This is a genomic window from Citrobacter sp. Cu233 (genome assembly GCF_030332225.1).
Lineage (GTDB): Bacteria > Pseudomonadota > Gammaproteobacteria > Enterobacterales > Enterobacteriaceae > Citrobacter.
Genome location: NZ_JAOWIF010000043.1, coordinates 173,014 through 230,684, shown reverse-complemented (window position 1 = coordinate 230,684; position 57,671 = coordinate 173,014). Strand labels below are relative to the sequence as shown.

Annotated in this window: 55 protein-coding genes, 1 pseudogene and 1 other annotated feature (1 of these 57 running past the window's edge); of the genes and pseudogenes, 26 read left to right on the top strand and 30 right to left on the bottom strand. The window is 50.2% G+C overall.

Features of this window, described 5'->3' with window-relative positions; translation table 11 throughout:
• Positions 1-300: 300 nt before the first annotated feature.
• The 7 genes from fabI (at position 301) to osmB (ending at position 8,442) form a co-directional block, all read left to right on the top strand.
• Positions 301-1,089, top strand: coding sequence for an enoyl-ACP reductase FabI (gene fabI, locus OGX95_RS21895; RefSeq protein WP_005126472.1), 789 nt, complete (start codon positions 301-303; stop codon positions 1,087-1,089).
• 216 nt (positions 1,090-1,305) lie between these two features.
• A complete protein-coding gene (locus OGX95_RS21890; RefSeq protein WP_286630975.1) occupies positions 1,306-2,454 on the top strand; it encodes a carboxymuconolactone decarboxylase family protein in 1,149 nt (382 codons plus the stop codon).
• An 89-nt stretch (positions 2,455-2,543) separates the two neighbouring features.
• On the top strand, positions 2,544-4,478 hold the full coding sequence (locus OGX95_RS21885; RefSeq protein ID WP_286630974.1) for an exoribonuclease II: 1,935 nt from the start codon (positions 2,544-2,546) through the stop codon (positions 4,476-4,478).
• Positions 4,479-4,739: 261 nt separating this feature from the next.
• Positions 4,740-6,731, top strand: coding sequence for a cyclic di-GMP phosphodiesterase (gene pdeR / locus OGX95_RS21880; RefSeq protein WP_286630973.1), 1,992 nt, complete (start codon positions 4,740-4,742; stop codon positions 6,729-6,731).
• Positions 6,732-6,925: 194 nt separating this feature from the next.
• Positions 6,926-7,108, top strand: coding sequence for a YciZ family protein (locus tag OGX95_RS21875; RefSeq protein WP_202038524.1), 183 nt, complete (start codon positions 6,926-6,928; stop codon positions 7,106-7,108).
• A gap of 96 nt (positions 7,109-7,204) precedes the next feature.
• Positions 7,205-7,957 carry a DNA-binding transcriptional regulator YciT gene (gene yciT, locus OGX95_RS21870; protein WP_286630972.1) on the top strand — a complete coding sequence of 251 codons (753 nt, stop codon included), beginning with the start codon at positions 7,205-7,207 and terminating at the stop codon, positions 7,955-7,957.
• 266 nt (positions 7,958-8,223) lie between these two features.
• Entirely contained in the window at positions 8,224-8,442 is a 219-nt protein-coding gene (gene osmB, locus OGX95_RS21865) for an osmotically-inducible lipoprotein OsmB (RefSeq protein ID WP_003020583.1), read from the top strand.
• 92 nt (positions 8,443-8,534) lie between these two features.
• On the opposite strand, the gene yciH is transcribed toward osmB, so the two are convergent.
• From yciH to pgpB, 5 genes are all read right to left on the bottom strand, one after another.
• On the bottom strand, positions 8,535-8,861 hold the full coding sequence (yciH, locus tag OGX95_RS21860) for a stress response translation initiation inhibitor YciH (protein WP_048211503.1): 327 nt from the start codon (positions 8,859-8,861) through the stop codon (positions 8,535-8,537).
• Positions 8,862-9,599 carry an orotidine-5'-phosphate decarboxylase gene (gene pyrF / locus OGX95_RS21855; RefSeq protein ID WP_286630971.1) on the bottom strand — a complete coding sequence of 246 codons (738 nt, stop codon included), beginning with the start codon at positions 9,597-9,599 and terminating at the stop codon, positions 8,862-8,864.
• A 190-nt stretch (positions 9,600-9,789) separates the two neighbouring features.
• Positions 9,790-10,959 (bottom strand): lipopolysaccharide assembly protein LapB, encoded by a 1,170-nt coding sequence (lapB, locus tag OGX95_RS21850; protein ID WP_137381724.1) that lies wholly within the window; start codon positions 10,957-10,959, stop codon positions 9,790-9,792.
• A gap of 6 nt (positions 10,960-10,965) precedes the next feature.
• Positions 10,966-11,274: a LapA family protein gene (locus OGX95_RS21845; RefSeq protein WP_005126452.1), complete on the bottom strand. Its 309-nt coding sequence runs from the start codon at positions 11,272-11,274 to the stop codon at positions 10,966-10,968.
• A gap of 155 nt (positions 11,275-11,429) precedes the next feature.
• Positions 11,430-12,188, bottom strand: a complete 759-nt coding sequence (gene pgpB / locus OGX95_RS21840; protein ID WP_286630970.1) for a phosphatidylglycerophosphatase B — start codon at positions 12,186-12,188, stop codon at positions 11,430-11,432.
• Between the two features lie 196 nt (positions 12,189-12,384).
• Between pgpB and ribA the strand changes: the two genes are divergently transcribed.
• Positions 12,385-12,975, top strand: a complete 591-nt coding sequence (gene ribA, locus OGX95_RS21835; protein WP_005126450.1) for a GTP cyclohydrolase II — start codon at positions 12,385-12,387, stop codon at positions 12,973-12,975.
• A gap of 54 nt (positions 12,976-13,029) precedes the next feature.
• Here the strand turns inward: ribA and acnA are convergent, their stop codons facing one another.
• The 5 genes from acnA to topA form a co-directional block, all read right to left on the bottom strand.
• Positions 13,030-15,705, bottom strand: coding sequence for an aconitate hydratase AcnA (gene acnA, locus OGX95_RS21830; RefSeq protein WP_286630969.1), 2,676 nt, complete (start codon positions 15,703-15,705; stop codon positions 13,030-13,032).
• 301 nt (positions 15,706-16,006) lie between these two features.
• Complete coding sequence (locus OGX95_RS21825) at positions 16,007-16,177, bottom strand: YciX family protein (RefSeq protein ID WP_286630968.1); 171 nt, start codon at positions 16,175-16,177, stop codon at positions 16,007-16,009.
• Between the two features lie 3 nt (positions 16,178-16,180).
• The gene (locus tag OGX95_RS21820) at positions 16,181-16,342 is read right to left on the bottom strand and encodes a YmiA family putative membrane protein (protein WP_137381720.1); all 162 of its coding nucleotides are present in this window, start codon (positions 16,340-16,342) and stop codon (positions 16,181-16,183) included.
• A 290-nt stretch (positions 16,343-16,632) separates the two neighbouring features.
• Positions 16,633-17,607 (bottom strand): HTH-type transcriptional regulator CysB, encoded by a 975-nt coding sequence (cysB, locus tag OGX95_RS21815; RefSeq protein WP_005126442.1) that lies wholly within the window; start codon positions 17,605-17,607, stop codon positions 16,633-16,635.
• Positions 17,608-17,815: 208 nt separating this feature from the next.
• Positions 17,816-20,413, bottom strand: coding sequence for a type I DNA topoisomerase (topA, locus tag OGX95_RS21810; RefSeq protein WP_286630967.1), 2,598 nt, complete (start codon positions 20,411-20,413; stop codon positions 17,816-17,818).
• Between the two features lie 398 nt (positions 20,414-20,811).
• Here topA and OGX95_RS21805 point away from each other — a divergent pair, with 398 nt between their 5' ends.
• A complete protein-coding gene (locus OGX95_RS21805) occupies positions 20,812-21,063 on the top strand; it encodes a YciN family protein (RefSeq protein WP_003020616.1) in 252 nt (83 codons plus the stop codon).
• 51 nt (positions 21,064-21,114) lie between these two features.
• Here OGX95_RS21805 and sohB read toward each other — a convergent pair whose 3' ends face one another.
• On the bottom strand, positions 21,115-22,161 hold the full coding sequence (gene sohB / locus OGX95_RS21800) for a protease SohB (protein ID WP_286630966.1): 1,047 nt from the start codon (positions 22,159-22,161) through the stop codon (positions 21,115-21,117).
• Between the two features lie 221 nt (positions 22,162-22,382).
• Between sohB and OGX95_RS21795 the strand changes: the two genes are divergently transcribed.
• Together OGX95_RS21795 and cobO are read left to right on the top strand one after the other, a co-directional pair.
• Positions 22,383-23,144, top strand: a complete 762-nt coding sequence (locus OGX95_RS21795) for a YciK family oxidoreductase (protein WP_286630965.1) — start codon at positions 22,383-22,385, stop codon at positions 23,142-23,144.
• Positions 23,141-23,731, top strand: coding sequence for a cob(I)yrinic acid a,c-diamide adenosyltransferase (cobO, locus tag OGX95_RS21790; RefSeq protein ID WP_286630964.1), 591 nt, complete (start codon positions 23,141-23,143; stop codon positions 23,729-23,731). The genes OGX95_RS21795 and cobO overlap by 4 nt, the downstream gene beginning before the upstream one ends.
• Positions 23,732-23,814: 83 nt before the next feature.
• Here cobO and rluB read toward each other — a convergent pair whose 3' ends face one another.
• The 3 genes from rluB to rnm form a co-directional block, all read right to left on the bottom strand.
• Complete coding sequence (gene rluB / locus OGX95_RS21785) at positions 23,815-24,690, bottom strand: 23S rRNA pseudouridine(2605) synthase RluB (RefSeq protein ID WP_003020625.1); 876 nt, start codon at positions 24,688-24,690, stop codon at positions 23,815-23,817.
• Between the two features lie 100 nt (positions 24,691-24,790).
• The gene (locus OGX95_RS21780) at positions 24,791-25,411 is read right to left on the bottom strand and encodes an L-threonylcarbamoyladenylate synthase (protein ID WP_003833336.1); all 621 of its coding nucleotides are present in this window, start codon (positions 25,409-25,411) and stop codon (positions 24,791-24,793) included.
• Positions 25,408-26,286, bottom strand: a complete 879-nt coding sequence (gene rnm / locus OGX95_RS21775) for an RNase RNM (RefSeq protein WP_286630963.1) — start codon at positions 26,284-26,286, stop codon at positions 25,408-25,410. Before rnm ends, OGX95_RS21780 begins: the two co-directional genes overlap by 4 nt.
• A gap of 135 nt (positions 26,287-26,421) precedes the next feature.
• Here rnm and trpL point away from each other — a divergent pair, with 135 nt between their 5' ends.
• The 6 genes from trpL (at position 26,422) to trpA (ending at position 33,090) form a co-directional block, all read left to right on the top strand.
• Positions 26,422-26,466: a trp operon leader peptide gene (trpL, locus tag OGX95_RS21770; RefSeq protein WP_212734703.1), complete on the top strand. Its 45-nt coding sequence runs from the start codon at positions 26,422-26,424 to the stop codon at positions 26,464-26,466.
• Positions 26,443-26,537: a sequence feature (Trp leader region), on the top strand. (Overlaps the previous gene by 24 nt.)
• Positions 26,538-26,560: 23 nt before the next feature.
• Positions 26,561-28,123, top strand: coding sequence for an anthranilate synthase component 1 (locus tag OGX95_RS21765; RefSeq protein ID WP_286630962.1), 1,563 nt, complete (start codon positions 26,561-26,563; stop codon positions 28,121-28,123).
• Entirely contained in the window at positions 28,123-29,718 is a 1,596-nt protein-coding gene (gene trpD, locus OGX95_RS21760; protein WP_286630961.1) for a bifunctional anthranilate synthase glutamate amidotransferase component TrpG/anthranilate phosphoribosyltransferase TrpD, read from the top strand. Before OGX95_RS21765 ends, trpD begins: the two co-directional genes overlap by 1 nt.
• Before the next feature lie 3 nt (positions 29,719-29,721).
• Positions 29,722-31,080, top strand: coding sequence for a bifunctional indole-3-glycerol-phosphate synthase TrpC/phosphoribosylanthranilate isomerase TrpF (trpCF, locus tag OGX95_RS21755; RefSeq protein WP_286630998.1), 1,359 nt, complete (start codon positions 29,722-29,724; stop codon positions 31,078-31,080).
• A 10-nt stretch (positions 31,081-31,090) separates the two neighbouring features.
• Positions 31,091-32,284 carry a tryptophan synthase subunit beta gene (gene trpB / locus OGX95_RS21750; protein ID WP_202038508.1) on the top strand — a complete coding sequence of 398 codons (1,194 nt, stop codon included), beginning with the start codon at positions 31,091-31,093 and terminating at the stop codon, positions 32,282-32,284.
• Positions 32,284-33,090: a tryptophan synthase subunit alpha gene (gene trpA / locus OGX95_RS21745; protein ID WP_286630960.1), complete on the top strand. Its 807-nt coding sequence runs from the start codon at positions 32,284-32,286 to the stop codon at positions 33,088-33,090. Before trpB ends, trpA begins: the two co-directional genes overlap by 1 nt.
• Before the next feature lie 32 nt (positions 33,091-33,122).
• On the opposite strand, the gene OGX95_RS21740 is transcribed toward trpA, so the two are convergent.
• The 3 genes from OGX95_RS21740 to ompW form a co-directional block, all read right to left on the bottom strand.
• Positions 33,123-34,595 carry a GGDEF domain-containing protein gene (locus OGX95_RS21740; protein WP_286630959.1) on the bottom strand — a complete coding sequence of 491 codons (1,473 nt, stop codon included), beginning with the start codon at positions 34,593-34,595 and terminating at the stop codon, positions 33,123-33,125.
• A 191-nt stretch (positions 34,596-34,786) separates the two neighbouring features.
• Positions 34,787-35,062 (bottom strand): hypothetical protein, encoded by a 276-nt coding sequence (locus OGX95_RS21735; RefSeq protein WP_286630997.1) that lies wholly within the window; start codon positions 35,060-35,062, stop codon positions 34,787-34,789.
• Between the two features lie 130 nt (positions 35,063-35,192).
• Positions 35,193-35,831, bottom strand: a complete 639-nt coding sequence (gene ompW, locus OGX95_RS21730) for an outer membrane protein OmpW (RefSeq protein ID WP_286630958.1) — start codon at positions 35,829-35,831, stop codon at positions 35,193-35,195.
• Between the two features lie 281 nt (positions 35,832-36,112).
• Between ompW and OGX95_RS21725 the strand changes: the two are divergent.
• The 4 genes and pseudogenes from OGX95_RS21725 to yciA all read left to right on the top strand — a co-directional run.
• Positions 36,113-36,199 (top strand): annotated as a pseudogene (locus tag OGX95_RS21725) (YkgJ family cysteine cluster protein); the annotation flags it as partial.
• Between the two features lie 28 nt (positions 36,200-36,227).
• A complete protein-coding gene (locus OGX95_RS21720; RefSeq protein ID WP_040233207.1) occupies positions 36,228-36,971 on the top strand; it encodes a YciC family protein in 744 nt (247 codons plus the stop codon).
• 56 nt (positions 36,972-37,027) lie between these two features.
• Positions 37,028-37,567: a septation protein A gene (locus OGX95_RS21715; RefSeq protein WP_003020667.1), complete on the top strand. Its 540-nt coding sequence runs from the start codon at positions 37,028-37,030 to the stop codon at positions 37,565-37,567.
• A 165-nt stretch (positions 37,568-37,732) separates the two neighbouring features.
• On the top strand, positions 37,733-38,134 hold the full coding sequence (gene yciA / locus OGX95_RS21710) for an acyl-CoA thioester hydrolase YciA (protein WP_286630957.1): 402 nt from the start codon (positions 37,733-37,735) through the stop codon (positions 38,132-38,134).
• A 68-nt stretch (positions 38,135-38,202) separates the two neighbouring features.
• Here yciA and tonB read toward each other — a convergent pair whose 3' ends face one another.
• Positions 38,203-38,922, bottom strand: a complete 720-nt coding sequence (gene tonB, locus OGX95_RS21705; protein ID WP_286630996.1) for a TonB system transport protein TonB — start codon at positions 38,920-38,922, stop codon at positions 38,203-38,205.
• A gap of 223 nt (positions 38,923-39,145) precedes the next feature.
• Between tonB and OGX95_RS21700 the strand changes: the two genes are divergently transcribed.
• Positions 39,146-39,442 (top strand): YciI family protein, encoded by a 297-nt coding sequence (locus tag OGX95_RS21700; protein WP_048211485.1) that lies wholly within the window; start codon positions 39,146-39,148, stop codon positions 39,440-39,442.
• 53 nt (positions 39,443-39,495) lie between these two features.
• Here the strand turns inward: OGX95_RS21700 and OGX95_RS21695 are convergent, their stop codons facing one another.
• Positions 39,496-39,669 (bottom strand): YciY family protein, encoded by a 174-nt coding sequence (locus tag OGX95_RS21695; protein WP_005126414.1) that lies wholly within the window; start codon positions 39,667-39,669, stop codon positions 39,496-39,498.
• A gap of 142 nt (positions 39,670-39,811) precedes the next feature.
• On the opposite strand from OGX95_RS21695, the gene cls reads away from it, so the two are divergent.
• On the top strand, positions 39,812-41,272 hold the full coding sequence (cls, locus tag OGX95_RS21690) for a cardiolipin synthase (RefSeq protein WP_048211484.1): 1,461 nt from the start codon (positions 39,812-39,814) through the stop codon (positions 41,270-41,272).
• A gap of 34 nt (positions 41,273-41,306) precedes the next feature.
• The gene (locus OGX95_RS21685) at positions 41,307-41,636 is read left to right on the top strand and encodes an HI1450 family dsDNA-mimic protein (RefSeq protein ID WP_213132587.1); all 330 of its coding nucleotides are present in this window, start codon (positions 41,307-41,309) and stop codon (positions 41,634-41,636) included.
• A 37-nt stretch (positions 41,637-41,673) separates the two neighbouring features.
• Here the strand turns inward: OGX95_RS21685 and OGX95_RS21680 are convergent, their stop codons facing one another.
• From OGX95_RS21680 to ychE, 7 genes are all read right to left on the bottom strand, one after another.
• Positions 41,674-42,510 (bottom strand): ion transporter, encoded by an 837-nt coding sequence (locus OGX95_RS21680; protein ID WP_286630956.1) that lies wholly within the window; start codon positions 42,508-42,510, stop codon positions 41,674-41,676.
• Between the two features lie 47 nt (positions 42,511-42,557).
• A complete protein-coding gene (oppF, locus tag OGX95_RS21675; protein WP_048211482.1) occupies positions 42,558-43,562 on the bottom strand; it encodes a murein tripeptide/oligopeptide ABC transporter ATP-binding protein OppF in 1,005 nt (334 codons plus the stop codon).
• Complete coding sequence (gene oppD, locus OGX95_RS21670; protein WP_005126407.1) at positions 43,559-44,572, bottom strand: murein tripeptide/oligopeptide ABC transporter ATP-binding protein OppD; 1,014 nt, start codon at positions 44,570-44,572, stop codon at positions 43,559-43,561. Before oppD ends, oppF begins: the two co-directional genes overlap by 4 nt.
• 11 nt (positions 44,573-44,583) lie before the next feature.
• Positions 44,584-45,492, bottom strand: coding sequence for an oligopeptide ABC transporter permease OppC (oppC, locus tag OGX95_RS21665; protein ID WP_286630955.1), 909 nt, complete (start codon positions 45,490-45,492; stop codon positions 44,584-44,586).
• A gap of 14 nt (positions 45,493-45,506) precedes the next feature.
• Entirely contained in the window at positions 45,507-46,427 is a 921-nt protein-coding gene (oppB, locus tag OGX95_RS21660) for an oligopeptide ABC transporter permease OppB (protein WP_286630954.1), read from the bottom strand.
• Between the two features lie 121 nt (positions 46,428-46,548).
• A complete protein-coding gene (gene oppA, locus OGX95_RS21655; protein WP_286630953.1) occupies positions 46,549-48,180 on the bottom strand; it encodes an oligopeptide ABC transporter substrate-binding protein OppA in 1,632 nt (543 codons plus the stop codon).
• A gap of 773 nt (positions 48,181-48,953) precedes the next feature.
• A complete protein-coding gene (ychE, locus tag OGX95_RS21650; protein WP_003020714.1) occupies positions 48,954-49,601 on the bottom strand; it encodes an NAAT family transporter YchE in 648 nt (215 codons plus the stop codon).
• 487 nt (positions 49,602-50,088) lie between these two features.
• On the opposite strand from ychE, the gene adhE reads away from it, so the two are divergent.
• Positions 50,089-52,767 (top strand): bifunctional acetaldehyde-CoA/alcohol dehydrogenase, encoded by a 2,679-nt coding sequence (gene adhE, locus OGX95_RS21645; RefSeq protein ID WP_286630952.1) that lies wholly within the window; start codon positions 50,089-50,091, stop codon positions 52,765-52,767.
• A 234-nt stretch (positions 52,768-53,001) separates the two neighbouring features.
• Here the strand turns inward: adhE and tdk are convergent, their stop codons facing one another.
• Positions 53,002-53,619 carry a thymidine kinase gene (gene tdk / locus OGX95_RS21640; protein WP_286630951.1) on the bottom strand — a complete coding sequence of 206 codons (618 nt, stop codon included), beginning with the start codon at positions 53,617-53,619 and terminating at the stop codon, positions 53,002-53,004.
• 644 nt (positions 53,620-54,263) lie between these two features.
• On the opposite strand from tdk, the gene hns reads away from it, so the two are divergent.
• The gene (gene hns / locus OGX95_RS21635) at positions 54,264-54,677 is read left to right on the top strand and encodes a histone-like nucleoid-structuring protein H-NS (protein WP_003020723.1); all 414 of its coding nucleotides are present in this window, start codon (positions 54,264-54,266) and stop codon (positions 54,675-54,677) included.
• A gap of 138 nt (positions 54,678-54,815) precedes the next feature.
• Here the strand turns inward: hns and galU are convergent, their stop codons facing one another.
• The 3 genes from galU to rssA all read right to left on the bottom strand — a co-directional run.
• Positions 54,816-55,724 carry a UTP--glucose-1-phosphate uridylyltransferase GalU gene (gene galU, locus OGX95_RS21630; protein ID WP_271440929.1) on the bottom strand — a complete coding sequence of 303 codons (909 nt, stop codon included), beginning with the start codon at positions 55,722-55,724 and terminating at the stop codon, positions 54,816-54,818.
• A 203-nt stretch (positions 55,725-55,927) separates the two neighbouring features.
• Entirely contained in the window at positions 55,928-56,941 is a 1,014-nt protein-coding gene (gene rssB / locus OGX95_RS21625) for a two-component system response regulator RssB (protein ID WP_286630950.1), read from the bottom strand.
• 90 nt (positions 56,942-57,031) lie between these two features.
• Positions 57,032-57,671, bottom strand: partial view of a patatin-like phospholipase RssA gene (gene rssA, locus OGX95_RS21620; protein WP_286630949.1) — the 3' portion only. The gene runs 269 nt beyond the window's last position; only the last 640 of its 909 coding nucleotides appear in the window; its start codon lies beyond the right edge, outside the window — the gene reads right to left on this strand; its stop codon occupies positions 57,032-57,034.

Here is a 57,671-nt window from a genome sequence, read left to right as displayed (position 1 = left end):
CGCCTTGTATTTTCACCTTATACCCCTGCTCTTCTCTGGTTGGATGAGGCAGAACCAGGGGGGAGTGATATACTCCTCACGTGCAATGAATAATGACAGGCCACCAGGTGCTGACAACCCTTCCCTGCCCACTGAAACGCCGTTTACTGCTGCTCCCGACGGGTGAATAGCAGAGAAAGATCGTGACACAAGGGGCAAAGAGTGGGATATAATTTCACACCAATTTCGAGTGACCTTGAAATTGCAATCATAACTCATTGATTGCTAAAAAAATAAGTAATGACTATAAGGATTAAAGCTATGGGTTTTCTTTCCGGTAAGCGCATTCTGGTGACCGGTCTTGCCAGTAAACTGTCCATCGCCTATGGTATCGCTCAGGCGATGCACCGCGAAGGCGCTGAACTGGCGTTCACCTACCAGAACGACAAACTGAAAGGCCGCGTGGAAGAATTTGCCGCTCAACTGGGTTCCAACATCGTACTGCAGTGTGATGTGGCTGAAGACGCCAGCATCGACACCATGTTCGCTGAACTGGGCAAAGTCTGGCCGAAATTCGACGGTTTCGTACACTCCATCGGTTTCGCTCCTGCTGACCAGCTGGATGGCGACTACGTGAATGCGGTCACCCGCGAAGGCTTTAAAATTGCTCATGACATCAGCGCGTACAGCTTTGTTGCAATGGCAAAAGCATGCCGTTCCATGCTGAACCCGGGTTCTGCTCTGTTGACGCTGTCCTACCTGGGTGCAGAGCGCGCAATCCCGAACTACAACGTAATGGGTCTGGCGAAAGCCTCTCTGGAAGCCAACGTTCGTTATATGGCTAACGCGATGGGTCCTGAAGGCGTACGTGTGAACGCAATCTCCGCCGGTCCAATCCGTACTCTGGCGGCTTCCGGTATCAAAGATTTCCGTAAAATGCTGGCACATTGCGAAGCGGTTACGCCGATTCGTCGTACCGTTACCATTGAAGATGTGGGCAACTCTGCGGCATTCCTGTGCTCAGACCTGTCCGCCGGTATCTCCGGTGAAGTCGTTCACGTTGACGGCGGCTTCAGCATCGCCGCAATGAACGAACTGGAACTGAAATAATCCTTCAGACTTCCTCTATGGGCGACGCTCCGTCGCCCATTATTTTCCTCTCCCTTTTCCCTCGCCCGTCGCGATATATGCTTTTCTGATATTTATTATCACTTAACAATCTTTCATCACCTCATTCGCTTACGTCAGGATATCGCAGCGCAAACGATCCGGCGTACAGGTATGACGACGTATCCGGGTCGCCACTTTTTAGACCAAGGAACGCCCATGGAACAACGCCGAATTGAAGGCAAAAGCCACTGGTATCATGAGACACAGTCCAGTACATATCCGCAAGATGTTCTACCGTTGGTGCCAGAAGCCGCACACGTCGAGGACCGATTTTTGCTGGATCTGACGATACCTGCCGTTGCGCTTTTACCCTTTCAGTCCTGGTTAGAACCTGCCCGTAAACTTGCTCACCTTCTTTTCCCTGTGCATGTTGCTCTGGACTCCATGCACACGTTCAGCGCCTATGAGCGTATGAGTACCGCCTTAACCGTCGCTCAGGTTTGTGGCGTGCAGCGTTTATGTAATCATTATGCTGCACGTCTGACCCCCCTCCCTGGCCCTAATTCATCCAGGGAAAGCAACCACCGACTGGCGCAAATCACCCAATATGCTCGCCAGCTCGCCAGCTCTCCGGCCGTCATAGGCTCACGCGATCGCCAGCATCTGGAGGCGGTTGGCCTCACGACCAGCGATAGTGTTCTGATGAATCAAATCATTGGCTTTGTCGGCTTTCAGGCCCGCGTCGTTGCGATGTTTCAGGCCTGGTTTGGCCATCCTGTACGCCGCATTCCTGGCCTCGATATTCAGCAATTTGCCGAGGCATCCCCCTTTAGTGCAGAAGAAGCAAAGTGGCACATCGCCGACATGCCGATTGAAAAACATCTTGCCAGCGCAGAAATACATGTCAGCCATACTCCCACTGTATTGCAAACGCTGAGGCCATTACTGCAACACTCACCTGAAGAACTGGCGCTATTTGAAGCGCTTTTTACCAGCACATTACATAGCGATGTGCAATCACGGACATTTTCTCTGGCCACGCTGCTCACATCGCGGATTAACGGTAGCGTGTCCTGCTTCAATGAGTACGCCCTCTCAGCCACCACTGAGCTCACTGAGATTATTACCGTACTTCGCCAGGATGAGCGCCAAATACAGCGCTGGGAGCAACGACATCCGGTTGAGCGCGTCACCCTGCAGGCGGTACAATGGTTAACCCGGGCGCCCGATCGCTTTAGCGCCGCACTGCTTACCCCGTTGCTCGATCAGGGGATATCTTCAGAACAGGCAATCAACGTACTGGCCTGGAGCGGATTGTGCGGATGGTTAAATCGTTTGAAGATCGCGTTGGGCGAGACTTATTAACCGATCCACTTGCTGAAAGAGCGCTTGCTGCGACTGGCAGATTCGCGTAAAACTGTCAGCCGCTCTTTCAGCCACGAAAATAGACAATTATGCTTCAGGACAACCCGCTGCTAGCGCAGCTTAAACAGCAACTGCATTCCCAGACGCCACGTGCTGAAGGGGTGGTAAAAGCCACGGAAAAAGGCTTTGGCTTCCTGGAAGTCGATGCACAAAAAAGCTATTTCATTCCACCGCCGCAGATGAAAAAAGTGATGCATGGCGACCGCATTGTGGCGGTTATCCATACGGAAAAAGATCGCGAATCTGCCGAACCGGAAGAACTGATCGAGCCGTTCCTGACGCGCTTCGTGGGCAAAGTTCAGGGTAAGAATGACCGCCTGTCCATTGTGCCGGATCATCCGCTCCTGAAAGATGCCATTCCCTGCCGCGCCGCTCGTGGCGTTGAACATGAATTTAAAGAAGGTGACTGGGCTGTAGCAGAAATGCGCCGCCACCCGCTAAAAGGCGACCGCACCTTCTACGCCGAGTTAACCCAATTTATTACCTTCGCTGACGATCACTTCGTTCCGTGGTGGGTCACACTGGCTCGCCATAATCTGGAAAAAGAAGCACCAGATGGCGTCGCCACTGAGATGCTGGATGAGGGCCTGGTGCGTGAGGACTTAACCGCACTGAACTTCGTCACCATCGACAGCGCCAGTACGCAGGACATGGATGACGCGCTTTACGCTGAAGAACAAACGGATGGTAAATTGCAGTTAACCGTCGCGATTGCCGATCCTACCACCTGGATTGCTGAAGGCAGTAAGCTGGATAACATTGCAAAAATTCGTGCATTTACCAACTACCTGCCGGGGTTCAACATCCCAATGTTGCCGCGTGAGCTTTCTGACGATCTGTGTTCTCTGCGCGCTAACGAAATTCGCCCGGTTCTGGCCTGCCGCATGAGCATCACTGCTGACGGCACGATCGAAGACAATATCACCTTCTTCGCGGCAACAATCGAATCTAAAGCGAAGCTGGTCTATGACAACGTTTCTGACTGGCTTGAAGGCTCAGGTGACTGGCAGCCGGAGAATGACGCAATTGCAGAGCAGATCCGCCTGCTGCATCGTATCTGTCTAAGTCGTGGCGAATGGCGCCATAATCATGCTCTGGTATTCAAAGACCGCCCGGATTACCGTTTCGTTCTCGGTGAAAAAGGTGAAGTACTGGATATCGTGGCGGAACCACGCCGCATCGCGAACCGCATTGTGGAAGAGTCCATGATTGCAGCAAACATTTGCGCGGCACGCGTCCTGCGCGACAAACTGGGCTTTGGTATTTATAACGTGCATATGGGATTCGATCCGGCTAACGCAGAAGCGCTGGCTGCCCTACTGAAAACCCATGGTATGCACGTTGATGCTGAAGAGGTCCTGACACTGGAAGGCTTCTGTAAACTGCGTCGTGAACTGGATGCACAACCATCCGGTTTCCTCGACAGCCGCATTCGTCGATTCCAGTCTTACGCTGAGATCAGCACCGAGCCAGGTCCGCATTTTGGTCTGGGCCTGGAAGCTTATGCCACCTGGACCTCTCCTATCCGTAAGTATGGCGACATGATTAACCATCGCCTGCTTAAGGCCGTCATCAAAGGTGAGACAATTTCCCGCCCGCAGGATGATACGACTTTGCAGATGGCTGAACGTCGCCGCCTGAACCGCATGGCTGAACGTGATGTGGGTGACTGGCTGTATGCACGTTTTCTGAATGACAAAGCCGGTACCGACACCCGGTTTGCAGCCGAGATTATTGATGTCAGCCGTGGTGGCATGCGTGTACGTTTAATTGATAACGGCGCGGTAGCCTTTATTCCAGCCCCCTTCCTGCACGCAGTTCGTGATGAACTGGTGTGTAGCCAGGAAAGTGGGACGGTACAAATCAAAGGTGAAGTGGTTTACAAAGTTACCGATGTCATTGATGTCACCATCGCCGAAGTGCGGATGGAAACCCGCAGCGTCATCGCACGCCCTGCCGTATAATACGCATTAGTTCAACGACCTTTCTCTTTTGTGAAAGGTCGTTTTCTTTTTTCCCGCCCAATTGCCTGCCACGCACTACACTTCTTTCATCCAGTCAGATTTATTTTTGACTATTTTCAGTTCGCCAGCTTTGCTTTTTCCTGAATCTGGATTACACATAAATATATAAAAAAAACAATACGTTCAGCCATCATTACCCTTTGAATCATGGCTACCCTTACTTTTGAGGCTCTATGCGCTTTAAACGGGATAGTACACATCATGAAAGACGTCCGGGAGCTGGTTACGTTGTATAGCTATGTGGGCAGCCATAACCCCTACTGGCGTTTGTCAGAGGATTGCAACATCCTGCATTTCTCTATTGACGAAGCGGCAGAAACGAACCAGAACATCGAATTATCATCTGAGCAAGCCGACCGCATTCGGGAGATGACGGTCATCACGTCAAGCCTGTTAATGACACTGTCGATTGAAGACGACGATATCCCTGTTCACCTGGTTGGGCGGAAAATCAATAAACGCGAATGGGCCGGAAGTGCATCCGCCTGGGATGATACCCCTTCGGTGGCCCGTGATTTGGCACAAGGCCTTTCTTTTGCCGAACAGGTGGTATCTGAAGCCAACTCCGTTATTGTCATCCTTGATCGCATGGGCAACATTCAGCGTTTCAATCGCCTGTGTGAGGAATATACCGGACTCAAAGAACGCGAAGTGATTGGTCAAAGTGTCTTCACGCTGTTTATGAGTCGACGTGAAGCCGCAGCCTCCAGACGCAACATCGATGTTTTCTTTCGCGAAGGCAACTCATATGAAGTCGAACGTTGGGTGAAGACCTGTAAAGGTCAGCGACTGTTTCTGTTTCGCAATAAATTTGTGCACAACGGCAGCGGTAAGAACGAAATATTTCTGATCTGCTCAGGTACCGATATCACCGAAGAACGGCGTGCTCAGGAACGCCTGAGGGTTCTGGCAAATACCGACTCCATTACCGGATTACCTAATCGGAATGCGATTCATGAACTGATTACTGAAGCAATTGAGAATGCAGGAGATACCCAGGTTGGTATTGTGTACCTCGATCTGGATAATTTCAAAAAAGTAAATGATGCCTACGGGCATATGTTCGGCGATCAACTGTTGCAAAGCGTATCGCTGGCGATTCTCAGCTGTCTTGATGATAACCAGTTACTGGCCCGTTTTGGTGGCGATGAGTTTATTGTCCTCGCAACTCAAACATCTCAAGTGGCGCTGGAAGCCACGGCGTCACGTATTTTGACCCGTTTGCGCCAGCCCTTCCGAATTGGCCTGATTGAGGTTTATACCGGTTGTTCGATTGGAATTTCCCTTGCACCACAGCATGGACACGACTGCGAGAGCGTTATTCGCAATGCCGATACCGCTATGTATACCGCAAAGGAAGGCGGACGTGGGCAATTCTGCGTTTTCTCTCCGGAAATGAACCAGCGAGTATTTGAGTATCTTTGGCTGGATACCAACTTGCGTAAGGCGCTGGAAAACGATCAACTGTTGATTCATTACCAGCCGAAAATAACATGGCGTGGTGAAGTACGTAGTCTGGAGGCGCTGGTGCGCTGGCAGTCCCCTGAACGTGGTCTCATTCCTCCGCTGGAGTTTATCTCCTACGCTGAAGAATCAGGTTTGATTGTGCCGCTGGGGCGCTGGGTTATTCTCGACGTTGTTCGTCAGGTCGCAAAGTGGCGCGATAAAGGGATTAATCTGCGAGTGGCAGTGAACGTTTCTGCTCGCCAGCTTGCCGATCAGACGCTGTTTACCGACCTGAAACAGGTGCTTCACGACCTCAATTTTGAATATTGCCCTATCGATGTCGAATTGACCGAGAGCAGTTTGATTGAAAACGAACAACTGGCACTGTCCGTTATTCAGCAATTTAGCCAGCTTGGGGCACAGATCCATTTAGATGATTTTGGGACGGGTTATTCATCGTTGTCTCAACTGGCCCGCTTCCCACTTGATGCCATTAAACTGGACCAGGCGTTCGTCAGGGATATTCATAAACAACCCATTTCACAGTCGCTGGTGCGCGCCATTGTAGCGGTAGCGCAGGCGCTTAACCTACAGGTGATAGCTGAAGGCGTTGAAAGTACGAAAGAGGATGCCTTTTTGACCAAAAATGGCGTCAATGAACGTCAGGGTTTTTTGTTCGCCAAGCCAATGCCAGCCGCTGCTTTTGAACGTTGGTATAAACGTCATCTGAATAAAAAATTGCGATAACACAACAAGAAAAGTGGAAGGGATAAACGTGAAAAATAGCCAAAAATGGACGCTGCGTGATGATCATATCTGTATGTAATCACAGAATATATAATATTCTCCAATCATTCATGTTAATACTATTTTTCCCTTCTCTTTTGGCATGAATTTATGCATCATGAAATTCAAACCTTTTTGACATTAGGATGATGACCATGTCTGATATCGACGCACAACGTCTGGCCGAGCGCATTGATACCGTGCTGGATATTCTCGTTGCAGGCGATTACCACTCAGCTATCCATAACCTCGAAATTCTCAAGGCTGAACTGTTAGATACGGTCAAAGAGGATGCCGCGTCTGTGTCAAAAAAACCGAAGGCCCCGTGGGAGATCTGATGACCTTACTCACGTTATGTCGCTGTAGCCATCAGATTTCAGATAACACAGCTACCGTTTAATTTCCGATACGATATCGCTATAAAAATTAATACTATGAATTCCCGACAACAATCTATTTTGCAGATGGTGACTGATAAAGGTCAGATGAGCGTGGCCGATCTGGCTAAAATCACCGGTGTATCCGAAGTGACGATTCGACAGGATCTGAACACACTGGAAAAACAGAGTTACTTGCGCCGTGCGCACGGTTTTGCGGTTTCACTGAACAGTGATGATGTCGAAACGCGTATGATGACCAATTTCACCCTTAAACGTGAACTGGCCGAATTTGCGGCGTCGCTGGTCAATCCAGGAGAATCCGTCTTTATTGAAAATGGCAGCAGCAATGCACTGCTGGCCAGAACGCTGGCGGAACAAAAAGATGTCACCATCATCACGGTCAGTAGCTACATCGCGCACCTGCTCAAAGAAACGCCGTGTGAAGTCATTCTCCTCGGTGGGATCTATCAGAAAAAAAGCGAAAGCATGGTCGGACCATTGACTCGCCAGTTTATTCAGCAGGTACATTTCAGTAAAGCCTTTATTGGTATTGATGGCTGGCAGGCCGATACCGGCTTCACCGGGCGTGATATGATGCGCTCTGATGTGGTTAATGCGGTTCTGGAAAAAGGCGCTGAGGTGATTGTACTCACCGATAGTTCTAAATTTGAGGCCATTCATCCCTACACGCTGGGCCCGTTGGACAGATTCAGTCGCGTAGTCACAGACTCCAGACTCAGCGCCAGTGTGCAAATGCAACTTGAACACTCGGGTTTAACCGTCAATATCATCGATGCCCACGCATAATACTTCATCAGATGATTTGTCTGCGGGCAGATCATCTTCTCTCTGAGACTTATCCGACAGTCCAATTAAGACTTTTTACCTGTCGTTAACAGGGTAAAGTCGTAGAATTAATGTTAGCGATATAACAGGAGCGAACAGTCACCTCAGGATTTGATTGTAATGCCCTGCGCTAAACGGTTTCGCGGAAATATCTTTAGCCGTCCTATTTTGGCGCTATCATTAAAGTGAACTGGATTCCGTGATTCAATAATTCAGGAGAAAGTATTATGTTAGTAACGAGCAAAAAAATGACCGCTGCCATTCTGGCGATTACACTAGCAATGTCTTTGAGTGCCTGCTCTAACTGGTCCAAACGTGACCGTAACACTGCAATCGGTGCAGGTGCAGGTGCGATAGGCGGTGCAGTCCTGACTGACGGCAGCACGCTGGGTACGCTGGGTGGTGCTGCAGTGGGTGGTATTATCGGCCACCAGGTGGGTAAATAATTTACGGTTGAACGGCTCGATATAATAATACGTTTACTTTTTCAGGTTTGTATTATTAGAAAAGCCACGGAGAATATCCGTGGCTTTTTTTATTAGCCGCCTGCCAGCTTAACTTTCATTCCTTTAGCTTCCAGCAACGATTTTATCAGGTCGCGTTTATCACCCTGAATTTCAATTACGCCGTCCTTCACTGCACCGCCACAACCACATTTTTTCTTCAGCTCTGCGGCTAATTTAACCAGCGCTGCGTCATCTTGATCAATACCGGTAATCAGGCAAACGCCCTTACCTTTACGACCGCTGGTCTGACGCTGGATGCGAACAATGCCATCGCCCTTCGGACGCTCTGCTACCACTCTGGGTTCATCAATTCGCCCGGACTCAGTTGAATAAACCAGTCGAGAGTTTGAGTCGCTCATTTATGCACCTCGATTCAGAGAGGCGTTGATCATCTTCAGCGTTTGCGCCGGATCTACCGACTGCGTGACTGGACGACCAATCACCATGTAATCCACACCAGCGGCCAGCGCCTGCTGTGGCGTCATAATACGGCGCTGGTCACCCGCTTCACTACCTTCAGGGCGAATGCCTGGCGTCACCAGCTTAAATGCCTGACCGAACACCTGCTTGAACCTCACCGCTTCATGCGCCGAGCATACTACCCCGTCCAACCCACAATTTTGCGTCAAACAAGCCAACTTTTCAGCATGCTCCGCAGGTGACAACGTCACACCAAGATCGGCAAGGTCGCTGGCTTCCATACTGGTCAGGACCGTCACTGCAATTAACAGTGGCGCATCTTTACCAAAAGGCAGTAATGCTTCGCGGGCGGCGGTCATCATTCGTGCCCCACCGGAAGCATGCACGTTTACCATCCAGACGCCAAGGTCGGCTGCTGCCGCGACGGCATGTGCTGTGGTGTTGGGAATATCATGAAATTTCAAATCCAGAAAGACGTCGAAGCCACGCTGTTGCAGATCCCGAACCAACTGAGGTCCAAAAAGTGTGAACATCTCTTTGCCCACTTTCAAACGGCAATCACGGGGATCAATTCTGTCGACAAAAGCTAACGCCTTATCAAGATTTGAGTAATCCAACGCGACAACGACGGGAGAATCAGTAGCAGCACGGGAAGAAGATGAAGCAGTAAACGTCATGACCAGACCTTCTTGATGATGGGCGCACGAACGGCGCAAAATGGGTAAACGGCGTGCATTCTACCTGTGGTAATAGAAAATTAACAGGCGCGTTTACATTTCTGCGAAGCAGATGTGGTGCAGGAGCCTGAGCGCTGGATGAAGAAAAACAAATAAGTATGTTGTAACTAAAATGAGTTTTTTTTAAAAATTAGAGCCCGTCCAGTCCACGAATGGGCTTAATGGTTGACCAGGAGCGGCACGATGGGCAGTGCCAGTACAGCGAATAAGCAGTAAACCCGCACTTCTGGCAACGATAGCGCGGCTTGCTACGCACTTGCTCACCAACCATATCGCGCAGAACCATCAGACTCTCTTTTGCACGCCCTTCTTCCGCTTCATTAAGGTGGTAATCCATCAGTTTATGGAACACGCGCATCGTCGGGTGACGTTGCAACTGACGGGTAATATAAACCTGCGCAGTATCAGTGCCCTCACGCGCCTCAAGAATATCAGCCAGCATCAACTCAGCGGCAGCACCGGTGTTTTCTTCGACCGCACGGCGTAAAAACTCCGCCCACTCATCGTTTTTACCCAGCTGTTGATAGCAGCTCTGGAGCATTTCCAGCGTTTCACTGACCAGCTCTTTATCCTGTGAGATCACGCGTTGCAGGCATTCAACGGCCTTCGCGTAATCGCCCTTCAGCATGTAAACGCGCCCCATCATAATCGAGACACGAGCACTGTTTTTGTCTGCGGCGGCGCCTTTTTTCAGCAATGCCATGGCGCGATCCATATCGTCGCTGCCCATTTGCTGCAAGGCCAGTTCACAGTAAAAATGCGCGATCTCAAGACGCTGATTATCTTTGCCGAGTTTCACCAGACGTTCTGCAACATCAATGGCTTTTTGCCATTCGCTGGTTGCCTGATAGATTTGCAACAGTTGTTGCAATGCCCCTACACGGAAATCCGTTTCATCAGTCAGCTGATTGAACATGTCTTCCGCACGGTCGTACAACCCGGCAGCCATGTAGTCACGTCCCAACTGCTGTACAGCCAACAAACGTTGCTCGTAAGTCAGCGAAGCACTTTCCATGAGGGTTTGGTGGATACGGATAGCGCGGTCGACTTCACCGCGCGAGCGGAACAGGTTTCCGAGGGTGAGATGAGCCTCAACGGTGCCGGTATCCTCTTTCAACATATCGAGGAACAGATCCACCGCTTTATCTTGTTGGTTGCTCAGGAGGAAGTTAACCCCGGCGACATAATCGCGCGAAAGACGGTTAGCTTCATCCTGCTTTGTTTGTTGCGCACTTCTGCGACCCATATACCACCCATAGGCAGCGGCTACAGGTAAAAGCAGAAACAACAACTCCAACATAAATAATTATTCCTTCACAACCGACGAGTCGGCAGTTACCGCAACGTCGGTCGCAGGCGCAAGCTGGTTTTCCAGGCGTTTAATTTTACGTTCGGCACGCGCAAGAGACACACGAACCTTCAGCCAGAAGAGGCCGCAAATTAACCAACCAATCGCAAAACCTGCAGCAAACAATACAGCAAGCAGCGTGGAGATACGATACTCACCCTGAGCTAGCAGGTAATTAAACGTAACCTGTTGATCGTTTTGCGCACCCAATGTCACCGAAATAACAAAAATCGCCAACACCAGTAAGAAAATGAGTAAATATTTCACATTACTTCCCGTTATGTGGTTTGAGCGAATAAATCGTGTACAACTTACCGCGTTAAGCCCTTTAAATTACCATTTTCACGACGAGTGCGAAACGGAAAAGCGCCCTACGCGGTATGATTTGAGGGCTAAATTTGAAAAATCAATCACGGTCTGCGTTATTGCTCACGCTGCGCTATTTCCTTTGTCTCCAGGACGGGAGGTGTTAGAGGCCCACATACTCGCTGTGCAAGCCATGTTGCCAGCGTAACCAGCAGCCACGAAATCAGCGTCGCAACAACCAAATCGCGCGGCCAGTGCATGCCCAGAAGCAAACGGCTCCCCATTACGCCAGTAGCCCAGACGAGTAAGAACACAATCGTCAGCGTGCGCCTGCGTGGCCATAACAACCCGACCCCCAGTAACGCCCAACTGGCAGCAAACACGGTATGCCCTGAAGGAAAAGCAAAACCGGTCTCTTTTTGCCAGTGCTTACGTAAAAAAGGTGGAATATCCTGCTGCCCGGACAACTGATCTTTTACTAAGTGTCCGCGGTCTTTACGTTTTAAAGTGTAGAACTCATCTACCGGAACATGGTGCGTTTTTTCCAGCCACAGAACAAATGGTCGGGGCTCCTGCACCCTCTCTTTAACCCAGGATTTCACCCCCTGGCCAATTAAGATAGCCGCCGCCAGGATCGCAAATAGCATAACCGCGGCCTTCAGACGAAATCGCAGGCACCACAAAAACCACGCACAGAGAACAACATGGGTGATAATTCCCCAGGGTTGCGTCACCGTTTCAGTTACCCAGTATAAGGATTTTAACCACCAGACATTCTGCCCAGGCTGCCAGCTCCAGCCGGATATCCATACAGAAACCGGCATAATCAGTAACAGTGCTGCACCTACAGTAGTTCGCTTGGCAATAGACAGCATTGCTTCTCCTTTCGTCGATAAGTCTCACAATCATAACTGAAAAATCCACATACCGGGAAAATTGACAATTTTGTGCCATTCGAAAATGAATGCGTTGCTGCAATTAGGTGAACACCCTTGCCTTATGGCAAAATAGAGCAATACAGAAGCCAACAGGCGACGGCACGCACAGTGCCAGCATAATCTGGAGAATTACATGCAGCTTAAACGTGTGGCAGAAGCCAAACTGCCAACCCCCTGGGGTGATTTCCTGATGGTGGGATTTGAAGAACTGGCAACCGGACACGATCATGTCGCACTGGTTTTTGGCGATATTTCAGGCCAGACGCCTGTCCTGGCACGTGTTCATTCCGAATGTCTGACCGGCGATGCGCTGTTCAGCCTGCGTTGCGATTGTGGCTTCCAGCTGGAAGCGGCGCTCACGCATATTGCTGAAGAAGGACGCGGTATTCTGCTCTACCATCGTCAGGAAGGGCGTAACATCGGCCTGCTGAATAAGATCCGCGCCTATGCGTTGCAGGATCAGGGCTATGACACCGTCGAAGCCAACCATCAGTTAGGCTTTGCGGCGGACGAGCGTGATTTCACCTTGTGTGCTGATATGTTCAAATTATTGGGCGTGGATGAAGTCCGTCTGCTGACCAATAACCCGAAGAAAGTGGAAATTCTGACAGAAGCTGGGATCAATATTGTGGAGCGTGTGCCACTAATTGTTGGCCGTAACCCGAAGAATGAACACTATCTGGATACCAAAGCCGCTAAAATGGGGCATCTGCTAAGCGAGTGACACTCTCGCTTGCTGACGATGCAAAAAGCCTGCTTACGCAGGCTTTTTTATAATTTAATTCAACATATTACGAATAACATAGTGCAAAATACCATCGTTTTGATAATAGGTCAGTTCTGTCGCGGTATCAATACGGCAGCGACACGAAATCACCTCTTTGCGACCATCCGCACGGACCATATTCACCGGAATGGTCGCTCCGGGTTTAATATTTTGTAAGTCCGTAATATCAATGAGTTCCTCTCCGGTTAAGCCCAAGGTTTTACGTGTAACCCCCTGCGGAAACTCCAGAGGCAGGATCCCCATGCCAATGAGGTTAGAACGGTGAATTCGCTCAAAGGACTCGGCGATCACTACGCGAATACCCAACAAACGCGGGCCTTTCGCAGCCCAGTCCCGACTGGAACCCGACCCATACTCCTTACCGGCAACAATCGCCAGCGGGGTCTTCTCTTGCTGATATTGCATGGCGGCGTCATAGATAGCCATCACTTCTGTACCTGGCAAATGACGCGTCATCCCCCCTTCCACACCCGGTACCATTTCGTTACGGATACGGATATTGGCAAACGTACCACGCATCATTACTTCGTGGTTTCCGCGGCGAGAACCGTAGGAGTTAAAATCTTTACGCTCGACACCGTGGTTTTGCAAATAACGCCCGGCCGGGCTATCTGGCTTGATGCTCCCCGCAGGAGAAATATGATCGGTGGTGACGGAATCGCCCAGCATCGCCAGGATACGTGCACCATGGATATCCTGCACCGGGTCCGGCTTCGCCTGCATACCATCAAAGAACGGTGATAACCGGATGTAGGTTGAGTCCGATTGCCAGCCATAGGTATCTGCACGATCAACATTAATCAACTTCCATTCCGGCGTGCCTTCGAACACCTCGGCATACTCTTTATGGAACATCTCAGTAGAGACCTGTTCTACAGCACGGGCGATTTCCTGCGCACTCGGCCAGATATCTTTCAGATAGACAGGATCGCCTTTTCTGTCATGACCCAGCGGCTCTCTCGTCAGATCAATGTTCATATTCCCGGCCAGCGCATAAGCCACCACCAGCGGCGGAGAAGCCAGCCAGTTTGTTTTCACCAGCGGGTGGATACGCCCTTCAAAGTTACGGTTGCCGGAAAGCACCGCCCCTACCGTCAGATCACCTTTTTTAATCGCCGTTTCAATCGGGTCAGGTAACGGGCCAGAGTTGCCGATACAGGTCGTACAGCCATAACCAACAAGGTTAAAACCCAGCTCATCAAGGTACGGGGTCAGTTTTGCCTGCGCCAGGTAATCAGAAACGACTTTTGACCCCGGTGCCAGCGACGCTTTCACCCACGGCTGGCGCTTCAGACCAAGCGTGACCGCTTTTTTCGCCAGCAATCCAGCCGCCATCAGAACGCTGGGATTCGACGTGTTGGTACATGACGTGATCGCTGCAATCACTACGGCACCATCCGGTAGCTGATATTGATGACCGCTCATTACATAGCCGACCGGCTGACGATCTTTTTGCGAGCTATTCACTTCAAGTTCATTACTCGCCGCGAATGCTTTCGGTACATCACCCAATGCAACACGATCCTGTGGGCGCTTCGGCCCGGCCAGGCTGGCTTCCACAGTGCCCATGTCCAGCTCCAGTGAACTGGTAAACACAGGCTCATCACCTGGGTTACGCCACATCCCCTGTGCCTTAGCATAAGCACCGACTAATTCAACCTGCTCTTCACTACGCCCGCTCAGACGCATGTACTCAAGCGTTACCCCGTCAATCGGGAAAAAACCGCAGGTTGCGCCGTATTCCGGCGACATGTTAGCAATGGTCGCCCGGTCAGCGAGCGGCAGGCTGTCCAGTCCATCGCCATAAAACTCAACAAACTTACCGACCACACCGTGTTTACGCAGCATCTGAGTGACGGTCAGTACCAGATCGGTAGCGGTGATCCCTTCACGAAGTTTACCAACGAGTTTGAAGCCCACGACATCCGGAATCAGCATTGAAACCGGTTGCCCCAGCATGGCGGCCTCTGCTTCAATCCCTCCCACACCCCAGCCCAGCACGCCGAGCCCATTAATCATCGTGGTATGGGAATCGGTACCGACCAGCGTGTCGGGGTAAGCAATCCACTCGCCGTTTTGCAACTCACTCCACACCGCTTTGCCCAGGTATTCGAGGTTTACCTGGTGGCAAATTCCTGTTCCCGGTGGAACGACACTGAATCGGCTAAACGCCTGCTGCCCCCATTTAAGGAACACATAGCGCTCATGGTTGCGCTCCATTTCCAGTCGAACGTTCTCTTCAAAAGCATCATCGTCACCAAAACGATCGACCGTAACGGAGTGATCAATAACCAGATCAACAGGTGAAAGCGGGTTCACTTTTGCTGTATCCCCACCAAGGCGTTTAACCGCTTCGCGCATGGCAGCCAGATCGACCACCGCCGGAACACCGGTAAAGTCCTGCATGAGAACGCGAGCGGGTCGGTAGGCAATTTCGCGATCGGCATGAGCTGTATTCAGCCATTGCGCCAGAGCATGAATATCTTCTTCGGTAACAGAATCACCGTCCTGCCAGCGAAGCAGGTTTTCCAGCAATACTTTTAGTGATTTAGGCAAGCGGGTGATATCACCCAGTGATTTGGCAGCCAGGGGCAAACTGTAGTAGCGGTAGGTTTTATCTTTAACCTGCAATGTGTCCTTACTGGCTTCTCGTAGGGTAGACGACATAGCTCCTCCTTAAATGACAGGGTTGGATCCCCTGACTCTCCTCAGGGTTAGTATTAAAGATAACACAAACAAAATGTAACGCTTTGATAACAACTCAAATTGATAAAAGAGGAGTACGACAAAAAGGTAACGAACGATGCATGTGGCGGGGAATAAGATTGAAGTACGGTAAATGAACAGACCCAATACATCGATGCAACCGACAATACGCTGTTTAGATGGCTTACCACGATTGCGATGTGATTATTCATACTGAATTACATAAGCATGCTAATACTTATTATTATAAAAAACGTATTGCTTATTGTTCTTGCTTATCATCTTCAATAAACAGATCAATAAATGCCCGTTGTTCAGGTGAAAGAGCCCACGAAGCGGGAATATCCTGCTTATTTTCTACAACGTTTTCATTCGCTTGCTCATTATCATGATGAGCAGGTGTAACAGTGGACTGTTGTTCCTGTGTGGACATCAATTACCCCCACACTTTCCAGACTACCAGAGCAACCACGATCCAGAACACGGCGGAGCCCAGAAACACGGTGAACCATGCTTTACGTTTCATCGCGGGATCTCTGCGCGCAGGCTGGTTTCCAGAAGGCATTGCTAACCTCATACTATCGAAATCACTTATCATTTAGGCACCAAACAATCGGTACAATTAATCATCAGATAAGAGGAATCCTAATAAAAACATCCTGAAAAAGCCAGATAATTTTCGAACCCAGCTTTATAAATAACTTAATTGTTTGATCGGTTATAAATATTTGAAAGGAATTTTGGCAGACTTACTCATTTGCAACGACTTTGGAGAATATTTTCCATAAATAATATAAGGATAATAGACAAATAATAAATCATGAATACATTCAATCGCCCCGCTGGTATGGCTGGAGAACCAGGATACCAACGAGGCAACTTGCGTTATTATTTCTCTGGCAATTTAATATCTTTGAACATAGCTTCAATGTCATCGTTGGAACGCAACGCCACCGCCGTATCCACTACATCGCGTGTCAGATGCGGTGCGAAACGCTGAATAAAATCATACATGTAGCTGCGTAAAAACGTGCTGCGACGAAAACCAATTTTAGTGGTGCTGTGACTGAAAATATCATGAGCATCAACACGCACCAGATCCGGATCAGAAATAGGATCCACTGCCATGCTGGCAATCACGCCGACACCCAGCCCCAGTCGGACATAGGTTTTTATCACATCAGCATCGGTTGCCGTAAAAACAATACGCGGCTCAAGACCCGCACGATTAAACGCGGTATCCAGTTCTGAGCGGCCCGTAAAACCAAAGGTGTAAGTCACCAACGGATATTGCGCCAGCTCTTCAATGGATACGGATGCTTTACCCGCCAACGGATGGTCTGGTGTAACAACAATCGAACGGTTCCAGTGATAGCATGGCAGCATCACCAGATCATCGTACAGATGCAGTGCTTCCGTCGCGATGGCAAAATCAGCATTCCCTTTCGAAACAGCCTCGGCAATTTGCGTCGGCGATCCCTGATGCATATGCAACGAAACGCGAGGATAACGCTCAATAAAACCTTTAATCACGTTGGGCAGCGCGTAACGCGCCTGTGTGTGCGTGGTAGCAATATACAACGAACCTTTGTCGGGCCAGGTATGTTCGCCAGCAACCGACTTAATGGCATCCACTTTAGACAAGACTTCGCGGGCAATACGAATCACTTCCTGCCCTGCCGGCGTCACCTGCGTCAGGTGCTTGCCGCTACGGGCAAAAATCTGGATGCCAAGCTCATCTTCCAGCATACGAACTTGCTTACTGATCCCTGGCTGGGAGGTATAGAGTCCTTCGGCCGTTGAGGAGACATTAAGGTTGTGGTTTACCACCTCAACGATATAGCGAAGCTGCTGTAATTTCATGTTAAGCCATCCAGAATTGTGCCATCAGAACATCGTTTAAAAGCAGGCTCACACGTGCTGCTAATACGATTTAATAATAAAAAGCCTGTCAACTATAACCACTATATCATTTATATGTACGCTGTATAGGTATGACAAAAAATAATACGTCGCAAACAAAAAGGGCCGCTTACGCGACCCTTTGAGGAGAAATTCAGCCAGAACGCTGTTATTTCTTACCTTCTACCCATTTACCGTCAACAAAAAATGCAGACCACCCGGTTGCTTTACCGTCTTTTTCCGCAGCGACATATTGCTGCTTAGTTTTACGGCTAAAACGAACCATCGACTTATTACCCTCGGGGTCCGTCTGCGGCGCATCGGCCAGGTAACGCAGTTTTTCCGGCAGACGATCGCGGAAGCGATACAACTCTTCCACTAATGGCGCACGGGTCTCACGTGATTTCGGGAAGGTGTTAGCGGCAAGGAAAATACCTGCTGCACCGTCACGCAACACGAAATACGCGTCCGATTTTTCACACGGCAGTTCCGGCAACGGAACAGGATCTTCTTTCGGCGGAGCCACTTCGCCGTTACGCAGGATCTTACGGGTATTTTTACACTCGTCGTTAGTACATGCCATGTATTTACCGAAACGCCCCATTTTCAGGTGCATTTCAGAACCACATTTCTCGCACTCAACGATAGGACCGTCATAACCCTTAATGCGGAACTCGCCCTCTTCGATCTCGTATCCATCGCAGGTCGGGTTGTTACCACAGACATGCAGCTTACGTTTTGGATCGATGAGATAGCTGTCCATCGCCGTACCACACTTCTGGCAGCGACGCTTCGCGCGCAAGGCGTTAGTTTCAGCGTCATCCCCTTCCAGTACGTTCAGGACTTCATTCTCCGGCACCAGGTTAATCGTGGTTTTGCAACGCTCTTTCGGTGAAAGCGCATAGCCGGAACACCCAAGGAATACACCGGTGCTGGCGGTACGGATACCCATCTTACGCCCACATGTCGGACAATCAATGCTGGTCAGTACCATCTGGTTCGGGCGCATGCCGCCTTCTTCGGGATCTTTCTCGGCTTTATCCAACTGCTGAGTAAAATCACTGAAGAAGTTGTCGAGCACACCTTTCCACTCGGCTTCGTGGTTCGCCACCTGGTCAAGGCTGTCTTCCATCTGCGCGGTGAAATCGTAGTTCATCAATTCGCGGAAGTTTTCTTCCAGACGATCGGTGACAATTTCACCCATTTTTTCAGCGTAGAAGCGACGGTTCTCAACGCGAACGTAGCCGCGATCCTGAATTGTAGAGATGATCGAGGCATACGTTGATGGACGACCAATACCCCGTTTCTCAAGTTCTTTAACCAACGAGGCTTCACTGAAGCGCGCAGGTGGCTTGGTAAAGTGTTGAGCGGGTGTCAACTCGACAAGCGTCAGTAAATCACCTTTATCCACGGCCGGTAAGATGCGATCTTCATCACCTTTACGCAGTGCAGGCATCACTTTTGTCCAGCCATCGAAACGCAGAATACGACCACGTGCTTTCAGGCGAAAATCACCCGCGCCCACGGTTAACGTAGTGGAGTCGTATTTCGCTGGCGTCATCTGACAGGCAACAAACTGGCGCCAAATCAGTTGATACAGTTTTTGGGCATCGGCTTCCATATCTTTCAGCGATTCCGCCTGAACAGCGACATCAGAAGGACGGATAGCTTCGTGCGCTTCCTGCGAATTCTCTTTGCTGGCATACTGGTTTGCGCTTTCTGGCAGATACTTCTTGCCAAAATTATCGCTAATATAATCACGGACCATCGCCACAGCATCCTGACTCAGGTTGGTGGAGTCAGTACGCATATAAGTGATATAACCCGCTTCATACAAGCGCTGTGCCATCATCATGGTTTTCTTCACGCCAAAGCCCAGACGCGTGCTGGCAGCCTGCTGTAACGTGGAAGTGATAAAGGGGGCACCCGGCTTGCTGCTGGTTGGCTTATCTTCGCGTTCCAGAACGCTATAACGTGCTTTTTCCAGCAGGCTTACTGCCGCGAGTGTTTGCTCGCGATTAACCGGACGGAACGGTTTATCGTTCTGGTGAGTGACCTCCAGCGGCAATGCTTCACCGGCAGGTGTCGTGGTATTGGCATCGATCTCCCAGAACTCTTCGGGTACGAATGCTTTAATTTCACGCTCACGCTCAACAACCAGACGCACAGCTACTGACTGTACTCGACCGGCAGACAGGCCACGGGCAATTTTTTTCCACAGCAGCGGCGACACCATATAGCCGACAACGCGGTCCATAAAGCGACGAGCCTGTTGTGCATTAACGCGGTCGATGTTCAGCTCGCCCGGTTTTTCAAACGCCTGACGAATAGCGTTTTTAGTAATTTCGTTAAACACCACGCGGCTGTAGCGGGTGTCGTCGCCACCGATAACTTCCCGCAGGTGCCAGGCAATGGCTTCCCCTTCGCGGTCAAGGTCGGTTGCGAGATAGATGTGGTCGGCTTTTTCAGCCAGTTGTTTCAGTTCAGAGACAACTTTCTCTTTACCAGGCAGCACTTCATAGCGCGCATCCCAGTTGTGCCACGGGTCAACGCCCATGCGGTTGACGAGAGCGCCACGTTCATCCTTTTTGGGCTTTTTAGCCGTTTTGGTGGAGGTTGAGTCGGCGCTCTTTTTAGTTGCTGAGCCGCTGGTCGGCAAATCACGGATATGACCGACGCTGGATTTCACCACGTAGTCATTACCCAGATACTTGTTGATCGTTTTGGCTTTTGCCGGGGACTCAACGATGACAAGAGCTTTACCCATATTCACCTTTACCTAATTTGATTCTTCCAGAATGCGTCGCACGTTGATTCACCTTCCACTGGCGACGAGACATCGATATGGTCTCTGTGTCGGCGGATATCAACCCCTTAAACTGATTCGCGCTTGTAATGTAACTCTCATGTAACTGAGTTAACAGGCTTTTTCGCACGCAAACGCTATAGCGCGACGGAGTATTGGTCGAATGTCAAGCAAATCTGTTGCCAGATTGACGAAAGCGTCACACTGTACCTGATAAAATGCGTTACGCAACTTTATTAGCATGCAAAAACAAATCTCGCCAGTCAGCCCCCTGTCGTATAACCTTCGTTTGTGTCAGGGAATATTTGCCCATAAGCCGGGCTCGGCGTAGACTAATGTCCTTGTTTAAGGAGTAAATAATGCATAAAGACACTCAACCCATCGATCGCGAAACACTGCTGATTGAAGCCAACAAAATCATTCGTGAGCATGAGGACACGCTGGCGGGGATTGTCGCCACCGGCGTAACGCAGCGAAATGGCGTGCTGGTTTTCAGCGGAGATTACTTTTTAGACGAGCAAGGGCTACCAACGCCCAAAAGCACTGCGGTGTTTAATATGTTTAAACACCTGGCACATGTGCTTTCTGAAAAGTACCACTTGATCGATTAACGCGAGAAATGATTTGTCGGATGGCGGCGCCGCCATCCGGCAATTGCAATTTTACATCAGGGGCTTCTGTCCCCGCTGCCACCAGCGCATAAGTAAGCGGTCTGCACTTTCTGCCGCGCTGCCAGTGAAACGGTCCATCAGTTTTTTGCGCTGCATATAGCGGACGTTCAGCACCTCACGGTCATCCATCAACCCCAGAATCACTTCGTCACTGGTATTGATCTCATCGACCAACCCATTTGCCAGCGCCTGTTGACCGAACCAGTGTTCACCTGTAGCAACCTGTTCGATGTCCAGAGCTGGACGCATACGCTGCACAAAATCTTTAAACAGATGATGGGTTTCATTCAAATCTTCACGGAATTTCTGTCGCCCTTCTTCCGTATTTTCACCAAGCAGTGTCAGCGTACGTTTGTACTGCCCAGCCGTGTGCAGCTCGATATCAATATCCTTGCCTTTCAGAAAACGGTTGAAGTTCGGGATCTGCGCCACCACGCCAATCGAGCCCACAATGGCAAACGGCGCTGAGACAATTTTATCCGCGACACAGGCCATCATATATCCGCCGCTCGCAGCGACTTTATCCACCGTTACCGTCAAGGGAATCGCCTTATCACGCAGGCGTTGCAACTGCGAGGCCGCCAGTCCATAACCATGTACCACACCACCGGGGCTTTCCAGACGCACAACCACCTGATCCTGCGGTTTTACCACCGCCAGTACCGCCGTGATCTCTTCCCGTAATGCGCTGACCTCGTGGGCATCCATACTACCCTTAAAATCGAGCACCCAGACGCGAGGTTTGTCTGATGACGAACTGTCCCCCTGTTTTGCTTTGGCTTTGGCGGTTTTGGCCTCTAGCTTGTGCTTCTTTTTCTGCGCTTTATGCCATAACTTCTGCTGATGACTATCCAACAATGCCATCGACAGATCTTCCTTCATCTCTTTATATTGATCGCTAAGATTAATAACGCGTAGTTCACCACGCTGACGCTTACGTTGTGTCGCGTTTACAATCAGCATGACAATCACCGCAATAGCCACCACAACAGTGACAATTTTTGCCAAAAACAGCCCATATTCAGACAACAATTCCACGAGACCCACCTTGGTTAAACAACGCTACTTTCGCTCAGTGTACAACAGGCGTGTAAACCCGTCTTGCTTCATCCATCCGATGCTGAATCGGCAAAAAGCATGACAAAGTGTTCATTTTGCGGTGTTATTACCTTTGGCTGATTGAAATACACCAGTGTTTAAGGCATAAAGCCGAAAAGTTATCGCGAACGAGATGGCCAAAGCGTCGCCGAGGAGTAGCCGTGCATTACCAACCTAAACAAGACCTGTTACAGGATCGCATTATTCTGGTCACCGGTGCCAGTGATGGCATCGGGCGTGAAGCCGCGCTTACCTATGCACGCTACGGTGCGACCGTTATCCTGCTTGGACGTAATGAAGAAAAATTGCGTCAGGTTGCCCGCACCGTCGCCGATGAAAACGGAACACAGCCACAATGGTTTACACTGGATCTGCTGACCTGTACCTCTGAAGAGTGTCACCAGTTGGCGCAACGCCTCGCCGCACATTATCCACGTCTGGATGGGGTGCTGCATAACGCCGGACTGCTGGGCGATATCTGCCCGATGAGCGAACAAAATCCGCAGGTATGGCAGGATGTCATGCAGGTCAATGTCAACGCGACGTTTATGTTGACTCAGGCATTGCTGCCGCTGTTACTCAAATCAGATTCAGGATCGCTGGTCTTTACCTCCTCAAGCGTCGGTCGTCAGGGACGGGCTAACTGGGGAGCTTATGCCACCTCCAAGTTTGCCACCGAAGGGATGATGCAGGTACTGGCAGACGAATACCAGAATCGCCATCTGCGCGTAAATTGCATTAATCCAGGCGGCACGCGTACCGGCATGCGTGCCAGCGCATTCCCGACGGAAGATCCGCAAAAACTCAAAACCCCCGCCGACATTATGCCGCTTTACCTGTGGCTGATGGGCGATGACAGCCGCCGTAAAACCGGTATGACTTTTGATGCCCAGCCGGGCCGTAAACCAGGAATTGCCCAATGAGTGAAGAACGCTATCAGCAGCGCCAACAGCGCGTAAAAGACCGGGTTGACGCGCGTGTTGCGGCCGCCAGGGACGAGCGCGGAATTATCATCGTGTTTACCGGTAATGGTAAAGGTAAAACTACCGCTGCGTTTGGTACAGCAACTCGCGCAGTGGGCCACGGTAAAAAAGTCGGTGTAGTGCAGTTCATTAAAGGTACATGGCCAAACGGCGAAAGAAATCTGCTCGAACCTCATGGTGTAGAGTTTCAGGTGATGGCGACCGGGTTTACCTGGGAAACACAAAATCGTGAAGCTGACACTGCCGCCTGTCTGGCCGTATGGGAACACGGTAAGCGAATGCTGGCCGATCCTGAGCTGGATATGGTTGTGCTGGATGAACTGACGTATATGGTGGCCTACGACTACCTACCGCTTGAAGAGGTGATCAACGCTTTAAACGCGCGCCCGGCCCAGCAGACAGTCATTATTACGGGTCGTGGATGCCATCGCGATATTCTGGAGTTAGCCGACACGGTCAGCGAGTTGCGTCCGGTCAAGCATGCTTTTGAAGCGGGCATTAAAGCCCAAATGGGGATTGATTACTAACAGCAGGCCGGATAAGGCGCTTGCGCCGCATCCGGCTCCACGCTAACGCCTGATGGCGCTTTGCTTATCAGGCCTGCTCATGATTAACCGTTGTTGCTGCGTCCACCCGGGCGACGGCTGCTGCCGACCTGAGAGTGACGTTTCACCGCACGGCGGATCTGATTCGCTTTCATACGACGACGGTCTTTCTCGACAGCGACTTTAGACGTGGTTTCCGGTTTCAACTCCACCAGTTCACGCAGATAGTTAGTCTGTGCAAGATCAAGCTCTGTCCAGCCACCACGCGGCAGGCCTTTCGGCAATGGAATATCGCCATAACGTACACGGATAAGACGACTTACCTGCACGCCTACCGCTTCCCACAGACGACGAACCTCGCGGTTGCGGCCTTCAGTCAGCGTGACGTTATACCACTGGTTAATCCCTTCACCACCGCTGAACTTGATGGTTTTAAACGCAGCCGGACCATCTTCCAGCTGTACGCCACGGCTCAGATCACGCAGTTTAGCATCGTCAACCTGACCGAACACACGCACCGCGTATTCGCGTTCAACTTCACGGCTCGGGTGCATCAGACGGTTCGCCAGTTCACCATCAGTAGTAAACAGCAGCAGACCACAGGTATTGACGTCCAGACGACCTACGGCAATCCAGCGCGCGTCACGCAGCTTTGGCAAGCGGTCAAAAACGGTTGGACGACCTTCCGGGTCGTTACGGGTACACAGTTCACCTTCCGGCTTGTAATAGGCCAGAACGCGGCAGATTTGTTCTGCAGATTCTTTTACCGAAATCAGATGACCGTCGATACGGATTTTCAGACCCGGCGTCACTTCAACGCGATCGCCAAGCGTGGCAATTTTGCCATCAACGCTCACACGACCTGCTGCAATAATGGATTCAATTTCACGGCGAGAACCGTGGCCAGCACGCGCCAGCACTTTTTGTAACTTTTCGCTCATAGAGCTTCCTTTAGGTGTCGCCTTCACAGGCGTCGAACAGGAGAATCAACGGCGCCAGTCAGCGCCATTTTAAGGCCGCGTAGTATACCGAGTTGCGCCCTTATAAGAAAGGTTTAACGTCACCAACGCCTTCGCGCAATACCACCGGAGAATCATCGGTTAAATCGATGACCGTCGTCGGTTGTTGACCAAGGTAACCGCCGTGGATGATCAGATCGACCAGCTTCTCCAGACGATCTTTGATCTCTTCGGGATCGGACTCGGTAAATTCACTGCCCGGCAGCATCAGCGAGGTGGAGAGCATAGGTTCGCCAAGCGCTTCCAGCAATGCCAGCGCAATCGGATTGGACGGTACGCGAAGACCAATGGTTTTACGTTTTTCCTGCAGCAGTCGGCGCGGCACTTCTTTCGTCCCTTTCAGGATAAAAGTATAGTTGCCTGGCGTATTGTTTTTAATTAAACGAAAGGCCACGTTGTCGACAAATGAATAGGTAGACAGCTCTGACAAATCGCGGCACATCAGCGTAAAGTTGTGGCCATCCGGCAGATGACGGATACGACAAATACGCTCCATCGCGCCTTTATCTTCAATTTTGCAACCCAACGCATAGCCGGAGTCGGTTGGATAGACAATCACCCCACCTTTACGCACAATTTCAACGGCCTGATTGATCAACCGCTGCTGTGGGTTTTCGGGATGAATATAAAAAAACTGGCTCATACTTTCCTCTCTGTGATCTCGGGCTGTTCCCAAAGCTGCCACACACCTTCGACGCCGGCAGGTAACCAAAGTTTACGACCCAGCTCAATCCACGGACACGGCTGATGAAAATCAGACCCTTGCGATGCCCACAACTGATGCTGGCGCGCAAGCGTCGCCAGATGGGTGCGTTCATTGGGAGACTGCTGGCACTGTGCCACTTCCATCGCGTCACCGTGATGTTCAGCAAAATGTGCAACCAGTCTTTTCAGCCACTTAGCGCTAAGATCGTACCGCCCAGGATGAGCCAGAACTGCCTTACCGCCAGAATGATGAATGACATCAATAGCTTGTTCTATTGTACACCACTGTGGCGGAACATAACCGGTTTTCCCACGGGCAAGATATTTTTTAAAGACATCCGCCATAGTGCTGGCTTTTCCGCTTTCAACCAGAAAGCGCGCAAAATGACCCCGCGTGACGGCCCCGCCGTCAGCCAAACGCAACGCCCCTTCCCACGCCCCCGGAATATGCGCTTTGTCCAGCCGTTCTGCAATCAGTTGCGCGCGCTGCTGGCGGCGTTCCGTTTGCTGTGCCAAAAACGCACACATCACAGGATGTGCGGTATCAATATTCAGACCCACAATATGGATCTCATGGTTTTCCCAGACCGTGGAAATTTCAACGCCGGCTATCAAATTCAACGCTAAACCTGAACGTGAAATTTCTTCTCTTGCCGCCGGAATTGCTGCCGTGGTGTCATGATCGGTAATCGCCAGTGTTCCGACTCGCATCTCTACCGCACGATGTACTAAGGCCTCTGGCGTCAACCGTCCGTCGGACGCCGTTGTATGACTGTGCAGGTCGTAAATCACTGCGTAATTCGTGTCGCTCAAGGCGGCTCCCGTTTCAATAAATGTCGTATCGCGATCATCATAGCGGTTTCGACAAATTAACTGAAATCAGGTGTTGACTTTACTCCATCGAACTAGTTAACTAGTACGCAAGTTCACATGAAGAAGGTATCTGAGATGAAAGCACGCTTTGTTCTGCACGGTTGGTGGCGCACTTCCTGATTTCGGGCAGTGTCTCACGTCTGCAATATGCAACCAGATACCCGGCCCGCCAACTGAGCGGGCTTTTTTTTGAACAAAATTAATGAGAAGAACGATGCAAACACAAAAACCAACACTTGAACTGCTCGCCTGCGATGCCGCCTACCGTGAGAACCCAACGGCGCTGTTTCATCAGGTGTGTGGCGCACGACCGGCAACGTTGTTGCTGGAATCCGCCGATATTGACAGCAAGGATGATCTCAAGAGCCTGCTGCTGGTAGACAGCGCGTTGCGTATTACCGCCTTAGGTGACACCGTCACTATTCAGGCGCTGTCGGCGAATGGTGCGTCGCTGCTTCCTCTGCTGGACGTCGCCCTGCCCGCGGGCGTTGAAAACGATAAACAGCCGAACGTCCGTCAGTTGACATTCCCCAGCGTAAGCCCGCTGCTGGATGAGGATGCCCGTTTATGCTCACTTTCTGTATTTGACGCGTTCCGTTTATTGCAGGAGCTGGTCAATGTGCCGCCGCAAGAGCGTGAAGCCATGTTCTTCGGCGGTCTGTTTTCCTACGACCTGGTTGCCGGATTTGAAGATTTACCCCAGCTTGAGGCGGGTAACCGTTGCCCGGACTACTGCTTCTATCTGGCAGAAACGCTGATGGTTATTGACCACCAGAAAAAAAGCACCCGCATTCAGGCCAGCATCTTTACGCCAAATGACGAGGAAAAACAGCGAATTAACGCCCGCCTGGCACAGTTGAGCCAACAGCTCACAGAACCCGCACCGCCGCTGCCCGTTACCGACGTGCCGCAAATGCGTTGTGAATGCAACCAGAGTGATGAAGAGTTCGGTGCCGTGGTGCGCGGAATGCAGAAAGCGATTCGTGCCGGTGAGATTTTCCAGGTGGTGCCTTCCCGCCGCTTTTCGCTGCCCTGCCCGTCACCGCTGGCTGCCTACTATGTGCTGAAAAAGAGCAATCCGAGCCCGTACATGTTCTTCATGCAGGATAACGATTTCACACTGTTCGGCGCGTCGCCAGAGAGCTCGTTGAAATACGATGCCACCAGCCGCCAGATTGAAATCTACCCGATTGCCGGGACCCGCCCGCGTGGTCGCCGTGCGGATGGCTCGCTGGACCGCGATCTCGACAGCCGTATTGAACTGGAAATGCGTACCGACCATAAAGAACTTTCCGAACACTTGATGCTGGTAGACCTGGCTCGTAACGATCTCGCTCGTATCTGTACCCCAGGTAGCCGCTATGTTGCCGACCTGACCAAAGTCGACCGTTACTCTTTCGTGATGCACCTGGTATCCCGTGTGGTGGGCGAACTGCGTAGCGATCTGGATGTGCTTCATGCTTACCGCGCCTGTATGAACATGGGCACGCTGAGCGGCGCGCCAAAAGTCCGCGCGATGCAATTGATTGCCGAGGCCGAAGGTCGTCGTCGGGGCAGCTATGGTGGTGCGGTCGGCTACTTTACCGCCCATGGCGATCTGGATACCTGCATTGTGATCCGTTCGGCCCTGGTGGAAGACGGTATCGCCACCGTGCAGGCCGGTGCCGGGATTGTTCTGGATTCTGTTCCGCAGTCTGAAGCCGATGAAACCCGTAATAAAGCGCGTGCCGTTTTGCGTGCTATCGCCACCGCGCACCATGCACAGGAGACTTTCTAATGGCTGACATTCTGCTACTCGATAACATCGACTCATTTACTTACAACCTGGCAGATCAGCTGCGCACTAACGGTCACAACGTGGTGATTTACCGTAACCATATCCCGGCTCAGACATTAATTGACCGTTTAGCGACGATGAAAAATCCTGTACTGATGCTTTCTCCTGGGCCTGGCGCACCAAGTGAAGCGGGCTGCATGCCAGAGCTGTTAACCCGCCTGCGCGGCAAACTGCCCATTATCGGTATTTGTCTGGGGCATCAGGCGATTGTTGAGGCCTATGGTGGATATGTGGGTCAGGCAGGGGAAATCCTGCATGGCAAAGCCTCCAGCATTGAACACGATGGTCAGGCAATGTTCAGCGGCCTGGCAAACCCATTGCCTGTGGCGCGCTATCACTCGCTGGTCGGCAGCAACGTACCGGCCGGATTAACCATTAATGCGCATTTTAACGGTATGGTAATGGCAGTTCGTCACGATACCGACCGCGTATGCGGCTTCCAGTTCCATCCGGAATCGATTCTGACCACTCAGGGTGCGCGTCTGCTGGAGCAAACGCTGGCCTGGGCACAACAGAAGCTCGAACAAACCAATACGCTGCAACCTATTCTGGAAAAACTGTACCAGGCCCAAACGTTATCTCAGCAGGAAAGCCACCAGCTGTTCTCTGCTGTCGTTCGCGGTGAACTGAAGCCGGAACAGTTGGCTGCAGCACTGGTGAGTATGAAAATACGTGGAGAGCATCCGAACGAAATTGCCGGCGCAGCAACGGCATTACTGGAAAATGCCGCCCCATTCCCGCGCCCGGATTATCTGTTTGCCGACATTGTCGGAACCGGCGGTGACGGCAGTAACAGTATCAATATTTCCACCGCCAGTGCGTTTGTCGCGGCGGCCTGTGGATTAAAAGTAGCCAAACACGGTAACCGCAGCATCTCCAGTAAATCAGGATCCTCAGATCTGCTGGCGGCATTTGGTATCAATCTGGATATGAACGCCGATAAATCCCGCCAGGCGCTTGACGACCTGGGCGTGTGTTTCCTGTTTGCGCCGAAATACCACACCGGTTTTCGCCATGCGATGCCGGTACGCCAGCAGTTGAAAACCCGGACGTTGTTTAATGTACTTGGGCCATTGATTAATCCGGCGCATCCGCCGCTGGCGCTGATCGGCGTTTACAGCCCGGAACTGGTGTTGCCGATTGCCGAAACACTGCGTGTGCTGGGATATCAACGGGCAGCCGTGGTACACAGTGGCGGAATGGATGAAGTTTCGCTGCATGCGCCGACCATCGTGGCAGAACTGCACGATGGTGAAATCAAGAGCTACCAGCTAACGGCGGAAGACTTTGGCCTGACGCCATATCATCAGGAACAGTTGGCCGGCGGCACGCCGGAAGAAAACCGTGACATTCTGAGTCGCTTGTTACAAGGTAAAGGTGAGGCCGCTCATGAGGCTGCTGTTGCCGCGAATGTCGCCATGTTAATGCGCCTGCACGGTAAAGAAGACTTAAAAGCCAACGCGCAAACCGTGATTAATGTGCTGCGCAGCGGTGCGGCTTACGACCGTGTCACTGCACTGGCAGCAAGAGGGTAAATGATGCAAACCGTTTTAGCGAAAATTGTCGCTGACAAGGCGATTTGGGTAGAAGCCCGCAAACAGCAACAACCACTGGTCAGCTTTCAAAATGATGTTCACCCCAGCACACGTGATTTCTACAATGCGCTGCAAGGGACACGAACCGCTTTTATTCTGGAGTGCAAAAAAGCCTCTCCGTCAAAAGGCGTGATCCGTGATGATTTCGACCCGGCACAGATTGCGGGAGTATACAAACATTACGCGTCAGCAATTTCCGTGCTGACGGACGAGAAATATTTTCAGGGTAGCTTTGATTTCCTGCCCATCGTCAGTCGCATCGCACCACAGCCGATCCTGTGTAAAGACTTTATTATCGATCCTTACCAGATTTACCTGGCACGTTTCTACCAGGCGGACGCCTGCCTGCTGATGCTGTCGGTTTTAGATGATGAACAGTATCGTCAGCTCGCTGCCGTTGCCCACAGCCTGAAAATGGGCGTGCTGACTGAAGTAAGCAATGAAGAAGAGTTGGAGCGCGCCATCGCGCTGGGTGCAAAAGTCGTCGGTATTAACAACCGTGATTTACGTGACCTGTCGATTGACCTCAATCGTACTCGCCAGCTTGCACCTCGTCTGGGCCATGGCGTTACCGTCATCAGTGAATCCGGGATCAACACCTATGGCCAGGTTCGCGAACTCAGCCATTTCGCCAACGGTTTTCTGATCGGCTCTGCGCTGATGTCCCATGATGACCTGCATACCGCCGTGCGTCGCGTTTTGCTTGGCGAAAATAAAGTCTGCGGACTGACCCGTGCACAGGATGCAAAAGCAGCGTACGAATCCGGGGCCATTTATGGCGGAGTCATTTTTGTCCCGACCTCACCGCGCGCTGTCAGCGTTGAGCAGGCGCGAGACGTTATGACGGGTGCGCCGTTACAGTATGTCGGCGTGTTCCGTAACACCGACATCGCCGACGTCCACGAAAAAGTCACCGCACTGTCGCTGGTCGCCGTACAACTACACGGCAGCGAAGATCAGGCCTATGTCGATGCTCTGCGCAATGTGCTGCCCGCGCAGGTAAAAATCTGGAAGGCACTGAGTGTTGGCGAATCACTGCCCGCTCGTCGCTATCAACATATTGATAAATACGTTTTTGATAACGGCCAGGGTGGCAGCGGTAAGCGCTTTGACTGGTCGCTGTTAGGCGGACAATCGCTGGATAACGTTTTACTGGCTGGCGGACTCGGTGCAGATAACTGCGCCGACGCGGCTAAAACCGGCTGTGCCGGGCTCGATTTCAATTCTGGCGTAGAGTCACAGCCGGGCATCAAAGATGCACGTCTTCTGGCTTCAGTCTTTCAGACGCTGCGCGCATATTAAGGAAAAGGACATGACAACATTACTCAATCCGTATTTTGGCGAATTTGGCGGTATGTATGTGCCACAGATTCTGATGCCTGCACTGCGCCAACTGGAAGAAGCGTTCGTCAGTGCACAAAAAGACCCTGAATTTCAGGCACAGTTTACTGACCTGTTGAAAAACTACGCTGGTCGCCCTACTGCACTCACCAAATGCCAGAACATCACTAACGGTACCAGGACAACGCTGTATCTCAAGCGTGAAGATCTGCTGCACGGCGGCGCGCACAAAACTAACCAGGTGCTGGGACAAGCGTTACTGGCGAAGCGTATGGGGAAAACAGAAATTATCGCAGAAACCGGCGCGGGCCAGCACGGTGTGGCGTCTGCCCTTGCCAGCGCCTTGCTGGGTTTAAAGTGCCGTATTTATATGGGTGCGAAAGACGTCGAGCGTCAGTCTCCGAACGTTTTCCGTATGCGTCTGATGGGTGCTGAGGTTATTCCGGTACACAGCGGCTCCGCCACGTTGAAAGATGCCTGTAACGAGGCATTGCGCGACTGGTCTGGCAGTTACGATACCGCGCACTATATGCTTGGTACGGCGGCAGGTCCGCATCCTTTCCCGACTATCGTACGCGAGTTCCAGCGCATGATTGGTGAAGAAACAAAAGCACAGATTCTGGAAAAAGAAGGCCGTCTGCCGGATGCTGTGATCGCCTGTGTAGGTGGCGGCTCAAACGCGATCGGCATGTTCGCCGATTTTATAAATGAAACCAGCGTTGGTCTGATTGGCGTTGAGCCAGGTGGTCACGGGATCGAATCCGGTGAGCACGGCGCACCGCTGAAACATGGTCGTGTTGGGATTTACTTCGGCATGAAGTCGCCAATGATGCAGACCACTGAAGGGCAAATCGAAGAGTCCTACTCCATTTCTGCGGGACTGGACTTCCCGTCAGTCGGGCCACAGCACGCTTATCTGAACAGTATCGGACGCGCTGACTATGTTTCGATTACTGATGATGAAGCGCTGGAAGCCTTCAAAACACTGTGTCTGCATGAGGGGATTATCCCGGCGCTGGAGTCTTCCCACGCCCTGGCACATGCGTTGAAAATGATGCGTGAAAACCCGGAGAAAGAACAATTACTGGTGGTCAACCTCTCTGGTCGCGGCGACAAAGACATTTTCACCGTACACGATATTCTGAAAGCGCGAGGGGAAATCTGATGGAACGTTATGAAAACCTGTTTGCACAACTGAAGGACCGCAAAGAAGGCGCTTTTGTCCCCTTCGTGACCCTGGGCGATCCCTCTGTTGAACAGTCACTGAAAATCATTGATACGCTGATCGAAGCGGGTGCCGATGCGCTTGAGCTGGGTATTCCGTTCTCCGACCCGCTGGCCGACGGCCCAACCATTCAGGAAGCGACATTACGCGCATTCGCGGCAGGCGTCACACCGTCACAATGCTTTGAAATGTTGGCACTGATTCGGCAAAAACACCCAACCATTCCGATTGGTTTACTGATGTATGCCAACCTGGTGTTCAGCAAGGGTATTGACGAATTTTACGCACAATGCGAGAAGGTTGGCGTAGATTCGGTATTAGTCGCCGATGTGCCGGTTGAAGAATCCGCGCCATTCAGAACGGCGGCATTACGCCATAATGTAGCGCCAATTTTCATTTGCCCGCCTAACGCTGACGAAGAACTGCTACGCCAGATTGCCTCTTATGGCCGCGGTTATACCTATTTATTGTCACGCGCAGGTGTTACCGGTGCCGAAAATCGTGCAGCGTTACCGTTGCATCATCTGGTCGAAAAACTGAAAGAATTCAATGCCCCGCCTTCTTTACAGGGCTTTGGTATCTCTGCACCGGAACAGGTGACAGGCGCAATTGAAGCAGGTGCTGCGGGGGCTATTTCTGGATCGGCGATTGTCAAAATCATTGAGAAGAATGTTGCAGCACCAGAGCAAATGCTGGTTGAGCTGAAAGCCTTTGTCAGTGCAATGAAAGCCGCGACCCATCAGTAAGCTGAAATAACCGCCAGAGGTTTCTGGCGGTTTTACCCGTCTTTTGCCTGCTTCATTTTGTACATGGCGTTATCCGCATTCTGGATTGCCACATCCAGTTCGCCCCCCACCTCGGCAACGCCCCATGACACCGACAGCGGTACGGTGTGTCCATCCACCACAAAGACGTGATCGTTGACCTGGCCACTGATACGCTGCGCAATCGCGATAGCATCACTTGTCTGGGAACGAAACAGCAGGATCATAAATTCATCCCCACCAGTACGAATCACGAGGTCGTGGCTTGTACGGGTGTTTGACAACATTCTGTTGGCAATAGTTTGCAGTGCACGATCACCTGCTGCATGCCCCCAGGTGTCGTTGACAGCCTTAAACTTATTGCAATCCAGCAGCACCACAGAACAATGTGATAAGTCCCGACGCTTAATAATGTCGAGAATTCGCCGATTAAAGCAGCCAGTCAGCGAATCAATATAAACCTTGAGGTCGCTTTGATTCAGCCACGACTTCAGCGAAAAACTGATCATAATAAAGAAGAACGGTGCCAGCAGTATCACAATTCCGGCGTGCGTATCGCGCACCATAAACCGGCCTAATGCTATCGAATAGTACAGCGCATATTTTTCCGACAACTTCCGCACCATAATGCGCGTTTTATCCGTACATTTGCCAGATAAACAGAGGCGCTCATTATTGGATAAATTCACCAGAGCCACATTCAGGCCCGGTGGCATTTGATAGTCAAAAGCATTTGCCAGCGCCTCCTGCAACTCGGGCTTTGAATGGTCATAGACCAGATAGGCGACGATTTGATCCGATATCTCTTTCCCGGAAAGGTCATAGATATAGCTCACCACGCTGTAGGCTTTTTCACCGGTAATTTTATCGGTATAAAAATTCGTTGAGCTAAGCGCTTTATTCTTGATGTTTTTTTGCAGCAGACGGGTATAAAAATCGACTGGCGGATAGAAAAATCCGGTAATGTCCTGCGCCATTTCAGAATCAGAGAACGTAAAATTGCGCGAATCAGAAGGCATAAACCAGTAAAAATAATCCGCATTCCTGGCAATGATGTAACGATGCGCATCAAAACTGCCAGGATTCAACTCATTAACCCTGCCGCGAATAAACTCCGCTGCCGTATACATACATAGAGCTTTAAGGTTGGCTTGTCGGGCGATAATCGCCCCTGTCGCCGAATGCACCCGCTTTGGGTCGGCATTAATTCCCCATTCCCCCGCATTACGCGGAACAAACTGCGCCGCATTATCACATTGATCGTCATTTTTAATGTGATGGTAGCGCTCACCAATCGCATCGGCGATGAGTTCATTATCGTTAAAGATATCCAGCATACGGGCTTGCAGGCGGTTAATCCCTTCGCTGGCCGTGGCCATACGCTGTTCGTAGATGATAAACAGAAACAACGAGGTAAATATCAGCGTAATCAGCCCCGATACCAGCAGTGCCTGCCTGTTCCTGAGCTTATCTTGCACAATCTTCACGAGTCCACCCTGATAGTTAACGGTAATGCCAAACCGGTTACCCGTTTATGTTGTTGCATAACAGCGCTGAGAATTAAAAATAATATAGATCGTCCTGTGGCCCTGATAATGGATGAAAATAACGTCTCTCCCGTGTACCTAAGTTACAGATTTATACAACAAAAGAACATTTTTGTTAACAAAAATGCAAACTAGTCATCCCCGGCAATCGGATAGCCGGCACGTCGAATCGCTTCCCGACAGTCGCTCACGCCTGCGGCATACCCAGCTTCGATTTCACAAACCGGACTGGCGCTGCAATAAGGTAGTGTGATTTGTGTGGAGATGACCTTTTCCAGGGCTTCCACCCTGCTCATGTAATTCAATAATTCGCGCGCAGCATAGACGGCAAACTCTTTCATATCATCGTCTATGGATGCTTCCATAAGGGAAATTTTTTGTTGTAGCAGCTGACGGGTCAATATCATCATCAATACCCTCAAAGCCAGTTTGCTTAAAGAGTAGCATTACATCAAAAGGGAGAAAGTCGGGAAGGGGAAAAGAGAGGAGAAAAAGCTGGCCGCAAAACGACCAGCCTTTCGGACTGGAATCGCTGACTTAAAAACGATAACCCGCAGAGAACATGAACACCCACGGATCAAGGCGTACGCTGTCGCGCTGCTGGACGCCACCCATTTTATAGCTCGCGGTGGTGTCGATATCCATGTACCAGACTGACATGTTAATCAGCCAGTCGCGGTTAATCAGATAGTCCATACCGACTTGTCCCGCTGCACCCCAGGAGTCTTTCAGGCTCAGATCGGATAAACCCGCTTCTTTCCCGTTGTTGTTAAAACCTTCATCGAAGAAAGTCGTGTAGTTCACACCCACGCCAACGTAAGGACGCAGTTTGCTGCTGGAGTCGCCAAAGTACCACTGCGCCATTAACGTCGGCGGTAAATGATGAACGGTGGCAATATCACCGGTTGGCCCGGTGCCGATCTTATGGCGGAACGGCGTGGCTGCCAGTAACTCAACGCCAATATTGTCGGTTGCCATATACGTGAATGTCAGGCCCAGTTGCGTATTGTTGCTGACATCAAAGCCACCCAGGCTTCCCAGCGTACCACCCGCGCCTTCCGTCGGTCTGACGGTAGCCGAACCTGCACGAATAAAGAACTCTCCGGCCTCATGCGCAAATGCGTTCCCAGAGAGAAGAGTTGTTAAAGCCAATGCTGCAACTGTTAATTTTTTCATGTCCGCTCCATCGTTATGGTTATAAAAGCGGAACGAATATACCCACAATGGAGTAATAAGTGATCTAACCTGGATCACATTGAGTTTAATAATTTAACATTTATTGATCCAGATTAAGTTAGAACTTGCATTCAAAATCCTGGTTAAATTAATTCAGATCAATTTTGATATATTTTCACTAAGCAAGTACCTTTAATGCCAACAGGAAGCGGTGGTTATTTGAACGTGATGTACAGAGAACAAACAACGATGTTGCAAGATGCTGAAGTCCTGGCCAAAAATTACCGGAGCTTTACAAAGATATGCCTTTCCATACATCGCACGATGCTGCCACTGTAGAGTTATCCAGGGTACAATTGCGCGCAAATGAACACCTGCAAAACTCAAGGAGAGTGCATGTCTATCACGGCGAAATCCGTTTACCGTGACACGGGAAACTTTTTCCGTAATCAATTCATTACCATCTTGCTGGTATCGTTATTGTGCGCGTTTATCACAGTGGTGCTAGGGCATGCCTTTTCTCCCAGCGACGCGCAAATCGCGCAACTGAGCGAAGGAGATCAGCTAACCAGCAGTGTGGGCCTGTTCGATCTGGTACAGAATATGACGCCGGAGCAACAGCAAATTTTGCTACGCGCTTCTGCAGCATCGACGTTTTCAGGGCTGATTGGTAATGCCATCCTTGCAGGAGGCATCATCCTGATGATTCAACTGATTTCGGCGGGTCATCGGGTTAGCGCATTACGCGCCATTGGCGCCAGCGCGCCGGTATTACCTAAATTGTTTATTCTGATTTTTCTGACTACCCTGCTGGTACAGGTTGGTATTATGCTGGTTGTCGTGCCCGGTATTCTGCTGGCTATCTTGCTGGCCCTCGCGCCGGTGATGGTTGTGCAGGATAAAATGGGCGTCTTTGCCGCTATGCGCAACAGTATGCGTCTGGCGTGGTCTAATATGCGACTGGTAGCGCCGGCCGTGATCGGTTGGTTACTGGCAAAAACGCTGCTGTTGCTTTTTGCGCCAAGTTTTGCAGTGTTAACGCCGAACGTAGGCGCGGTATTGGCGAATACGCTGAGCAATATGATCTCTGCTGTGCTGCTGATCTATTTGTTCCGCCTGTATATGCTGATTCGTCAATAAACCCTGAACGCATCCCGGGCGTGTTACCCGATGCTTTTTGATTACGGAATCGAAGAATGAAGCAGTTTCTTGATTTTTTACCGCTGGTTGTCTTTTTTGCTTTTTATAAGCTTTATGACATCTACGCGGCAACCTCCGCGCTTATTGTCGCAACAGCTGTGGTGTTGATCTACAGTTGGGTTCGCTATCGCAAGGTCGAGAAGATGGCGCTAATCACCTTTGTGCTGGTTGCCGTCTTCGGTGGCCTGACGATTTTCTTCCACAACGATGAGTTCATTAAGTGGAAGGTTACGGTGATATACGGACTGTTTGCCGGTGCGCTGCTGGTTAGCCAGTGGGTGATGAAAAAGCCACTGATTCAGCGCATGTTAGGAAAAGAGCTGACGCTGCCGCAGCCGGTATGGTCGAAGCTGAATCTGGCCTGGGCCGTTTTCTTCATCCTGTGTGGACTGGCCAATATCTACATTGCGTTTTGGCTGCCGCAGAACATTTGGGTCAACTTCAAAGTGTTCGGATTAACCGCCCTGACCTTATTCTTCACATTGCTGAGCGGAGTCTATATCTACCGCCATCTGCCGCAGGAAGATAAATCTTAATACGTGTTCGCCAGATCCCCGGATCTGGCGAATTTTTATCCGCTTGCGTTCTTCGTGACAGGCAAGCTAGCTTACATCCCCTCCGCGCGCCGCATCCCCTCTGTTCTCCGCCCGTAAATTCTAGTAGCATCGCGCCTGTAATCTTTCTCTACAGTCGGTTCTACAATGACAACAACGAATAACACCCCCCAGGGTGAACTGGTTTTACGCACTCTGGCCATGCCTGCCGATACCAATGCTAACGGTGATATTTTTGGCGGCTGGCTGATGTCACAGATGGATATTGGTGGCGCTATTCAGGCCAAAGAGATCGCACACGGCCGCGTGGTGACGGTGCGAGTTGAAGGAATGAGCTTTTTGCGCCCGGTTGCCGTAGGTGATGTGGTCTGTTGCTACGCTCGATGCGTAAAACGCGGGACAACGTCAATCAGCATTAATATTGAAGTCTGGGTGAAGAAAGTCGCTTCGGAACCTATTGGCCAGCGTTACAAAGCCACTGAAGCCCTGTTTATCTACGTCGCTGTAGATAAAGACGGTAAACCCCGTCCGATACCAACACAGGCCTGATAACCGGCGTTGAACCGTTATCAGACCTGCTTGCCGGAGAAAGCCTGACGCCAACTCCGGCACGCCAGTTACTCAATCTGCGTCGTACCGTTCAGACGGAAAACGATATTCACCACCAGGCCTGAACCGGGTTTGCCAGCCTCGTAACGCCATCTGCGCATCGCGTTTTTCACTTCACGCTCAAACATATTGGCAGGCTGTGCGGAAAGCACTTCAACATTCTCCACGCGACCATCTGACGTGACATCAAACTTGACTTTCACCCGGCCTTCAATGCGCAGAGCCTGCGCACGCGCCGGATACTGTGGCTGATTACGGCTTAAAGCGCGTGGCCCCGCCGGTGCGCTAACCACAGGTTTACTGGTTGCCGGCGCGGTACTTGTCGTTGCCGGACGAGCAGGTGCCGTGTTCTCAAACGGAGACGCCTGACGCGACTCCGCCGGTTTCACATCACGTTTTGGCTGCTCTTCAACCTTTTTCACCGGTTTCGGCTTCGGTTTTGGCTTAGGCTTCGGTTTCTCAATCACCACCGGTGCCTCTTTTGGCGGTTCCGGTATAGGTTCAGGTTCCGGTTCAGGCTCAACGACAGGCTCAGGCGGTGGTTGAACTGCCTGAGGTGGCTCAAGATCGGCAGGTGCGACCATCGTGATAGAGATCGGCTGCGCGGGTGCAGGCAGTTCAATAACCTGATGTACCGAGGTATACAGCAGACCCGCCACTACAGCGCCGTGAATGCCGACGGAAAGCAACGTCGGCCAGGGAAAGCGACGAGGTAAATCAAGGGTCATTGCAGTCATAATCGTTTCAGTTATAAAACCAGGCCTCGATTTTAAATGCAAATAGCAATCATATTCAATAAGCCCATGACAGTAAGCCGCATTTAAAACGCAATTTCATGTAAAAAAACCATTATCTTAATATGGCCTTAACAAAGCTATTATCTTTACGTTGCAGTTACCAGGGCTTTCCAATAACGTAAACGCGACTTTTACCGATCAAGGAGCTCTACCCGTGCTGTATGTTATTTATGCTCAAGATATCGCAGATTCTCTCGAAAAACGTCTTTCCGTGCGCCCTGCTCACCTGGCCCGTCTGCAACTCCTCCATGATGAAGGTCGTCTACTGACGGCAGGCCCCATGCCCGCGGTCGACAGTAACGATCCGGGTGCGGCGGGATTCACTGGCTCGACGGTGATTGCGGAATTTGAATCTTTAGAGGCAGCGCAGGCGTGGGCTGATGCCGACCCGTATGTGGCTGCAGGAGTTTATGCGCAGGTTTCGGTCAAACCGTACAAAAAAGTATTTTAAGAAACAGAACGGACAGGAATTCATTGGGCACCGCCAGCGGTGCCCTTTTTGGATCAAATGCTGTAGATCGCAAACAACAACGAATTTCGTTGATGATTGAGAATGCATTTTCTGATGGAGTGGATACGCATGTTACGACGCGATTGCCCTTCAAGCCAACGTGCTTTACGGCGGCTAGCCTGACGCAGCATCCGCCAGCGTCCCACTTCCGTTCTACTACGCTTCATGTTAACTACTCTTCCAGTCACAGAGCGGGCATTATACCCCCAGACCGAATGCGGGCCAGTGGTTTTCCCTTGTTTTTATTTGCCAGATGAATCCTGATGCGTAAACTCTTAACAATACGCTTTCAAAAGGATTTTTAAATTTATGACAACCTTCTACACCGTGGTGAGTTGGCTGGTCATTCTGGGTTACTGGGTACTCATTGCTGGCGTAACGTTACGCATTCTGATGAAGCGACGCGCAGTACCCTCCGCAATGGCCTGGCTTTTGATCATCTATATACTGCCATTGGTAGGGATCATTGCTTATCTGTCCTTTGGTGAACTCCACCTGGGCAAACGCCGCGCCGAGCGTGCCAGAGCGATGTGGCCTTCAACAGCTAAATGGCTGAACGATCTCAAAGCCTGCAAACATATTTTCGCGCAAGAAAACAGCAGCGTTGCCTCATCATTATTTAAGTTATGCGAGCGTCGTCAGGGCATTGCTGGCGTTAAGGGGAATCAACTACAGCTTCTCACCAGTTCTGATGACGTGATGCAGGCGTTAATCCGCGATATTCAGCTGGCGCGTCACAACATTGAGATGGTGTTCTACATCTGGCAACCTGGCGGTATGGCCGATCAGGTCGCGGAATCATTAATGGCCGCCGCCAGACGAGGGATTCACTGTCGTTTGATGCTGGACTCCGCCGGCAGCGTGGCATTCTTCCGTAGTCCGTGGGCGGCGATGATGCGCAATGCGGGGATCGAGGTGGTCGAAGCGCTAAAGGTTAACCTGATGCGTGTATTTTTACGCCGTATGGACCTGCGCCAGCATCGTAAAATGATCATGATCGACAACTATATCGCCTACACCGGTAGCATGAATATGGTCGATCCGCGTTTCTTTAAACAGGATGCAGGTGTCGGACAATGGGTTGATCTGATGGCGAGAATGGAAGGTCCGGTGGCCACTGCCATGGGGATCGTCTACTCCTGCGACTGGGAAATTGAGACCGGTAAACGCATTTTACCGCCGCCTCCCGATGTCAACATCATGCCGTTTGAGCAGGCCAGCGGACACACCATTCACACTATTGCCTCCGGTCCAGGTTTCCCTGAAGACTTGATCCACCAGGCCTTATTGACTGCCGCATATTCTGCTCGTGAATATTTAATAATGACCACCCCCTACTTTGTCCCCAGTGACGATCTGCTGCACGCCATCTGTACAGCGGCGCAGCGCGGTGTAGATGTCAGCATCATTCTTCCACGCAAGAATGACTCAATGCTGGTTGGCTGGGCAAGCCGGGCTTTTTTCACCGAGTTACTGGCGGCAGGTGTGAAAATCTACCAGTTCGAAGGCGGGTTGTTACATACCAAGAGCGTGCTGGTCGATGGCGAACTGAGTCTTGTCGGTACCGTAAACCTGGATATGCGCAGCCTGTGGCTGAATTTTGAGATCACACTGGTGATTGACGATGCCGGATTCGGCGGTGACCTCGCCGCGGTACAGGATGATTATATTTCGCGTTCCCGTCTGCTAGATGCACGTTTGTGGGTAAAACGACCACTCTGGCAGCGTATCGCTGAGCGACTGTTTTACTTCTTTAGCCCGTTGCTGTAAAACGTGCCCATCAGACAGTAAACAGGTAGTCATTATGGATATGGATTTGAACAACCGCCTGACCGAAGACGAAACGCTTGAGCAGGCTTATGACATTTTTCTCGAACTGGCGGCGGACAATCTCGATCCGGCCGACATCCTTCTGTTCAATTTGCAGTTTGAAGAACGTGGCGGTGCAGAGTTATTTGACCCTGCGGAAGACTGGCAGGAGCACGTCGATTTTGACCTGAATCCTGACTTCTTCGCCGAAGTAGTAATTGGTCTGGCAGACTCAGAAGATGGCGAGATTAACGATATTTTTGCGCGTGTTCTGTTATGTCGCGAAAAAGATCACAAACTCTGCCACATTCTCTGGCGCGAATAATGAAAACAAAAAGCTGCTCTCGCAGCTTTTTTTATTTCTAGTCAGGCAATTTACTTCCGCAGCGATTACAAAATTGTGCGCTGTGCTCATGCTGGCTTTGTTGACACTGTGAACATCTGCGCTGATTTTGCCGATGCTGAAACGCACTGCTCATGTGTGTTGTTATCAATCCTGTCGGGATTGCAATAACCGAATAACCAATCAGGATCAGTACTGACGCAACCATGCGGCCAAGCGGTGTATGCGGGGTAATATCACCATAGCCAACAGTCGTAACCGTAACGATTGCCCAATATACCGACGCATTCAGCGTGGTAAAACCATATTTCGGGCCTTCAATCAGGTACATCAGTGCACCAAATACAATCATCAGAATGGCAATAAATGAGTAAAACAGCATCAACTGATGACGGGCACTTTTAATTGCGCTCCAGAACACACGCAGCGACGGCATAAATCGCAACAGTTTGAGTATTCGCAATACACGCAGCACGCGCATCGCTCGCCAGGCGAAAACATAACTCAGACTAATTTCCGGCCATAGCCACATCACATACAGTGGCAGAATCGTCGCGAGATCGATAATTCCCCAAAAGCTAAACACATATTTTGCAGGATTGGCCCAGCAGCACAATCTGAGCAGATATTCGATGGTAAAGACCAGCGTAATAAAGACTTCCAGCCAGACAAAAATATGCCATTCATCATAGGTTAAATGGTATTGCGTCCCAACCCCAGACTCAATGAAGATAACAATCACGCTCAGCAACGCGAACAGGGCACACATACCTTCAAAACGGCGCCCCGAGCGTGTATCTAGATCAAATAATGTACGGTAGAGAGTACGGCGAACAGAAGAGACTAAGCCTGACACATTTACCTCACCAAAAAGAAGGGCTGACAGTGTGTCAGCCCTCACGATTATAGCGGGTCTACTTTTAAGCAGGAAACCGCGTGTCGAAAACTCCCTTCAAGTACAGGACGCGTTTTCGCGCATTCTGGTCCGGCGATCGGACAACGCGTGCGGAACACACACCCCGAAGGCGGATTTATCGGGGATGGTAACTCACCTTCCAGCAGTTGGATAACCTTGTTCCTCTCCATATCAGGATCGGGAATTGGCACCGCTGACATTAGCGCTTTGGTATAGGGATGCAGTGGATTATGGTACACCTCGTCATAGGTCCCTAACTCCACCGCATGTCCGAGATACATCACCAGCACGCGATCGGAAATATGCTTAACCACTGCCAGGTCATGGGCAATGAAGATTAATGATAAACCCATCTCACGCTGTAATTGCTGCAACAGGTTAACAACCTGCGCCTGAATCGACACATCCAGCGCGGATACGGGCTCATCACAAATTATCAGCTTCGGCTCAAGGATCAACGCGCGAGCAATGCCAATACGCTGGCACTGCCCACCGGAAAACTCGTGCGGGTAGCGGTTAATCAGGTTAGGCAGTAACCCCACTTTCATCATCATCGCCTTTACGCGGTCACGGACCTCCTGCCCAGGCAGATTCGGGTGATAAGTCCGCAGCGGTTCAGCGATAATTTCACCGATGGTCATACGCGGGTTTAACGATGCCAGCGGATCCTGGAAAATCATCTGGATGTCACTGCGCACCGCCCGCCACTCATCGGGTTTCATGCCAAGCAAATCTTTACCGAGCCAGGCGACTTTACCATCAGTCGCTTTTACCAGACCGATAATCGCACGCGCGAACGTCGATTTCCCGCAACCGGATTCCCCCACCACACCTAATGTTTCGCCCTCATACAGACGTAGGGTCACGCCATCAACGGCTTTCAGCGTTTTCGACGGTTGCCAGAACCACTGTTTACCATCTTTGATGTCGAAATGGACTTTCAGATCGGCAATTTCGAGGAGTACTTTTCGTTGTTCGGTTACCGCATTCATACCAGTTCCTCCACCGGTTTAAAGCAGGCGCGCAGACGGCCCGGACTAAACTCTTCCAGTGGCGGAGCACTGTTACAGATTTCCATGGCATGCGGGCAACGGGGCTGGAACGGGCAGCCTTTCGGTAAACGCAACAGGTTCGGCGGATTACCAGGGATAGTCAGCATTTCTTCCCCTTCAGCATCCAGACGCGGGACGGCATTAAGCAGGCCAATCGAATACGGATGAACCGGCTTATAAAAGACATCGCGCGCACTACCATATTCCATCGTGCGTCCGGCATACATTACCAGCACCTTGTCGCAAATACCGGCAACAACACCGAGGTCGTGGGTAATCATGATAATTGCGGTATTGAATTCACTTTTCAGCTCATTCAGCAGCGTCATGATTTGCGCCTGAACCGTGACATCCAGCGCAGTAGTAGGTTCATCGGCAATCAGTAACTTTGGCCTGCACAGTAACGCCATGGCGATCATCACACGTTGACGCATACCGCCGGAGAATTCATGCGGGTACATTTTCATACGCTTGCGCGCTTCCGGCATTTTTACCGCATCCAGCATTCTGACTGACTCCTCAAAGGCTTCTGCTTTGCTCATACCTTTGTGTAGCATCAGAACTTCCATTAACTGTTCGCCGACCCGCATATACGGATTCAGGGAAGTCATAGGGTCCTGGAAGATCATCGAGATTTGCTCGGCGCGCAGCTTATTCAGCTCACGCTCCGGTAAATTCAGGATTTCACGTCCGTTGAATGTAGCGGAACCGCCAATACGGCCATTTGCGGCCAGCAGGCCCATCAAGGCAAATGCAGTCTGCGACTTACCTGAACCAGACTCACCAACAATACCCAGGGTTTCCCCGGCGCGTAGTGAAAAGTTTAAATCGTTTACTGCAGTAACATCACCATCAGGGGTGGCAAACGTCACTCGCAGATCGGTAACGTTCAGCAGTGCGTTAGCCTGTTGTTGCGCGAGCGGCGCGGTTGAGGTCTCAATTACGCTCATGGCGGCACTCCTTAACGGTCTTTCGGGTCGAGGGCATCACGTAGGCCATCGCCAATAAAGTTAAAACAGAATAGCGTCACCACCAGGAACCCTGCCGGGAACAGCAGTAACCATGGCGATACTTCCATCGAGTTGGCACCATCACTGAGTAGTGCACCCCAGCTACTTAGCGGCTCTTGTGTACCCAGTCCCAGGAAGCTCAGGAACGATTCAAACAGGATCATGCTGGGAACCAACAACGAGGCGTAGACCACCACTACACCCAGTACGTTTGGCACAATGTGGCGCACAACAATACGCACAGTAGACACCCCACCGACCTGGGCTGCTTCAATAAACTCTTTGCGCTTCAGGCTCAGCGTCTGGCCACGAACGATACGCGCCATATCAAGCCAGGACACCATCCCAATAGCCACAAAGATCAGTAGAATGTTTTGCCCAAAGAAGGTGACCAACAGAATAACGAAGAACATGAACGGGAAGGAGTTAAGGATTTCCAGCAGACGCATCATCACGGAGTCGATTTTGCCGCCCAGGTATCCCGACAGTGAACCGTACAGTGTGCCCACAATCACCGCCACCAGCGCAGCCGCAATCCCCACCATCAACGAGATCCGTCCACCAATCGCCACCCGCACCAGCAGGTCACGACCGGATGAGTCAGTGCCAAAATAGTGCCCGGACTCCGTATCAGGCGCACTGGACATCATGCCCCAGTCAGTATCGAAGTAGGTAAACTGCGATAACATGGGTGCTAACGTCACAAACAGCGCAATAACCACCAGTACCATGAGGCTGGCGACTGCCGCACGGTTATGCATAAAGCGTCGACGAGCGTCCTGCCACAGGCTGCGACCTTCGACCTCCAGCTTCTCACTGAAATTCTCCAGCGCTTCGCTGTTTTTCTTACTTAACATCATAGCGAGCTCCAGTATCAGTAACGGATTTTCGGGTCGATTACGGCATACAGCACATCGACAATCGCGTTAAACACGATGGTCAGCGTGCCGACCAGAATAGTCAGGCTCAGTACCAGCGAGTAATCGCGGTTTAATGCACCATTCACGAACAACTGCCCTATGCCAGGTAAACCATAGATAGTTTCAATAACCATCGAACCGGTAATAATGCCGACAAACGCGGGTCCCATATAGGACAACACCGGCAACAGCGCAGGTTTTAACGCATGGCGGAAAATGATCCGTCGCATCGGCAACCCTTTAGCGCGCGCGGTCCGAATAAAGTTAGAGTGCAGCACTTCAATCATTGAGCCGCGGGTAATACGCGCAATACTGGCAATATAGGCCAGGGATAACGCCACCATGGGCAGGATCATAAATTTCAGCGCCCCACCGTTCCAGCCGCCACCGGGTAGCCATTTCAGTGTGATTGCAAATATCATGACTAATAAGGGAGCAACGACAAAACTGGGGATCACCACCCCGGTCATCGCCACCCCCATGACCGTGTAATCCCAACGCGTGTTTTGCTTCAACGCGGCGATTACGCCAGCACTGACGCCAATCACAACTGCCAGAATAAAGGCCGCAGCACCCAGCTTCGCAGAAACCGGAAAGCTGGACGCGACCAGGTCATTAACGGTGTAGTCTTTATATTTAAAGGATGGCCCAAAATCACCGTGCGCCAGCTGTTTCAGATAGCTAAAGTACTGCGTTGAGATCGGATCATTGAGATGGTATTTCGCTTCAATATTCGCCAGAACTTCTGGCGGTAAGGCTCGTTCTCCGGTGAAAGGACTCCCCGGCGCGAGACGCATCATAAAGAATGAAATCGTAATAAGAATAAATAGCGTCGGAATCGCTTCCAGACAGCGGCGTAATATAAATTTCAACATTGCCCGTACCTTCTGGCGTGTGCCTTTACACCTCTTTCATCCAGACGTGCTGACGAAGAGGTGTTAATAGTTCAATGAAAAAGACACTGTGGGGCAAAAATGATTGCCCCACGTCTTGCCATTAATGCTTGATAATATACAAGTCTTTAACGTGGATATTATCCATCGGGTCTTTACCGGAGTATCCGCCTACCCAAGGTTTCACCAGGCGAGCGTTAACATAGTAGAACACCGGCACAATTGCAGAGTCTTTATCCAGCAACTGTTCTGCTTGCGAATACAGTTCGCTGCGCTGAGCGTCATTAGTTGCTTTCAGGGTATCAGCAATCAACTTGTCAAATGCAGGGCTCTTATAGTGGACGGTGTTGTTGGAGCTGTCAGACAGCACCATATTCAGGAAAGAAGTCGGTTCGTTATAATCCGCACACCAGCCTGCACGTGAAACATCATAGTTGCCCTGATGACGTGTATCGAGGAACGTCTTCCACTCCTGATTTTCCAGCTTCACATTCGCACCCAGATTTTTCTTCCAGATGGATGCCGCAGCGATAGCCAGCTTCTTGTGCAGATCGGAGGTGTTATACAGCAGATCAAAGGTCAACGGTTTATCCGCGGTAAAACCAGCTTCGGCCAGCAGTTTTTTCGCTTCTTCGTTACGTTTTTCCTGTGACCACTTGAACCACTCTGGCTCAACCAGTTTAGCGCCATCAGTATATGGCGGGGTAAAGCTATAGGCAGGCAGATCGCCCTGGTTTTTCACTTTGTTGACGATAATGTCACGATCCAGCGCCAGCTTCAGGGCGGTACGAACACGAACATCGTTGAACGGTGCTTTTTGGTTGTTAATTTCGTAATAATAGGTGCACAGATAAGGATCAACGTGAACTTCGTTCGGGATCTCTTTTTTCAGTTTCTGGAATAACTCAATCGGCATGTTGTTATAGGTCATGTCGATTTCACCGCTGCGATAACGGTTCACGTCAGTCACTTCAGAAGAAATTGGCAGGTATGTGACCTGGTTAATAATGGTTTTCGCGTTGTCCCAGTAGTTGGTATTACGCTCAAGTACAATACGCTCGTTGACAACCCAGTCTTTCAGTTTATAAGAGCCGTTAGAAACGATGTTAGCGGGCTGGGTCCATTTTTCACCGAATTTTTCCACCACAGCTTTAGGCACAGGGGAAAGAGAGGAGTGCACAAGTAGTTTGTAGAAATAAGGAACAGGTTCGCTCAGAGTGACTTCAAAGGTATGGTCGTCAATCGCTTTTACACCGAGATCGGTAACTGGTTTCTTACCGGCGATGATGTCATCAATATTGACAATATGCCCGTACTGCAAATAGCTGGCGTACGGTGAAGCGGTATTCGGGTTCGCCAGACGTTGCCAGCTATAGACGAAATCTTGTGCGGTAACGGGCGTGCCATCAGACCATTTAGCGTCTTTACGCAAATGGAATGTCCAGACTTTAAAATCTTTATTTTCCCATTTATCAGCCACGCCCGGCGATGGTTTGCCATCAACGTCACTGATTAATAAACCTTCAAATAAATCACGGCTAATGTTGGATTCCGGTACACCTTCGATTTTATGCGGATCGAGTGACTGAACTTCCGAACCATTATTACGTACCAGAGTCTGCTTCTCAGCCAACTGTACGCCTGCTGGTACCACTGCTGCTGTAGCAACATTTCCAGCGATTAGCGCAGTTAGGATCCCCGCAGCTACTAAACTTTTTTTAGTGATGTTAGTCATTGTGTTTGTACTCCCTCATTATTATGGCTGGTTTTATAACCAGACTGTTAATCCTGTCAGGATCCCTGTACGGCACCGGAGATTTTCTACCGTCAGGTGTTTTTTTGTTTACTGCTCGCTATCACCGACTTTATTTATTCTGGCGATTCGTTTGATCGCCTTGCGTCGATTATCTACGTGCCTCCCCTGCCGGAAGCCCGCTATTATCCTGTTGAGAGAAACTAACTGAAAATGATTCTCATCAACGTGAAATCTTCTGCTAAATACCTGGCCGGAAAGTATCAAATGCGTTTCTTCACCGCCAATACATTTTACAGATTTGTTAACCAATTCTCTTTTATCGAAAAAAAACTGCACAGCAAAAGATTAAAAAAAGCAATTTTTTAACAAAAAAATCAACATTTTCAATTGGTTGCGTGAGACACCTGGTTCGCCACCCTGTCCGGCATCGAACAGACGTCAAAATGCACATAAATTTAACAAATGGTTATTAATTAGCACATTCATCTAAATTAGATGCAGAAATAACTAATAACATTTCAATAATCCTTCAGCAAGCCCCAGTGTATGATGTTAATAAAATAACAATGCTGTCCTGGTTCATCTGTTCTGCTGAAAAGGTAATTGTGTTTAAAATCAATACATAAAAATGCAACTGGCTATCATCATCTTTTATTATTGCTATGCCGCTTTTCAACTTTCGTGAGAAGTTTTACTGACAATGGAAGGAAACGGAGCCTGAGAGCAGCTCCGTTTATATTGAATGGGTGTATTCAGGCAAGTAAACCCGGGAAAATGGACTTGATACCGGTCACAATGAACTCAATACCCAACGCCATGAGTAACAGCCCCATAATACGCGTGATGACGTTGATGCCGGTTTGTCCCAACAGGCGAACCAGCCATGGCGCCATTCGAAACAATCCCCAACAGCACAGAGCAAACAGCGCAATTGCCACAAAAAAACCGAACAGATTAATGGCACTATGATAACGCGTGCCCCAGACGATCGTTGAGCTTATTGCCCCTGGCCCCGCCATTAACGGCAGCGCTAACGGGACAACGCCAATGCTCTCGCGTATTGCCGTCTCCGACTTTTCCTGCTTGTTTTGCTTATCTTCCCCAAGTTTTCCGCTGATCATCGACATCGCGATAGTCACGACCAGGATACCACCGGCAATCCTGAACGAATCAATTGAGATACCAAACAATTGCAGAATTCCATCCCCCAGAAACAGAGAGGTCCACAGAATGATAGCAACTGACAGGTTTGCCGTAAGGTTGGTTTTATTGCGTGCGGCAGCGGTCTGGTAGCTGGTCATGCTGATAAAGACAGGGATGATCCCTACCGGGTTGACCAATGCAAATAACCCAATGAAAAATTTAAAATAGACAGGAAAATCGAATAGCGTTTGGATCACGGTTAGCTCCGAAGCGTTAGCCGGATAAAATGAGTCATAAAAATTGATGAAATCCGCGCTGAAGATACGCCTTTTGTCAGCATACTTCACCTGCTATCTGCGTATATCTACGTAAATACGCTACCATTACTCGGTGTTATTAATATGTATTAAATATGCTAATGTTAACCTCATTCATCACATCATTTTTTTAACACTTACCGGGAAACGCTAAAAGGGCCTGCTGAAAGGTGTCAGCTTTGCGGAAATTTGATCCAGATCACGCAATTACTACTCAGAAGTGAGTAATCTTGCTTACGCCACCTGGAGGTAACGCGTTAGAGTTAAATGACGCTAACGCATAAGCTCTTTTAGTAAATCAAAGTAAAGTGGACGTTAATTAACCGTTTGATTTTCAAAACGTTATACAATTTTTCGTCGGTCTGTCTATACTCTCGTATCGAGCAGATGATTTACTAAAAAAGTTTAACATTATCAGGAGAGCATTATGGCTGTTACTAATGTCGCTGAACTTAACGCACTTGTAGAGCGCGTAAAAAAAGCCCAGCGTGAATATGCCAGTTTCACTCAAGAACAGGTTGACAAAATCTTCCGCGCCGCCGCTCTGGCAGCCGCAGACGCTCGAATCCCTCTCGCGAAAATGGCCGTTGCCGAATCCGGCATGGGCATCGTCGAAGACAAAGTGATCAAAAACCACTTTGCTTCCGAATACATTTACAACGCTTATAAAGATGAAAAGACCTGTGGTGTTCTGTCTGAAGACGACACGTTCGGTACTATCACCATCGCTGAACCGATTGGTATCATCTGCGGTATCGTTCCGACCACTAACCCGACATCTACTGCTATCTTCAAATCGCTGATCAGCCTGAAGACGCGTAACGCAATCATCTTCTCTCCACATCCGCGTGCTAAAGATGCCACTAACAAAGCGGCTGACATCGTTCTGCAGGCTGCTATCGCTGCTGGTGCACCGAAAGATCTGATCGGCTGGATCGATCAACCTTCCGTTGAACTGTCTAATGCTCTGATGCACCACCCGGACATCAACCTGATCCTTGCGACCGGCGGTCCAGGCATGGTTAAAGCAGCATACAGCTCCGGTAAACCAGCAATCGGTGTAGGTGCAGGTAACACCCCTGTTGTTATTGACGAAACTGCGGATATTAAGCGCGCGGTCGCTTCTGTTCTGATGTCTAAAACCTTCGATAACGGCGTAATCTGTGCTTCTGAACAATCCGTTGTTGTTGTTGACTCTGTATACGATGCAGTTCGTGAACGTTTCGCTAGCCACGGCGGCTACATGCTGCAGGGCAAAGAGCTGAAAGCTGTTCAGGACGTTATCCTGAAAAATGGCGCACTGAACGCCGCTATCGTTGGTCAGCCGGCATATAAAATTGCTGAACTGGCAGGCTTCTCGGTTCCGGAAACAACTAAGATCCTGATCGGTGAAGTGAAAGTTGTTGATGAAAGCGAGCCGTTTGCTCACGAAAAACTGTCCCCGACGCTGGCGATGTACCGTGCGAAAGATTTCGAAGATGCGGTAGACAAAGCAGAGAAACTGGTTGCGATGGGTGGTATCGGCCACACTTCTTGCCTGTACACTGACCAGGACAACCAACCAGAACGCGTTGCTTACTTCGGTCAGATGATGAAAACCGCGCGTATCCTGATTAACACCCCGGCTTCGCAGGGTGGTATCGGCGACCTGTACAACTTTAAACTCGCACCTTCCCTTACTCTGGGTTGTGGTTCCTGGGGTGGTAACTCCATCTCTGAAAACGTTGGTCCTAAGCACCTGATCAACAAGAAAACCGTTGCTAAGCGAGCTGAAAACATGTTGTGGCACAAACTTCCGAAATCTATCTACTTCCGTCGTGGCTCACTGCCAATCGCGCTGGATGAAGTGATTACCGATGGTCACAAACGTGCTCTGATCGTGACCGACCGCTTCCTGTTCAACAACGGTTATGCTGACCAGATCACCTCCGTTCTGAAAGCAGCCGGCGTTGAAACCGAAGTGTTCTTTGAAGTTGAAGCTGACCCGACTCTTAGCGTTGTTCGTAAAGGTGCAGAGCTGGCTAACTCCTTCAAACCTGACGTTATCATCGCCCTGGGCGGTGGTTCCCCGATGGACGCCGCGAAAATCATGTGGGTGATGTATGAACATCCGGAAACCCATTTCGAAGAACTGGCACTGCGCTTTATGGACATCCGTAAACGTATCTATAAGTTCCCGAAAATGGGCGTGAAAGCGAAAATGATCGCCGTCACCACCACTTCCGGTACCGGTTCTGAAGTAACGCCGTTTGCGGTTGTTACCGACGATGCAACAGGTCAGAAATATCCGCTGGCTGACTACGCGCTGACCCCTGATATGGCAATTGTCGATGCCAACCTGGTGATGGATATGCCGAAATCACTGTGTGCATTCGGTGGTCTGGACGCTGTGACTCACGCCCTGGAAGCTTACGTATCCGTACTGGCTTCTGAATTCTCTGACGGTCAGGCTCTGCAAGCGCTGAAACTGCTGAAAGAAAACCTGCCTGCGTCCTACCATGAAGGTTCTAAGAACCCGGTAGCCCGTGAGCGTGTTCACAGTGCAGCAACCATCGCGGGTATCGCGTTTGCTAACGCCTTCCTGGGTGTATGCCACTCAATGGCGCACAAGCTGGGTTCTCAGTTCCACATTCCTCACGGTCTGGCGAACGCCCTGCTGATCAGCAACGTCATTCGTTATAACGCGAACGACAACCCGACTAAACAGACTGCATTCAGCCAGTACGATCGTCCGCAAGCTCGTCGTCGCTACGCCGAAATCGCAGACCATCTGGGTTTAAGCGCACCGGGCGACCGTACTGCGGCTAAAATCCAGAAACTGCTGGCATGGCTGGAAGAAATCAAAGCTGAACTGGGTATTCCTAAATCTATCCGTGAAGCTGGTGTTCAGGAAGCTGACTTCCTGGCACACGTCGACAAACTGTCCGAAGATGCGTTTGACGACCAGTGCACCGGTGCTAACCCGCGTTACCCGCTGATTTCTGAACTGAAACAGATCCTGCTGGATACTTACTACGGTCGTGAGTATAGCGAAGGTGAAACTGCTGCTAAATCTGAGCCTGCAGCAGCGCCTAAAGCTGAGAAAAAAGCGAAAAAATCCGCTTAATGCACTCACATAAGTTTTAGTATCTTCATAAACGGCCCTTTGGGGCCGTTTTTTTTTGCCATACTCAGCCAAAATCAGGCCCGGCAGACGCCACCATCGAAGTGAAAAGGCGTAAGAGAAAGAGGCGCAAAGAAGAGATGTGTAAGAGATACCAGAAGTCAATACCGCAGGGTAACGCTTCTGGCTAAAGCAGAGGCCTACCCTGCGTTTTTAACTCAGCAGGAGAGCAGAGGGTTAATCGTGGCAGTGACGTTCCTGAATGGCCGTCAGAGAGCCTTCAGACTGTGCTTCCTTATAATGCTTGCGGCACACCGATACATAGCGTTCATTTCCGCCTATAACGACCTGCTCACCTTCGTTATAAGGTCTTCCGGCCTGATCAAGACGTAATACCATGCTGGCCTTACGACCACAGAAGCAAATGGTCTTTAATTCAACCAACTTATCAGACCAGGCAAGCAGATATTCGCTACCACCAAATAATTCACCACGGAAATCAGTGCGTAAGCCATAACACAAAACTGGAATATCCAGCTGATCAACAACCTCTGATAATTCATAAACCTGCTGTCGCGTCAGAAACTGAGACTCATCGACCAGCACACAGTGAATTCGTTGTTGCGCGTTCTCCTCACGAATCTCCTCGAACAAAGATGAATTTTGGTTAAACAATTTTGCAGGTGACGACAGGCCTATACGTGAACTTACTTTTCCCGCGCCAAAACGGTCATCAATTTCCGCTGTATATACAACGGCGCGCATCCCACGCTCCTGATAATTGTATGAAGATTGCAGCAATGCCGTCGACTTGCCTGCATTCATTGCAGAATAGTAGAAATAAAGCTGTGCCATTGTGTGTCGGCCCTCACCGGGGAGAATAAATATGGGCAGGATTGTATCATATTTCACAAACATGTCGGTGCAGCGTGACATTCGGAATGTATAAAAGAACGTGCGAACACCACCCTGTTTCGTCTAAATACCCCGCAGCACAGAAGTGCCCTTGGGTACTTTCTTAAGTGTGCAATAGAGTGAAAGTACGCTGCCAAAGCACAAACAACCTGAAGTATGATGTGTATATACACATTCTTTCACAAATTGTGCTCCTGAAATTCATCAACGTCACTTATCATCACCGTGCAATAAAGAAACCCTGCCCTTATTGTTATTACATCCAACGATAGCCACCTTGTAATAGAGGATTCCCGTAAGCAAAACTAATACAAAAGGTTGAAATCACTGCAAAGAGATACTATTTGTACACCATGAAATGTGACCTGAATCTTGAATTTTTACTCTCTGCTGCCGGGAAGCCCGCATACCAATAAGCCTTTTTTATGCCCGACGGCGTCATAAAATTAAGACAGAACAATTAATACAGACACTAAATAAAGAGCAATTTTGAATTCCTTACATTCCTGGCTATTGCACAACTGAATTTATCGCTCTATTATTAGCTCAACAAACCACCCCAATATAAGTTTGAGATTACTACAATGAGCGAAGCACTTAAAATTCTGAACAACATCCGTACTCTTCGTGCGCAGGCGAGAGAATGTACTCTGGAAACGCTTGAAGAAATGCTGGAAAAATTAGAAGTTGTAGTTAGCGAGCGTCGCGAAGAAGAAAGCGCTGCCGCTGCTGAAGTTGAAGAGCGTACTCGTAAACTGCAACAATATCGTGAAATGCTGATTGCTGATGGTATTGATCCGAACGAACTGCTGAATAGCATGGCTGCAGTTAAGTCCGGTACCAAAGCTAAACGTGCAGCGCGTCCGGCTAAATATAGCTACGTTGACGAAAACGGTGAAACTAAAACCTGGACTGGCCAGGGTCGTACACCGGCTGTGATCAAAAAAGCGATGGAAGAACAAGGTAAACAACTGGACGATTTCCTGATCAAGGAATAATTCAGAAATAGTTTGCTTAAAATCCCGCCAGTGGCGGGATTTTTTTTACCCGTACTTCGCACATCGCCCTACCCAAATTAGGTATAAAAAAACGGCGCTGGATTAGCAGCACCGTTCTGTCCTTATAATACCGCGAGGTTACTTCTTAATACCCATCTCATCTTCAAGCCATGCTTTAAATTCAGCGCCAAGCGTATTATGGCGAATACCATATTCAACAAACGCCTGCATATAGCCCAGCTTATTACCACAGTCATGGCTTTTACCCTTCATGTGATAGGCTTCTACCGTTTCTTTTTCGATCAGCATATCGATAGCGTCGGTCAGCTGAATTTCATCACCGGCTCCCGGAGGTGTTTTTGCCAGCAGAGGCCAGATATCCGCACTGAGAACATAGCGCCCCACAACGGCCAGATTAGATGGCGCAACGTCTGCTTTCGGTTTTTCTACCACGCCAACCATCGGTACGCTTTCACCCGGCGCTAATTCAACACCTTTACAATCCACAACACCGTAAGCCGTTACGTCTGCTACAGGCTCCACCATAATCTGGCTGCTGCCTGTTTCATCAAAACGGTGGATCATTTCAGCAAGGTTGTCACGGGATAAATCAGATTCGTATTCGTCAAGAATAACGTCCGGCAGGATGACCGCAACGGGTTCATCGCCAACAACCGGATGGGCACACAATACCGCATGCCCCAGACCTTTTGCCAGCCCCTGACGCACCTGCATAATAGTGACATGCGGAGGGCAAATAGATTGCACTTCTTCCAGAAGCTGACGTTTTACACGTTTTTCCAGCATCGCTTCAAGTTCAAAGCTGGTATCAAAGTGGTTTTCAATTGAATTTTTAGACGAGTGAGTCACGAGTACAATTTCAGTGATGCCCGCAGCAATACATTCGTTTACGACGTACTGAATTAATGGCTTATCAACCAACGGTAGCATCTCTTTCGGGATTGCCTTCGTAGCCGGTAACATCCTGGTTCCTAATCCCGCAACCGGGATAACAGCCTTTTTGACTTTTGAATTAAGGGCAGCCATTTAAAACTCTCCTGGACTGTTCATGTATTGAACGTGTTCATCAATCTGTATCGCATCCAAGTATATCAGTACCGCAGTAAGCTTCAGGTCTGAAAAGGACGCGCGTCGGTATAATTAAGATAAATGCGCATAAATCTGGCGCAGATAGTAGCACTCAGGCAGGCAGGAATGTGAACCAATTTTATCCCTTGCTACTCTACTGGTCATTCCGCAGACAACATCAGGCGCAGACGACCGCCGGCCCCCCAGATTTGGCACTGCCAGGATTCACAGCGATGACTTAGCTGATTCAAATACGTATTACCTAACGTGCCCAGCGGAACACCATTACTGATTTGTACGTGATGTGAACCGGTATTTAATGTCGCATTCAGCCCAGCCGATACCAGAATCAGATTTTTTAATCCGCTGTGGTAATACCCCACCAGCAATGGAAACTGCCCGGGCAAATTAGCCTGACGCAGTAAATGATTCACCTGTTTCAATAGCGCACCGAGCTCAGGCAAACGTTGATTCTGATGGGTGAGTTGTTCTTGCAGCAAACCATTAAACAGCGCACGCAGTAATAATGCAGCCAGAACACCATTATCCCCTGCTCGAGTAACATCCAAACAATAGAAGGCGAGATCGTGGTCCGACAATGGGGCAATATCCAGTACCAGTCCAGGTTGATCAGCAGCGACCAACTGGCGGTAGTTAACCCGACAATGCGAGATGACCTGCGACACTGGGGGCTGCAATTCTTGCAACAGTTTTGCAGCCGCTGCAGGATCGCCCACCATCGCATCCCAGTCACGAAACAGGCGTTCTTCTTCTTCCACACGAGAATTAAACATATTGGGATAAAGACACGCAAAAACGGTTTCTCGCAGGCGGTTAAGGTCCTTCACGGGCTTTAAAAGAACATCATCCACACCGAGTCGTAATGCTTTGGCAATATCGGCCATATTTTCCGTTGCGGAGATCACCAAAATAGGCGTCCGATCGCCACGATTACGCAGATACTCGACCAGTTTAAGGCCGTTCATTCTCGGCATAGCGAGATCGCAAATCATCAGGTCGGGGGTGAAGCGCCCCAGTAACTCCAGCGCATCAAGCCCGTCTCCCGCTACTGCTGTTGTCGCTCCCAAAGAGGAAAACCATGAATCCAGAAGCGAGCGAAATACTGGCTCATCTTCAACGATAAGAATCTGTTTTCCGACCAATGGCTGCGTCATATTCTCCCCCCTGACTGGCTTTAGTAAATAGTGGCATGCTATTGCAACTCACGCCTGTCAGAATTTGCTTAAGTGTTGATAAAAAATGCGTTAAACGTTGGTTTTTACCAGGGGCAGAAGCTCATCCATTTTCTTCTCGACCGCTAACTGCCCGGCAGCAATTGCAGCACCGGCGCGATGGAAATCCAGCGTGGATATTTGCGGACAAAACGGCTGAATCAGAATATCAGGTGGGTCTCCAGCCATACGGTTGCGCTTGAGACGGTTTTCCAGAACCTGAATCGAGGTCGTCATGATCTCCATCGCCGTAGGTGCCGTAACTGCACGCCGGGCCGTAATGTTGCTCAGGCGCTCTTTCAGGCGGGCATGCCATGACAGCGCATCATCATCGTTCGATTCGGTTTCACTATTGACGTTGAAGGAGAGCAGGTCCTGTTGCATCAGGTGCGCATCATGTTGCAGGTCGACCGCAATAACGATATCGGCCCCCAACGCACGCGTCAGAGAGACAGGTACAGGGTTCACCACCGCACCATCAACCAGCCAATAACCATTATGCGCCACGGGTGACATTAGGCCAGGGATACTGCAGGAGGCCCGAACGGCAAGGTGCAAATCACCTTCAGTAAACCAGAGTTCACGGCCCGTACTTAGATTGGTTGCGACAGTAGCAAAACGGCGTGAGCATTGCTCGATAGATTCTACTGGCATGACACTACGATACTGGTTG

What these genes read in the sequence shown, in the direction of transcription:
- fabI (WP_005126472.1), top strand. Translation starts at nt 301, where the DNA reads ATGGGTTTTCTTTCCGGTAAGCGCATTCTGGTGACCGGTCTTGCCAGT.
- OGX95_RS21890 (WP_286630975.1), top strand. Translation starts at nt 1,306, where the DNA reads ATGGAACAACGCCGAATTGAAGGCAAAAGCCACTGGTATCATGAGACA.
- OGX95_RS21885 (WP_286630974.1), top strand. Translation starts at nt 2,544, where the DNA reads ATGCTTCAGGACAACCCGCTGCTAGCGCAGCTTAAACAGCAACTGCAT.
- pdeR (WP_286630973.1), top strand. Translation starts at nt 4,740, where the DNA reads ATGAAAGACGTCCGGGAGCTGGTTACGTTGTATAGCTATGTGGGCAGC.
- OGX95_RS21875 (WP_202038524.1), top strand. Translation starts at nt 6,926, where the DNA reads ATGTCTGATATCGACGCACAACGTCTGGCCGAGCGCATTGATACCGTG.
- yciT (WP_286630972.1), top strand. Translation starts at nt 7,205, where the DNA reads ATGAATTCCCGACAACAATCTATTTTGCAGATGGTGACTGATAAAGGT.
- osmB (WP_003020583.1), top strand. Translation starts at nt 8,224, where the DNA reads ATGTTAGTAACGAGCAAAAAAATGACCGCTGCCATTCTGGCGATTACA.
- yciH (WP_048211503.1), bottom strand. Translation starts at nt 8,861, where the DNA reads ATGAGCGACTCAAACTCTCGACTGGTTTATTCAACTGAGTCCGGGCGA.
- pyrF (WP_286630971.1), bottom strand. Translation starts at nt 9,599, where the DNA reads ATGACGTTTACTGCTTCATCTTCTTCCCGTGCTGCTACTGATTCTCCC.
- lapB (WP_137381724.1), bottom strand. Translation starts at nt 10,959, where the DNA reads ATGTTGGAGTTGTTGTTTCTGCTTTTACCTGTAGCCGCTGCCTATGGG.
- pgpB (WP_286630970.1), bottom strand. Translation starts at nt 12,188, where the DNA reads ATGCTGTCTATTGCCAAGCGAACTACTGTAGGTGCAGCACTGTTACTG.
- ribA (WP_005126450.1), top strand. Translation starts at nt 12,385, where the DNA reads ATGCAGCTTAAACGTGTGGCAGAAGCCAAACTGCCAACCCCCTGGGGT.
- acnA (WP_286630969.1), bottom strand. Translation starts at nt 15,705, where the DNA reads ATGTCGTCTACCCTACGAGAAGCCAGTAAGGACACATTGCAGGTTAAA.
- OGX95_RS21825 (WP_286630968.1), bottom strand. Translation starts at nt 16,177, where the DNA reads ATGTCCACACAGGAACAACAGTCCACTGTTACACCTGCTCATCATGAT.
- OGX95_RS21820 (WP_137381720.1), bottom strand. Translation starts at nt 16,342, where the DNA reads ATGATAAGTGATTTCGATAGTATGAGGTTAGCAATGCCTTCTGGAAAC.
- cysB (WP_005126442.1), bottom strand. Translation starts at nt 17,607, where the DNA reads ATGAAATTACAGCAGCTTCGCTATATCGTTGAGGTGGTAAACCACAAC.
- topA (WP_286630967.1), bottom strand. Translation starts at nt 20,413, where the DNA reads ATGGGTAAAGCTCTTGTCATCGTTGAGTCCCCGGCAAAAGCCAAAACG.
- OGX95_RS21805 (WP_003020616.1), top strand. Translation starts at nt 20,812, where the DNA reads ATGCATAAAGACACTCAACCCATCGATCGCGAAACACTGCTGATTGAA.
- cobO (WP_286630964.1), top strand. Translation starts at nt 23,141, where the DNA reads ATGAGTGAAGAACGCTATCAGCAGCGCCAACAGCGCGTAAAAGACCGG.
- rluB (WP_003020625.1), bottom strand. Translation starts at nt 24,690, where the DNA reads ATGAGCGAAAAGTTACAAAAAGTGCTGGCGCGTGCTGGCCACGGTTCT.
- OGX95_RS21780 (WP_003833336.1), bottom strand. Translation starts at nt 25,411, where the DNA reads ATGAGCCAGTTTTTTTATATTCATCCCGAAAACCCACAGCAGCGGTTG.
- OGX95_RS21765 (WP_286630962.1), top strand. Translation starts at nt 26,561, where the DNA reads ATGCAAACACAAAAACCAACACTTGAACTGCTCGCCTGCGATGCCGCC.
- trpD (WP_286630961.1), top strand. Translation starts at nt 28,123, where the DNA reads ATGGCTGACATTCTGCTACTCGATAACATCGACTCATTTACTTACAAC.
- trpCF (WP_286630998.1), top strand. Translation starts at nt 29,722, where the DNA reads ATGCAAACCGTTTTAGCGAAAATTGTCGCTGACAAGGCGATTTGGGTA.
- trpB (WP_202038508.1), top strand. Translation starts at nt 31,091, where the DNA reads ATGACAACATTACTCAATCCGTATTTTGGCGAATTTGGCGGTATGTAT.
- trpA (WP_286630960.1), top strand. Translation starts at nt 32,284, where the DNA reads ATGGAACGTTATGAAAACCTGTTTGCACAACTGAAGGACCGCAAAGAA.
- OGX95_RS21735 (WP_286630997.1), bottom strand. Translation starts at nt 35,062, where the DNA reads ATGATATTGACCCGTCAGCTGCTACAACAAAAAATTTCCCTTATGGAA.
- ompW (WP_286630958.1), bottom strand. Translation starts at nt 35,831, where the DNA reads ATGAAAAAATTAACAGTTGCAGCATTGGCTTTAACAACTCTTCTCTCT.
- OGX95_RS21720 (WP_040233207.1), top strand. Translation starts at nt 36,228, where the DNA reads ATGTCTATCACGGCGAAATCCGTTTACCGTGACACGGGAAACTTTTTC.
- OGX95_RS21715 (WP_003020667.1), top strand. Translation starts at nt 37,028, where the DNA reads ATGAAGCAGTTTCTTGATTTTTTACCGCTGGTTGTCTTTTTTGCTTTT.
- yciA (WP_286630957.1), top strand. Translation starts at nt 37,733, where the DNA reads ATGACAACAACGAATAACACCCCCCAGGGTGAACTGGTTTTACGCACT.
- tonB (WP_286630996.1), bottom strand. Translation starts at nt 38,922, where the DNA reads ATGACCCTTGATTTACCTCGTCGCTTTCCCTGGCCGACGTTGCTTTCC.
- OGX95_RS21695 (WP_005126414.1), bottom strand. Translation starts at nt 39,669, where the DNA reads ATGAAGCGTAGTAGAACGGAAGTGGGACGCTGGCGGATGCTGCGTCAG.
- cls (WP_048211484.1), top strand. Translation starts at nt 39,812, where the DNA reads ATGACAACCTTCTACACCGTGGTGAGTTGGCTGGTCATTCTGGGTTAC.
- OGX95_RS21685 (WP_213132587.1), top strand. Translation starts at nt 41,307, where the DNA reads ATGGATATGGATTTGAACAACCGCCTGACCGAAGACGAAACGCTTGAG.
- oppF (WP_048211482.1), bottom strand. Translation starts at nt 43,562, where the DNA reads ATGAATGCGGTAACCGAACAACGAAAAGTACTCCTCGAAATTGCCGAT.
- oppD (WP_005126407.1), bottom strand. Translation starts at nt 44,572, where the DNA reads ATGAGCGTAATTGAGACCTCAACCGCGCCGCTCGCGCAACAACAGGCT.
- oppC (WP_286630955.1), bottom strand. Translation starts at nt 45,492, where the DNA reads ATGATGTTAAGTAAGAAAAACAGCGAAGCGCTGGAGAATTTCAGTGAG.
- oppB (WP_286630954.1), bottom strand. Translation starts at nt 46,427, where the DNA reads ATGTTGAAATTTATATTACGCCGCTGTCTGGAAGCGATTCCGACGCTA.
- oppA (WP_286630953.1), bottom strand. Translation starts at nt 48,180, where the DNA reads ATGACTAACATCACTAAAAAAAGTTTAGTAGCTGCGGGGATCCTAACT.
- adhE (WP_286630952.1), top strand. Translation starts at nt 50,089, where the DNA reads ATGGCTGTTACTAATGTCGCTGAACTTAACGCACTTGTAGAGCGCGTA.
- tdk (WP_286630951.1), bottom strand. Translation starts at nt 53,619, where the DNA reads ATGGCACAGCTTTATTTCTACTATTCTGCAATGAATGCAGGCAAGTCG.
- hns (WP_003020723.1), top strand. Translation starts at nt 54,264, where the DNA reads ATGAGCGAAGCACTTAAAATTCTGAACAACATCCGTACTCTTCGTGCG.
- galU (WP_271440929.1), bottom strand. Translation starts at nt 55,724, where the DNA reads ATGGCTGCCCTTAATTCAAAAGTCAAAAAGGCTGTTATCCCGGTTGCG.
- rssB (WP_286630950.1), bottom strand. Translation starts at nt 56,941, where the DNA reads ATGACGCAGCCATTGGTCGGAAAACAGATTCTTATCGTTGAAGATGAG.